This is a genomic window from uncultured Maribacter sp. (assembly GCF_963977385.1).
Classification (GTDB): domain Bacteria; phylum Bacteroidota; class Bacteroidia; order Flavobacteriales; family Flavobacteriaceae; genus Maribacter.
The window spans coordinates 1-57,671 of sequence record NZ_CAXBOU010000015.1 but is presented as its reverse complement, the minus strand read 5'-3'; the positions used below and the strand labels follow the sequence as shown (position 1 = coordinate 57,671).

Below are 57,671 nucleotides of genomic sequence, written 5' to 3'. Positions count from 1 at the left end.
AAAAAATGTTTGGAGGTATTTTTCAATCATACTGCAAAATTACTTTATTAATAATAGCCACAAAAGAATATAGTACAAAAGTAAAAAGGGACGGTATTAACCGTCCCTTTTTCTATAATAACTTAAAGTTATATTATTTCACTTCTTCAAAATCCACGTCTTCAACGTTATCACCTTCAGAACCTGCATCGCTAGCAGTTGGTTCTCCTTGAGGAGCACCACCACCCTGTGCATCAGCCTGAGCTTTATACATTTCTTCAGATGCAACTTTCCAAGCTTCATTGATTTTATCTAAAGCTGGCGTTATTACTGCTATATCTTTAGTTTCATAAGCAGCTTTCAACTCTGTCAAAGCGTCTTGAATTGGTTGCTTCTTATCATCAGATAATTTATCTCCAAATTCTGTTAGCTGAGATTCAGTTTGGAAAATCATTCCGTCTGCTTCATTCAACTTATCGGCAGTTTCCTTAGCTTTTTTATCAGATTCAGCATTTGCTTCCGCTTCTGCTTTCATCTTCTTGATTTCCTCTTCTGTTAAACCAGAAGAAGCTTCAATACGAATATCCTGAGTTTTATTTGTAGCCTTGTCCGTTGCTGATACTTTAATTATACCATTTGCATCGATATCAAAAGTAACTTCAATTTGAGGTGTTCCTCTTTTCGATGGTGGAATTCCATCTAAATGAAATCTACCGATAGTTTTGTTATCGTTTGCCATTGGTCTTTCCCCTTGCAATACGTGAATTTCAACCGATGGTTGATTATCCGCTGCAGTTGAGAATACCTGAGACTTTTTAGTTGGTATCGTTGTATTAGACTCAATCAATTTAGTCATTACACTACCCATAGTTTCAATACCTAGAGAAAGTGGCGTAACATCTAATAGCAATACATCTTTTACATCACCCGTTAAAACTCCACCTTGTATAGCTGCACCAATTGCAACTACCTCATCTGGGTTTACACCTTTTGAAGGTTTTTTACCGAAAAACTTCTCAACAGCTTCTTGTACGGCTGGTATTCTAGTAGATCCACCTACCAAAATAATTTCATCGATATCACTTTTAGAAAGTCCTGCTGCTTTCATTGCAGTTTCACATGGCTCAATTGTTCTTTTTACCAAGTCAGCAATTAATTGCTCGAATTTTGATCTTGTCAAAGTTCTAACTAAGTGCTTTGGTCCTGAAGCTGTTGCAGTTACATAAGGCAAATTGATTTCAGTTTGAGCTGAAGAAGATAATTCAATTTTAGCTTTCTCAGCAGCCTCACGCAAACGTTGAAGAGCCATTGCATCTTTTCTAAGATCCATATCCTCTTCAGATTTGAACTCATCTGCCAACCAATCAATAATCTTTTGATCAACATCATCACCACCTAGGTGAGTATCACCATCTGTCGCTAATACTTCAAATACACCATCACCTAATTCTAGGATAGAAACATCATGCGTACCTCCACCAAAATCAAAAACTACAATTTTTTGTTCAGTATCTTTTTTATCCATACCGTATGCCAAAGATGCAGCGGTTGGTTCGTTAATAATTCGCTCTACAATCAAACCAGCTATTTCACCTGCTTCTTTAGTAGCTTGTCTTTGTGAATCATTAAAATAAGCTGGTACAGTAATTACCGCACGAGTAACTTCCTGACCTAAATAATCTTCAGCTGTTTTCTTCATTTTCTGAAGAATCATCGCTGATAATTCTTGTGGAGAATATAAACGACCGTCTATATCTACTCTTGGCGTATCATTATCTCCTTTTACTACTTTATAAGGTACTCTCTCAGCTTCTTTACTAGACTCTGTATATTTATTACCCATAAACCTTTTAATAGAATAAATGGTTTTCGTTGGGTTGGTAACCGCTTGCCTTTTTGCTGGATCACCTACTTTTATTTCACCACCTTCAACAAAAGCGATAACAGATGGTGTTGTTCTTTTTCCTTCTGCATTCGGAATTACTACTGGCTCGTTACCTTCCATTACGGAAACACAGGAGTTGGTAGTTCCCAAATCTATTCCTATAATCTTACTCATTTTATATGTTTTAAATTAAGTGCGTTATTTTACAATCGTTTACTAAAGGACAAACAATATGCCAAGCAAGAAAAACTGCCATGATGTCATTAATACAATTATTTTAATAATAATTATGCCATTTTTGTATACCTAATAGGTTTATGAAACATCGTATCTTAGCTAATAAAATAATTAAGATTTGGAAATAGAGAGTATAAGTGTTTTTGATATGCTAAAAATTGGCGTTGGTCCTTCTAGTTCTCACACTCTAGGGCCCTGGCGAGCTGCCGAACGTTGGCTCGCACATCTTAATTCAAAAAATGAACTACAGAATGTTGTTGAGATAGAAGTTCATTTATATGGTTCGCTTTCATTAACTGGTAAGGGGCATGCCACAGACTATGCTCTAATGCTAGGTCTAATTGGCACTGATCCCGAAACAATACCAATAAAGGATATTCACACATTAGTAGAGGATATTAATAAGACTAAAACTTTGTCACTCAATGGTAATCACGAGATACCGTTCGACCCCAAACAGCATATTATATTCAATAAAAAGTTTTTACCTTTTCATGCCAACGGATTAAAGTTTATTGCGACACTAAAATCTGAAAAAAAAATATCAAAGACCTATTATTCTATTGGCGGTGGCTTTGTCATTAGCGAGGAAAGAAAAAATGCCAAACGCAAAGTTGACATGTTCAATAAGTTTCCTTTTCCTGTACAAAAAGGAACAGAATTGCTTGAATTTTGTAAAGCTGAAGGTTTAAATATATCAGAACTTGTACTACAAAACGAAAGGTCATTGCGCAACGATGAGGAAATTGACCACCAATTACATAGAATATGGAATACCATGTTAGAGTGTATGTATACTGGTTGTCATACAGAAGGTATATTACCTGGCGGATTAAATGTTAAACGTAGAGCTTTTGAGATGCATAAAAATCTTAAAAGTGACCTACCCTACTCTAATCCGGAAGAATGGTTGCAGACATTACGCCAAACTGAAGTAAAATTTAGACAGATCTTACAATGGGTTAGTTGTTTTGCACTCAGTGTAAATGAAGTTAATGCTTCTCTTGGTCGTGTAGTTACCGCACCTACCAATGGCAGTGCCGGTGTTATACCTGCTGTATTAATGTATTATCTGGTTATTGAAAACCATGCAGGTAATTATGAACATGTAAAACAGTTTCTATTAGTTGCGGGAGAAATTGGAAGTATTTTCAAAAAAGGAGCTACCATTTCAGCCGCTATGGGCGGTTGCCAAGCTGAAATCGGAGTTTCTTCAGCAATGGCGGCAGGTGCGCTTACCGAGTTATTAGGAGGCACACCTGAACAAGTACTTATGGCTGCTGAAATTGCAATGGAACATCATTTAGGCCTTACCTGCGACCCTATTGGTGGCTTGGTTCAAATACCCTGTATTGAGCGAAACTCAATGGGTGCTATTAAAGCGATTAATGCAGCAGAACTTGCCTTAGGCTCTGACCCTTCTGCCGCAAAAGTCCCTTTAGACAAAGTAGTACAGACCATGTGGGAAACAGCCAAAGATATGAGCTCAAAATATAAGGAGACCTCAGAAGGCGGATTAGCAGTTGGTGTATTCCTTAGTGATTGTTAAGTATAATTTTAAATCAATAACATTTTGAATAGATGTAAATGTATTTTGCATTTATAGAAAAACAATTCTGCTAACTTTAGTTTATGAAAAATCTTATTTCAGAAAGAGTTGCTGATTTTATTAAAAATTATCCTCCATTTAATATTCTTGACACCAAGTCTCTATATTTATTAGCCGAACAAGTTCTAATTGTTTACAAAGAAAAGAATAGTATCATTTTCACGGTTGAAGAGAACCCGCATGCACATTTTTACCTAGTTCATAAAGGGGCCGTTACACTAAATAATATGGTTACCAATAATATTGTTGATTATTGCGATGAAGGAGATGTATTTGGACTTAGACCACTCATTGCTAACGAAAATTATAAATTAGAAGCTAGAGCTCACGAAGAAAGTATTCTTTACGGTATACCCATTGACATTTTTAGGCCTATGGCTAAACAGAACGAAGAGGTTTCTGTTTTTTTAATGGAAAGTTTTGCTTCAAATACCCGAAATCCATATTCAAAAAATCAAAAAGGTCAGCTTTATGGTATTGAAGGTGAAGAGGATTCTAAAAAAGAAATAAAAATACCTGATCTTCAATTAGCAAGTTATTCTCGAAAACTGATTACTTGCTCTCCAAGAACAACCATTCAAAAGGCTGCCGAATTAATGACTGAAAAGCATATTGGCTCAGTATTGGTTGTAAGTAAAGGGTTAGCCATTGGTATTATAACCGATAAAGATTTACGTAACAAAGTTATATCTGGCAAACAACCTATAACCGCTACTGTAAAATCTATTATGTCTTCGCCAGTAATTACCTACCCCAGAAAGCTGACTATTACACAGGCACAAATGGCTATGATGAAAAGCAGTATTAGTCATTTAGTTATAACAGAAGATGGTACAACAAATACAAAACCACTTGGAATATTGTCTAAGCATGATGTAATGGTCTCTTTAGGGGATAACCCTGCCGTATTGGTCAAAGCAATTAAGCGTACTCAAAAAATTAAAAAAATAAAGCAACTCAGAAAAAGTGTCATGGTGCTTTTAAATGGCTATTTAGAACAAAATATTCCCTTAGGATTAATCGCTAAAATTATCTCAGAACTTAATGATACATGTATCAAACAAGTTGTTGAAATTTCATTGACAAAAATGAAGAATCCACCGCCGGTTAAGTTTGCTTGGCTTGCATTGGGCAGCCAAGGTAGAAGTGAACAATTATTACATACTGATCAAGATAATGCGTTAGTTTTTGAAGATGTACCTGAAGAAGATTTACCCAAAACAACAACCTACTTTTTAAATCTATCTAAAAAAATCACCAAAGGATTAAATACAATAGGATATGAATACTGCCCTGCAGATATGATGGCTTCTAACCCTAAATGGTGTTTAAGCTTACAGGAGTGGAAAAACAAACTGTCTTATTGGATCAGTAATCCTGGCCCGAACGAAGTACTTATGTCATCTATATTTTTCGATTATAGTTTATCTTTCGGCGAACGTAGCTTATTAGATAACATGTCTGAGCATATATTTAGAACTGTCCAAAAATATCCGATTTTCTTAGTTCATTTAGCCAATGGGGCGCTACAAAGCCCTTCACCAACAGGTTTTTTCAGACAATTTGTGGTAGAACAAGATGGCCAACACAAAGACTTCTTCGACTTAAAAAGTAGAGCACTGAGACCCTTAATTGATGCTGCAAGGGTTCTGATTTTATCACACTCGGTAAAAGGAATTAGTAATACTTGGGAGCGTTATGAAAAATTGGCAGAATTAGAACCCAATAACCATGAGCTTTATTTAGCCTGTTCCTATGCTACAAAGGCTTTATTAAAGTTCCGAACACGACAAGGTTTACTGCATCACGATTCTGGTCGGTTTATTGAATTAGAGCAATTGACAAAGCAAGAAAAAATGAAACTGAAACGCACTTTTAAAGCCATCAAAGAAATTCAGGAATTAATTACGTTGCGTTTTAAAGTTGCTAATATTTTAGGATAATGGGATTATTCAAAAAATCATATACTAACCTACCTGAATTTTGGAAGACCTACGAAAATCAATTCAAGAAACCTATACCAAAAGATTTCAACGAGTTGACATTCGTTGTTTTAGATACCGAAACAACCGGTTTTAGTTTTTATGAAGACCGCATATTATCAATCGGAGCAGTAAAGATAAAACGAGAAACAATTTCGGTTCAAGATGTTTTAGATATCTACCTGCAACAGCAAATATATCATAAAGAAAGTGTACATGTTCACGGACTTTTAAAAAATGGTCCGCGCATTTGTATCAGTGAAATATTAACGTTAGAAAAGTTCTTAGATTATGTTGAAAATTCAATAATAGTGGCACATCATGCTGGGTTTGATATGGGAATGCTAAATAGCGCTTTACGACGTAATGGACTACCTGAACTAAAAAATAAAGTTTTAGACACAGGTGTCCTTTACAGAAAAACCTTAATAAAATCATACTTAGTACAACCAAAAACAAACTACACCCTTGATGAGTTAGCCGAAAAATTTTCAATCTCAAAAAAGGACAGACATACAGCACTTGGTGATGCATACATAACTGCAGTTGCCTTTTTAAAAATTATTTCTCGCTTAAAAGAAAAGAAAAATTTCTCCCTTAAAATGTTAACTAAGTAATACCTAAAGACTTTCTAGATAATTAAGCACATTTCTATTAATACGGTCATATATATGAGTAGTATCGGCTTTTACAAATGACTCACCTGTAATATGCTCATACAACTCTATATAACGTTCCGATACAGATTCAATATATTCATCGGTCATTTCTGGTACAGTTTGCCCCTCTAAACCTTGAAAGTTATTTTCAATCAGCCATTGACGCACAAATTCTTTAGAAAGTTGCTTTTGAGGTTCGTTACTATCCTGTCTTTTCTGATAACCATCTGAATAAAAATATCTAGAAGAATCAGGTGTATGAATTTCATCTATTAAAACAATTTCTCCTTCTTTTGTTTTACCGAATTCATATTTGGTATCTACCAAAATCAACCCTCTTTCCGCAGCGATTTTCGTACCTCTTTCAAAGAGAGCATATGTATACTTTTCAAGTACTTCATAATCATCTGACGACACTATCCCTTTACTTAGAATATCCTCTCTTGAAATATCCTCATCATGATCACCCATTTCAGCTTTCGTGGCAGGGGTTATAATTGGATTCGGAAATTTATCATTTTCCTTCATCCCTTCAGGCATATTAACTCCGCAAAGTATTCTTTTACCAGCTTTATACTCTCTAGCTGCATGTCCAGATAAATATCCTCGTATAACCATTTCAATTTTAAATGGCTCACAGGCAACACCTATTGCAACATTTGGATCAGGTGTTGCCGTTAACCAATTAGGCACAATATCTTCAGTAGCAGCCATCATTTGTGTCGCTATTTGGTTTAGAATCTGCCCCTTGTAAGGGATACCCTTTGGCATTACCACATCAAATGCAGACAACCTATCTGTAGCGACCATCACTAACTTATCGTTCTCAAGAGTATATACAGCTCTTACCTTGCCTATATATACATTCTTTTGACCTGGAAAAGTGAAATTTGTTTCGTAAACAGTATTATTCGACATGTTATTATTTAATTGTGGTGTTCAATAGTTTTATAGGCGTCAATAACTTTTTTAACAAGCTTATGGCGAATTACATCTTTATCATCTAAATAAATTACTTCTATACCTTCTACATTCTGTAAAATTAGCAAGGCTTCTTTTAGGCCTGAAATTGTTCTACGAGGCAAATCGATTTGCCCTGGATCTCCTGTAATTAAAAATCTCGCATTCTTGCCCATTCGTGTCAGAAACATTTTCATTTGTGCATGGGTAGTATTTTGTGCTTCATCTAGAATCACAAAAGCATTATCTAAAGTTCTACCTCTCATAAATGCCATAGGAGCAATCTGTATGGTGCCATTCTCTATATAATGAGCCAATTTCTCTGCAGGGATCATATCGCGCAAAGCATCATAAAGTGGTTGCATGTAAGGATCAAGTTTTTCTTTTAAATCACCAGGTAAAAACCCCAAATTCTCACCAGCCTCAACAGCAGGCCTTGTTAGAATTATCTTCTTTACCTGCTTTTCTTTTAATGCCTTTACCGCCAAAGCAACACAAGTATATGTTTTACCGGTACCGGCAGGCCCTACAACAAAAACCATATCATTATTTCGTGAAGCATCGACCAAGCGTCTTTGATTGGCTGTTTGAGCTTTAATTAAACGACCACTAACACCGTGAACTAATGTTTCTCCACTGTAAGCAGATGATTTAGTCTCATCATCTTCAGTACTTGTTAGTATACGTTCAATACTATTCTCATCTAACTTATTATATTTTATAAAATATTGAGTAAGTAAATCGAAACGTTTTTCAAATTCCTCCAATAATTCTTCATCACCGAAAGCCTTAATTTTATTGCCGCGGGCAACTATTTTAAGCTTGGGAAAATACTTTTTCAATAAATCTATATGCTCGTTTTGTTGCCCAAAAAACTCTCTTGGGCTTATTTCGGTAAGTTCTAGAATAATTTCGTTCAAACAGTCTGTTTTAATAAGATTTATAGTTAGCGAAGATTAGTTTCTAATCGCTGATTTTTTGTTTAATTTTGTATATCAAATTTAAGCAAATTTTAAGTTTGATTAATCAAAAACATATCAACATTGCTGTATGGCAATCATCACCCTAACCACAGATTTTGGACTTAAAGATCACTTCGTAGCTGTTTTGAAGGGCTCTATCTATAGTGAATTACCCGATGCTAAAATTGTTGACATTTCACATGACATCATGCCATTCAATATTCAAGAGTGTGCATACATACTTTCTAATTCTTATAAAAGTTTTCCGAAAGGCACTATACATATTGTAGGCGTTGATTCTGAAGAGACCCCAGATAACAAGCACATAGTTGCTCTAGTTAATGGTCATTATTTTATAAGCGCGAACACTGGTGTCATTGGTCTTATCACATCAGAAATGACTCCTGAAAAAGTCGTTGAAATAAATTTACCCGATTCTATTGCAAATTCATTTCCCGTACTAAACGTTTTTATTCAAGTAGCTTGTCATATTGCACGAGGTGGAACGCTTGAAATAGTCGGTAAACCCTTTGCAGAATTAAACACTTTGAGAGAATTCTCTCCAAGGATTGTTGAGGATGGAAAAAAAATTATTGGAAGTGTTATTTATATTGACAACTATGGCAATGTAATTACCAATATTCGTAAAAATCTTTTCGACGCCTACCGCAATGGAAGAGACTATAAGCTTTTGGTAAGAAATCATAAAATTAGTCAAATTCATAAAGCATATAATGATTTCATCGATTATAGCATTGATAAAAACCAACGAAAAAGTGCTGGTGATTTATTGGCCATTTTTAATTCTTCTGAATATATAGAACTAGCTATTTATAAAAGTAATTTAACAACAGTTGGTGGTGCCTCTACTCTATTGGGACTTGATTATAGGGATACAATAATGGTTGATTTTGAATAAGTATAAAGTAAGATTCAAAACGTATTTGAAACTTTTTATTCTAATCATCAATTAACTCAAAAGTTAATAACTATTTTACAAACCTTATATTAATAAGTATTATCTAGTAATTACAAGTGATACAGTACTACTATATGCCATATAAAGTGTTAATAAGTTTGTTTCCTTAAAAAGACCAATTAAAATATCTTTGTTGGTATCGAAAACTGCCAACAATTAGGAGTTTAAACCTATTGTCCTAAATTATTATAGGAATAATATCAATAAAAATTAAAGAATGAAATTTATAGTTTCAAGTACCTATTTGCTAAAACAACTTCAAATTTTAGGAGGCGTTATCAACAACAGTAATACGCTACCAATCTTAGATAATTTTCTATTTGATTTGCAAAAGGATAAACTAACTGTTTCTGCTTCTGACCTAGAAACTACAATGAGTTCGGTAATAAAAGTAGATTCAGATAGTGAAGGGACTATTGCTGTGCCAGCAAGGTTGCTTTTAGAAACATTGAAAACATTTCCTGAACAACCACTTACTTTTGTGGTTGAGGATAATAATACAGTAGAAATTAGTTCTAATCACGGTAAATATGCATTAGCATATGCTGATGGAGCTGAATTCCCAAAAGCAGTAGAATTATCGAGTCCAAGTTCAACAACATTACTTGGAGATATATTAGCTACAGCAATTAACAAAACAATTTTCGCAGCAGGAAATGATGATTTAAGACCTGTGATGAGCGGAGTCTTTTTCCAATTTTCTCCTGAAAATTTAACTTTCGTTGCAACTGATGCTCATAAATTGGTAAAATACCAACGTACAGATGTTACTGCAACTCAAGTGGCAGAATTTATAATGCCTAAGAAACCATTAACCTTATTAAAAGGAATATTAGCTGGTAGTGAATCTGATGTGCTAATAGAATACAATGATAGTAATGCAAAATTCAGCTTCGAAGAAACAGAATTGATTTGTAGATTAATTGATGGTAAATACCCAAATTACGAAGCAGTTATACCAAAAGAGAATCCAAACAAACTTACTATAGCAAGAAATCAATTTTTAAGTTCAGTAAAAAGGGTTTCGATTTTCTCTAATAAAACAACGCATCAAATACGTTTAAAAATAGCTGGTGCTGAATTAAACATATCAGCTGAAGATATCGATTACTCTAATAAAGCGGAAGAAAGATTAACTTGTTCATACCAAGGTGATGATATGCAAATTGGTTTTAACTCGAGATTCTTAACTGAAATGCTGAATAATTTAAATTCAGATGAAGTTTCTTTAGAAATGAGTTTACCAAACCGTGCAGGTATTCTTACCCCTACTGATGGTTTAGATGAAGGTGAATACGTTACTATGTTGGTAATGCCTGTTATGCTTAATAACTAAATAGGAGATTATCATTTAATAAAAAGGATGCAATTGATATCAATTGCATCCTTTTTATATTTGCCTCTTTTTATACTTTTCTTAAGAAATAAATCGTATTGTACCAAAATAACTTGGTGACTCTCCATTACTTGCTTTTACTGCATTTACCACTGGCATAACAATCGATAATACGCCTGCAAAAATCAATAATAAAATTCCAAGACCAAAGAATATAATTCCTGGTATACCAATTACTAGATATAATATTAAAGTCAATTGAAAATTGATGACAGATTTACCATGCTCTTCCATGCCAACAACAGAATCTTTAGTTGTTAACCAAATTACCAACGGTACAATGAGTCCGCCAAATCCTGTTATAAAATCTAAATATTGAGATAAATGTGTAATGACCAAAAGATTACGGTCCTCACGAATTACTACTGCGTGTTTATTTACAAGTTCCATTTTTGATTGATTTTAGATGAATACTATAAATAAGACGAATAAAAGTTCAATTTGTTACAAATTATCAACTTCTACATTTTACGTTTTAGCTTTTTTAGTTTCTCTTGATCCTTCATAACTTTCATTTGAATCTTAACGATTTTATCATCTGCTTTCTCAATATTCACAGGCGAAAGAATTCCTTTCAATTTTCCTTTTTCAAGTTGATTTTGCAATTTTTCTATTTGCTTTTTTTGCTTGTCAATAGCTTTTGATTTAGAATCAACTTGCTTCTTTAATTTCTCTTGTTTCTTTAATTCCTTTGCTTGCTTTTTTTCTTTTTCAGCTTTTGCTTCAGATTTTTCTACTTTCTTTTTAACCTGTTCCAATTCATTTTGCTGTTCAATAGTACTCTTAATTATTGATTCATTAGAGTCATCTTGAGCATACCCAATTGAATAAGTTAAAACTAACACCAGTAATACAATAAATTTCTTCATCTAATCTTATTATTTTATACCATGCAAAATTAGTATATAATTATACATTTAAAACAAAATGCATTTAAATTAAGAAAACTACAACAGTTAATAATTGATTATTTTTGCAAGATGATTCAAACAGATACTATAGTAGCATTAGCCACTCCGGCAGGTTCAGGAGCCATTGCAATTATTAGACTTTCTGGTGAAGATGCAATTTCTATTGCCTCCAATCACTTTGATTCAATTTCAGGTAAAAAACTCGCAGAACAGAAAAGTCATACAATACATTTAGGTTATATAAAAGATGGTAAAAATGTACTAGATCAAGTGCTGGTTTCGATATTTAAGAATCCGAATTCATATACTGGCGAAAATGTAATAGAAATTTCGTGTCACGGATCCCCTTATATTCAACAACAGATTATTCAGTTATTTCTTAGAAATGGTTGCAGAACTGCAGATGCAGGTGAGTTTACTTTAAGAGCATTTTTGAACGGTAAAATGGATTTAAGCCAAGCTGAAGCAGTTGCCGACCTTATTTCTAGTGATAATGCAGCTAGCCATCAAATTGCTGTTCAACAGATGCGTGGAGGATTCAGTAACGAAATTAAAAACCTACGGGCCGAATTGCTCAACTTTGCTTCTCTTATTGAGCTAGAACTCGACTTTTCTGAAGAAGATGTAGAATTTGCAGATCGTACTCAGTTCAAAGAACTTTTGACACGTATTCAAAAAGTATTAAAAAGCTTGATTGATTCATTTGCAGTAGGAAATGTGATTAAAAATGGAATTCCGGTTGCAATTGTAGGTGAACCTAATGTTGGTAAATCTACGTTACTTAATGCCTTTTTAAATGAAGAGCGGGCCTTAGTCTCGGATATTGCTGGTACTACTCGAGATACAATAGAAGATGAAATAGCTATTGGAGGAATCGGCTTTAGGTTCATTGACACCGCTGGAATACGTGAAACAGAAGATGTTATTGAAGGAATGGGTATAAAACGGACATTCGAAAAGATTGAACAAGCCCAAGTAATTTTATTATTGGTAGATGGTTCAAAACTTTTAGCCGACGACCAAAAATTAAAAAACATTGTAATTGATTATGAGAAAATTAAGAATAAGAATCCTCTGAAACCTTTGGTTCTCTTAATAAACAAAGCAGATACACTTTCCGAAACTGATAAAATTAGGATTAACGAGTATTTGCATGACGTTAAATATCTGTCTGCAAAAACTGGTGAAGGAGTTGAAGAATTAAGAAACAGTCTTCTTGAATTTGTAAATACAGGTGCATTACGTAATAATGAGACAATAGTGACTAATACACGTCACTACAATTCTTTGCTCAAAGCTTTAGAAGAAATTGAAAAAGTACAATTTGGTATGAAAGAAAATCTTCCAAGCGACCTTATGGCTATAGATGTACGTGAAGCACTTTACCACCTAGGTGAAATTACAGGACAAGTTACAAATGATGAATTACTAGGCAATATCTTTGCAAATTTCTGTATCGGGAAATAAATAAGTATTTCATTTGGTCTTAAATGGTTTAATTTGGTTTCATATGACTGTAAATCAATAAGTTGTTGAAAAGTATTTTTATTTTCTCTTTCTCTTAATCTCCTATTTTCATACATTTATTACACCATTTTTACACCTCGTTTAATTTTTTAACTCAAAAGATGGAAAAATTACACCTCAAAACTTCTTGTTATGAAAATCAATCTAAAGCAGAAAAAATTAAAAAACGGAAAATCCAGTTTATTTCTTGAATTCTACAATGGTTATCGTATAGATAAAAATGGGGTTAAAAAACATCTGCGAAAATTCGAATACCTCAAACAATATGTTTTTGATAGTCCCGCAAATGCAGAGGAAAAAAGAAAGAATAAAGAAACGCTTCAGTTAGCCGAAAATATACTAGCAATAAGAAAGGCTGAATACATTCAAGGGAAATACAAAATTAAGAACGATAAGAAGGGAGAATTAACCTTTTTGGAGTACTATGAGCAGCTTAAAGAAGACCGCTTTGAAACCAAAGCAAATTATGGTAATTGGGATGCAGCTCTAAAACACATCGAAAGATATTGTCCTGCCCATAAACAGCTGAAGGATATTGATACTGATTTTGTCAAAGGGTTTAAGCGATATTTGAACACCAAAGCTAAAACTAAGAGCGATACTCCCCTATCCCAAAATTCGAAATACACCTATTTCAATAAGTTTAAAGCAGCCTTACGAGAAGCCTACACCGAAAATTATTTGGAAGAAAATGTACTGCGGTCGGTTAAAGGTTTTGAGCAGGGCGAATCTACAAGGGAATACTTAACCTATTCAGAATTACAGGCTATGACACAAGCCGAGTGTAAGTACCCTATACTAAAGAACGCTTTTATTTTTAGTTGTCTTACAGGGCTAAGATGGAGTGATATTGATAAATTAAAATGGTCGGAGGTTCGCGATGAAGATACAGGCTCAAGAATTATATTTAGACAAAAGAAAACTGACGGACTTGAATATCTTTACGTTTCAGAGCAATCAAGAAAACTACTAGGAAAGCGGGCAAACGAAAGTGATAGAGTTTTTAGAGGTTTAAAATATGGTGCCGTTTACAATACCGAAATTCTCAGATGGTGCATGAAGGCGGGAATTACTAAACATATTACTTTTCATAGTGCAAGACATACTAATGCAGTACTCCTACTTGAGAACGGTGCAGATATTTATACAGTCTCGAAACGATTAGGGCATAAAGAAATCCGAACCACAGAAATCTATACTAAGATTATAGACGAAAAAATGAAGGAAGCGGCTAATCTAATTCCTGAGTTGGATTTAAATATTTAGTAATAGTGTTTAGGCTTTCACAAACCATAAAGTGTCTCGAAAAAGGTTAATTGACGAAACCACTAAAAGAGACCACGAATGGGACACCCTAGAAAAATGATTTACACTTTCGGAAAACGGCCCCATAATAAGGCCGTTTTATGGTACAATTTTACCTAAGAATTTTGAGCTGTACATATCCAAGATGTTCCTAACATTTCCATGTTTTTCCAACAGTTGACTTGCCACTTTTTCATCCATATGAAGCTCATCCATAAGCATTCTAATACCCCGATTAATTAACTTTTTATTCGATAGCTGCATATCAACCATTTTGTTTCCGAGTACTCTGCCCAACTTTATCATTACCGTGGTAGAAATCATATTCAAAGCCAGTTTCTGTGCAGTTCCTGACTTCATCCTCGTGCTCCCCGTTACAAATTCTGGGCCTACGATAAGTTCGATGGGATAGTCGGCATACGACGATAAGGGCGAATCTTGGTTGCAAGAGATACTTCCAGTAATTACATTATTCTTTCTAGCTTCTTGCAGTCCACCAATAACATATGGGGTAGAGCCTGAAGCCGCAATGCCCAAAAGCACATCATTTTCACATATCGCTAACTTTTGAAGATCTTTCCAAGCTTGCCCAGTATCGTCTTCGGCATTTTCCACTGCCTTCCTCAAAGCACTATCACCTCCCGCTATAATCCCTATTATCCAATCATCGGATACCCCGAAAGTAGGGGGACATTCAGAGGCGTCAAGAACTCCCAACCGTCCACTGGTTCCTGCTCCAATATAAAATAGCCTTCCGCCTGCACTCATTTTTGCAGCGACGATATCCACGAATTTCCTTATTCTAGGAATGGCCTTTTCAAGTGCTAATGGAACCGATTTATCTTCATTATTTATATTGGTCAACAACTCCAAAGTGCTCATTTTTTCAAGACCAGTGTAGTTGGAGGATTCTTCAGTTGTGAGTTTCTTCGATTCCATTTATTTCTTTTTGATTAGTAATAGTCCTAAAATTGTTAACATACCGTTTACGGCTATGTTTATAAACCCAAAATCAAAATCATAGACTTTTTTAAAATATGCACTAAATAGATAAGTGACTAAAGGAGCCAATACACATATTATGGGGACGAACTTATCCTTCACTTTGATCTGTGTGAATATACCGAATAAGTAGAGGCCTAAAAGCGGCCCGTAGGTATAACCGGCTACTTCGAATATAAGGGAAATGACATCGCCCCTAATATTGGAAAATGCTATCATTATTATAAATATTACCCCGGAAAACCCTAAGAGTACCCAGTTTTTCAACTTTTTTCTTTCCTTACTCGATTTGTGGGAGATATCGAGAAAATCATAGGTAAACGACGTGGTCAGCGCCGTCAAGGCAGAATCCACACTGGAAAAGGATGCCGCTATTATCCCTAATAGAAAGAATATCCCGGCAAATAATCCTAGGTGGTTCAATGCCAAATCAGGGAAGAGCGTGTCGGTATCCAAAAGTGCTCCATTTTTGCCAATGGGCAAAGTAATTCCGTGATTCTCGGCGTAAATGTACAGTAGCACTCCCAAGCCCATAAACAGAAATTGTGTAATTGCCAAAATAAAGCTATAAGTCAATGTGTTTTTCTGTGCGTCCCACCTGTTTTTACAGGTCAATGTCTTTTGCATCATATTTTGATCCAATCCTATCATGGCAATAGCCACTAGGATTCCCGCTATGAACTGTTTGTAAAAATTATTACTAGACTTGTCGTTCCAATTGAAAATATCAAAATACCGATGTTCCATCACTTTTTGTACCGCTTGTCCCACTGAAAGATCCAAGGAAGAAATTATAGTATAAATCGTTATAACGGCCCCTAAAATGAGAAAAGTGGTCTGCATGGTATCTGTCCAGACAATTGTTTTGATACCCGATTTGTTCGTATAGAGCCATACCAAAAGCAAAATGATGATAACGCTTAGTACAAACGGAACGCCTAGCTTGTCAAAAAAGGCAAATTGAAGGATTTTCGCTGCCAACAGCAAACGCAGTGCCGCACCAAACGACTGTGATACCAAAAAGAACAGCGATCCGGTTTTGTACGTTCTATTTCCAAACCTTTCGCTAAGATAGGAATAGATGGAAACCAATCTTAATTGATAATATATTGGAATTAGTACGAACGTGATGAACAAATATCCCACTACGTTTCCGAGGATGAATTGATAAAAGTAAAAATTATTGTTTCCTACCATTCCCGGCAGCGATACAAAGGTTACCCCTGAAAGACCGGCCCCGACCATACCATAAGCCACCAAAAACCATGGGGATTGCCTGTCTCCCGTAAAATAAGATTCATCGCTGCTGTTGCGAGAGGTAAAATGGGATATTACCATTAACAGGGCAAAGTAGATGACGATAATGGCCAAAACGAAAAATGGATTCATTTTATAGGGTATTTTAGCGAGTCAAGTAATCAATATAATCTTATTTCTTTGGCTATCTTTTCAAATTCATGCAACGCTTCAAAAGAATCCAACATTTCCAAGGATTCATTTTGCTCCACCCAATGCCTCAATTTGTCTGAGCCATTAATGATATCGATAGGTTTATGATCATAATTATATTCATAGGGTGGGGCTTTCCATTCGAACTCACTTCCTAAATGTTTATACAGTTCCCTCAGTAAGAACTGTCCTGTTCTCCATGGCTTGAAGATTTTCTTGTCCGTAATATGAATTTGGAACCCGCCACAGACCTTGTCCGAATGTTTTTGAAAAGTAGGGAGAAAGGTAATCGGTCGTAATGCAAGACCATTCAAGCCTGAATTTTTGATTGTTTCTTCCAAATAATCGGCAAATAGACCAAAAGGTTCAATTTTAGGATGCCCCACAATTTCCAAAGGTTGTGTGGTACCACGTCCTTCACTTAACATTGTTCCTTCAAAAAGAACAGCGCCTGGGAAGGTTAGCGTACTTTCGGGTCTTGATAGATTCGGTGAAGGCAATACCCATGGCAATTTGGTATCCTCAAAATACATTTCCCGTTGCCAGTTCTTCATCGGTATTACCTGAAGATTTGCTTTTGACCTTGTCCACATCTTTTGATGCAATAAAGCTACCTCCCCCAAGGTTAGTCCGTGACGAACTGGCAGGGGATGAAATCCAATGAACGATTTGAATTCGTGTTCCAAAATATTTCCTTCAAGGTCTATTCCGTTAATCGGATTCGGTCGGTCGAGTACGATGATGTCGATATCTTTTCCTGCACATTTTTCCAGTAGGAGGGTAAGGGTGTAGATATAGGTATACATTCTGCAACCTACGTCTTGCAGGTCGATAAAAAAATGATCTATATTCTCCAACATTTCATCGGTAGGTGTGCGTGTTTCGGAGTATAGGGAATATACAGGGATATTAAAATGAGGATGGATAAAATGATTAGATTCAATCATGTTGTCCTGCACATCAGTAGCAAAACCATGTTGTGGCCCAAAAATTTTGATAAATCGAGACCCGAACAATTCCTTGAACCTCAACGCTGCATGGGAATAGTCATAGGCAATGGATGCATTATGGCACAGCAACGCAATGTTTCCCTTGAACCTTTTTTGTAGGTCAACATCTTTTAACAATACATCAAGACCGGTAGCGACTTTTGGCATAATAAATGATTTTTAAATAATATGTACTTGATAAAATTCCTATATAGTCAGGGGCGGCTAAATGGCCGCCCCTAACAACTAACTCAAACTCAACTCAATTACTACTTTACTTTTTTATGAAGAAGGATTTGTAGGGGTATTTGTATTGTTGTCCCTTTCCGCATTAGGGTATGGATAGTAATTTCGGTTTCTTTCCGGGTTCGGATCTGTGGCCCCAGGCCTTCCGAACCTTCTAGTATCCTCAAGAGCCAGACCGCTCAAGTAAAGTTCGATTCGCCTGTTCCTGTAAATCTCTTCCAAAATAGCATCTTGTGTTAATGACCCACTGTATGCCGGTAGATCAGCTCCCAACCCAAAGGCATCTTCCACAGCAGTTTTTGTACGAACATTATTAAGCTCTATGACTGCGTTCACCAAATCGTTTTCCCTGGCATAGGCCTCAGCTTTTATTAAGCTAATTTCCCCTGGGAGGTATACTGGAATCCTGTCTAAATTATCATTAAAGAACCCTACCACTTGATAATCTGGTAACGGTACCGTAAAATCTTCGGCAGTTACATAAAAAGGCACGCGATCATCCTCTGCATCTGGTTCTAACGCAGCAGGTAATCCGAAACTAATATCCCTCGCTTGTGTAACGTTCTGAGAACCGAACCAAAACGCGAGTGGATTGGGTATGGCGGCATCAAATTCCCACTCGGAGGTAGCGGCAAGGTCAACGGCATTTGCCGCCGTAATTGCATCCGTGTTATTGCCTGCCATTAGATTGAAGCGGGCCAATAACGCATTGACCGAGTTTGCAAGGTCAACTGAACCTAGTACATCTGATGTAACGGTAGATGAAAGTCCGGCATCGATGTAGCTTTTTGCTTCTTCCAAATCTTCGATAGCATCCTCTAATACGGCCATACGACTTACAAAAGGGGCGTCATCGACAATTTCCAAAGGTATGCTCTCAAATACTTGGATCAATGTACCATGTACCAAAGCCCTATAGAATAACCCATAGGCTTTTAGCGAATTCGCAACCGATGTATCACCTCCAGATGCAACGTCGGCGGCATCGATAACCGTAGTAGCTTCTTTACGGGCAAGCATGGAATTCGTCCACATATTGTTAAGTATTCCATTACCACCGTTAACGTCGTTACCTCCTAAAAGGATTTCATTTTCAGCAAGGTTCCCCGGGTTCAACAAACGTAGTTCTTTTGTGTTAAGCCCAGAAATGTGGGTATAGTTATAAATAATACCAGCTCGATCGGTACTCCATCGTTGTTGCACACCATTAATGAGTCGTATCAAATTTTCTGTACTATTTACCACATCAGGTTCCAATGTGGAGTTCGGGTCCAAATATTCGGTGTCACATGAAGCGATAAAACCGAAAATTAGCATAAACGTAAATATTGTTCTTATGTTTTTCATTTCTGTTTTTTTAGAAGTTAGCACTTAATGAGACAGCTATTGAGGCAGGAATTGGTGAATTACCAAAATTAACTGCCCTTAAAAGGTTGGATTGACCACCAGCATTGGTCTCCGGGTCATAACTGAAAAAGTCATCAATTGAAATCAGGTTCCTGCCAATAAGTGATACTCTAACATTCTTTAAATGATCACTAAATAAAGATGGAAATTTATATCCAATAGCCAGTTCCCTTAATTTCCAAAAAGAGCCATCCTCCATCCTAAACTCTTCAATAGGATAAATACCGGCAATGTAACCCCTTGGGAGTTCACCTGTTAACTCTTGTTCTGCAAGCTTACCTAAACCTACACCTTGTCGTGTTCTCTTATCGGCATCAAAAATATCAAAGCCTTGTACACCTTCCCAAAGCATGGAAAAGGTAAATCGCCTGTATTGTAAATCGGTTCCTAGACCCATGATATAATCAGGGTTAGGGTCGCCGATTACTTTTCTTAGCACATCGCCCGTCGGCTGTCCGCTGGCATCCCGTTGTGGCGTTCCCGTGGCCAAATCGCCACGTTCAGGTTGTGGCACACCCTCTGGTGCCCCGTTGGCAGAAGGACCGGACAATATCAACTCACCGCTATCGTCTTTGGCAAAGTAAGTACCAAAGAAGACACCTAAAGGTTGCCCTTCCTGTACTACTGGGGGTGCACCCGAAACGGTAGCAATTGTAATGTCCCCTCCAATTGTGCTTAATACCTCATTTCTATTGCTACTATAGTTCATGCTTAAATTCCAAGTAAAATCCTCTGTTTTTACGGGAGTTACTCTTGCATAAAACTCGATGCCGTTGTTTCGCATGGTACCTACATTTTCGGTTCTGCTAGCACCACCAATGGAAGGTGCTAGTACTCGACTTACGATTAAATCTTCCACGTTTTGCCTATAGTAAGTAAAAAGTAAACTTGCCCTGTTGTCCAAAAAGCTTAAATCGGTACCTACCTCAAATTCTTTGGTACGCTCAGGCCTTAAACTTAAATTGCCCAATCTATTATTTTGTTGTAAAGTTGAACCACCCAAAAAGTCATTGGGCGTGTAGCTCGCAAAACGTTCGAAGGGACTAATGGCCGTTAAATTACCTGCCTCCCCATATGATGCCCTTAACCTTGCGGAATTAATTAAATTGCTGTTCCAATACGATTCGTTCGACAGCACATAGGAACCTGAAATTTTTGGATAAAAATTTGTTCTTTCATCCACATCAAAATTTGTAGCACCATCTATTCTACCTGCAAGTGTTAGAAAAAGTTTGTCGTCATATGACAATGTTTCTTGAAGGAACACTCCATATATATCCAATTTGGAATCTATCGGAAAGGTCTGTAAGGGTACCGTTGGGTCGTTGTTCCCGTCTAAATCTCTTCCTTGATCCCCAGTAAATGTTAATTCACTTGATTGAAAACTGTATCCTAGTGTGGTATTCGAGTTTAATTTGGAACTGATGTCTATGTCGTATATGGCATTAATGTCATAGTTCCAATTAAAGATCTTGGCTTCTGCACTACCTAAATAACCTTGGTCAAAATAAGCAGGGTTAACGTTGGGGTACGGATACAGAGGAATGAATATATTTCCTTTTTGATTGTAGGTGTCCACACCAAATATTTGATCGATGGTGAAATTTTCAAAAGGGTTTAGTTTTACGTGTAAGCTCGGGATAAAGTGATTTACTTTTTGGGTAATATCAAAATCCTCTATAATGGATAATGGATTTACCCTTGTATTCTCCACGGCCTGTAAATTTCCACTGGCATCACGTTGAGTAATATCAAAAGTATTGTTCGTAATGTTCATAGAATTGATGGGACTCCAGAACACGTTGCCATCCGGTTTTTCATCTGATGTACTGCGAGCAAAATATACCCCCAAATCATAAGAGACCCAATCAGCAACGTTATGCTTAAAATTAAATCGTCCAGAAAATCTATTGAACTGGGTATTCCTTATAATACCCTCATTGGAAAGATAACCTACGGAACCCATATATGACATTTTATCATTTCCATTACGAATTGAAAAATAATTATCGGTACCAATGCCTGTCTGGAAAATTTGATCCTGATAGTCATATCGTGTAGTATCAAATTTGTTAGAAGATAGGTTTCTGAAAGTAGTAAGATCTCCGCTAACGGGATCAAAACCAAAAATCGGCCACAATCTTCCGGCAAGACCACCTGTTGCTACGGTTTCAAATTCCTCGCCACGTAGGTTAAGATCTAATCGTTTTCTCAGGTAGTTTACGTTAAGTGTACTCTTAAAGAACATCTCAGGACCTTCCCCAAAGGTATTGACACCTGTTTTTGTGGTAATGACCACAACGCCGTTGGATGCCCGTGAACCGTAAATTGCCGCGGCCGCAGATCCGTTCAAGATGTTTATGTTTTCAATATCATTTGGGTTGATATCCACCATCCTGTTTTGCCCAGGACTTGCATCGCCTGAACTAACGTTTAAGTTGGTTACGTTGGTGGTGAGGTTGCTAACTATAACTCCGTCTACTACATACAAGGGTTCTGAGGACCCCTTAATTGTACTTGGACCCCTTAGCCTAATGGAAAAACCACCAGCTGGATCTCCTGAATTTTGAGTAATCTGAGCGCCAGGAACTTTACCTTGTAAGGAGGAAGTAATGTTCAAAGGGGCTGCTTGGTTCAATACAGCAGCTTTTACCGTAGTAATTGCATTACCTAATTTTTTACGTTCTTGTGTAATTGAAGAACCTACAATAATTACCTCGTCCAAAGCATTTACATCCTCTGCTAGTTGAACGTTAACCGCCTGGTCTCCCCCGGTCAATACTGTTCTTGATGTTAGGTAGCCCAAATAGCTTACAACCAAAGTCTTTCCTTCGGCATCGTTTACTTTAATGTTAAAATTTCCGTCAAAATCGGCAATACCTCCGGCAGAAGTACCCTTGACAAGAACACTCGCTCCTGACAATGGAACCCCGTCCTGATCGGAAACGGTACCCGAAATGGTTACTGATTGTGCAAATGAGAATTGCACAAAGAACACCATCAATAGTGCTGATAGCTGATAATAAGTTTTTTTCATAATAGTGTTTTTATGAGTAGATTCTTATCAAACCTAGGAAAATATTTTTTTATTTGCAACTTTTAATTGCAATAAAAAGTTGCAATTTTAATTAAATATTGATAATTTTTAAACATTATTCTAATTTTGCCGTTTTATAAGGCATTATTAAGATTCAGATTTTATCCATAGTATTGTAAATACTTAAATTATTTCTAGTTGGAAAAAAAAAACAGACATCAGATTATCCTGAATGAGGTACATATTCACAACCGAGTTCTTTTGAACGATCTGGCGGGAATCCTGAAAGTTTCTACGGACACAGTTCGCAGGGATGTAAAAGAGCTTGATGCACAAAAGAAGTTGAGAAAAGTGCATGGTGGGGCCATATCGAACGGATTCAACATCTATACCGATCGCACTAGGGAGGTTTATGAACAGGGCAACAAATCCATCATTGCTCAAAAAGGGATATCCCTACTTAAAAAAGGTGACGTGGTACTGTTAAGTGGGGGGTCGACTAATTTGGAGTTGGCAAAGCTGCTTCCTAAAAAAATGGACCTTACCTTTTTTACCCCCAGCCTGCCAATGGCCATCGAATTGTTGAATAGTGCTTCAAGTCGTTATGATGTATTTTTCATAGGCGGCAAGATGTCAAGGGGGTCACAATTGGCTACTGGAGGAGGTTCTATTAACATGTTGTCGGATATTAAGGCAGATATATGTTTTTTGGGAACTAGATACCTCGATGTGCAAAAAGGAATTACGGAAGTGGACTGGGAAATAGCCCAGATGAAAAGAGCTATGATCAGCGTCTCAAAACGATTGGTTTCACTTACTATTTGCGAGAAACTCAATACTGCCAACCGATACAAGATTTGCGACATCAATGCCTTGGATACATTAGTGACCGAACTAGACCCAAATTCAGGATTACTCGATTTGTATAGAAATCAGAACATTCACATTCTTTAGGTTTTGCGAAATACCGGGTGAAAATCTGGGGTCGCATAAAAAGAACGTGGTCGTTGCAGAAGTACTCTTTACGTAAGATATCGACCCGATTAGGTTGTTTTTACGGAGCGATTGGGAGAACCGGTCTCGGTCGGATGTGCCGGTAAATAGTGGTCAGGTAGCCTTGGAAAACATCCATAATGGCCTCGAAAATGCCCATGGAGGGCTTCTTCCCTCCTTTCTTAAGGTACTTCTTCAAGTTGAAGGCGATTGCCGCCATGAGCATGACCTTATTTGCACCTGCCTTGCCCAGTACGCCTATTTTTCTTAGGCCGTAGAACTGGGTCAAACTACCGAACACTGGCTCTACCGTACTTTGTCTCAGGTTTTTCATTCGTTTGCCCCTTTCACTATGTTGTCGGGCGTAGGCCCCCGGATATTGTTCGTCGTATATTGTTCTGGTGATATTTTTGCATTTTCTATTTGGCACACAGCTGGGTTTCATAGGACAGGCCTTGCAGTCCCTCGGTGCCGCCCAATAGTTTTTGGAAACGACGCCGTCCTTGTTGGTACTGAATCCCTTGAAGGGCAATGGTTTGTTCATCGGGCAACTGTATTCGTCCTTTTCCTTATTGTATGGGAAACCTTCTATCCAGGGTTTATATTTTCCGAAAACGGGTATCCACCCGGTGACCTTCCTTTTTTCTAGAAAATCGTAGTTGGACCCGTTGGAATAACCTGCGTCCGCCAGGATATCGGTCATTATCAGCTCGTTCTTCCTTAAACGGTCCTGCACCTTTAGGCTGATATCCTTCAAGTACTGGCTGTCCCTACCGTCGGCAAAGTCGGCCTGGATATTCGAGATAACCCCTTCCGCGGTATCCACCGCCATACTGCAATGGTAGTTCAACTTTCTGGCCTTGCCCGGCTTGACCGATATACGGGCATCCGGATCATGGGGATTATAGTGTGTCTTGTTGCTGAGCAGGCGTGCCTTCTTGTGGGACGCGCCGACCAGTCGTACCGGACTGTCCCTCAGATTTTGGTGGTGCTTCTCCACGCGCTTCAGCTCATGCTCGGGAGCGGAGATCTGTACGGGGGATATGGTTCCCCCTTGCTTTTTGGTAGTTTCCCGATTTTCTTCCGTCACTTTTTTCAAGTGGTCCTCCATAGGGGTGGCCGGCATTTTCGGTACTACGCTTTCCATGGACGCATTTGCCTTTATCGGGGCCGAATCCACCGCTTGGGTGTGTCCGGATACCATCCCGCTGTCGACGCACAGGGTGAATACCTTGTTGAACAAGGTCAGAAAAAGGGATTCGGGGTAAAGTTGCCTCGTCCTGCTTATCGTTGAATGCCATGGCAGCTCCTCGTCCAGGTCATAGCCCAGAAAGTAGAGTACGTCCATCCGCATGCTGCAGTGTTCCATCAGTTTTCGATCAGAAGAAATATTCTCAAGATATCCGGTAATCAACAGCTTGAAAAAGACCACGGGGTCGATAGAAGGGGTGCCGGTATCGCCATAGAGTTCCTTCGTGTCCTTATAAAGAAAACGTAGGTCGAGCGTTTCGCGGAGCCTTCTGTAAAGATTTTCCTTTGGAAACCGGTCCGATAAGCGGAAACTGAGGAACAATTTTTCGGTATAGTTCTTTCTGCCTTGCATACTTTAATTTACGAATTTCCGCGCGCTTATGAAAGCGAAAAACGACGTAAATCGGAGTTCTGCAACAGTCACGAACCTTTTTTGGGACTCCACTTTTCCCATCTATTCGACTTCAATCAAGCCAAAATCTAAACTTCCTTGGTCAGGACTATATTTCATTAAGTAAAAGTTTACCTATAAACCCAAAGCACCTGCGGAAGTCTGGCAAGCCTTCCGCTCCAATATTCCCCAAGCTGACATGCTTCGCAGGTCGGCCCGGGAAGTCTTTCCATTCCAGTTTTGCCAGACATCCTCGGAGCCGCGCGAAAGAACAAGCGGCGAAAAAGCCGTTTTACCTTTCCTCCCCCTACCCACAAAAAGTTACTGAAAATTATGTGGAATCTTCAATGCGTTTATAAATAGTCTTCAAAATCTCTCAATGAAACATCCCAGTAATAAATAATCTATTATCTCTTCTATCCCAAAAACCCATCAGTATTTCTATAATTCATGTTATTACCCTCATAAAATAGTACCTTAGAAGTATGCCTGATTTTATTAAATATCTACTATTGGCATCTTTGGCATATGTTTATGTGCGATTGCTAATTCCGTATGTCGGTTTCTTTGCTCGTTATATGTTCAATGAATCTACACAATGGGATAAATACATTGAAAAACCAAGATTGGTTTTTTATGGCATTGGACTTCTTTTAATGCATTCAAGTTATTCGGCTATACTGGAACATTCGGAACCGTTTCGAGGGTTTTTCTTTTATGCTAATGGCCTAATGTTTATGGGTGGTATTGCAATGAGCCAGATAACTTGGTCAAAAAGGTTTAAAAACGTTTTTATCCCAAAAATTCAAGAGAAACTTAAAAAGAAGAACAACTTTAGCCTCTTAGCTACAGATGACCAACTGAAAGTGCTATTTCGTGGATTGGTTAACTACGATATGATACTAATAGAGCGAACGGATAAAAATGATTTTATCAGGGTTTTTAAGGACGATTGGTATACACACAAATCCAAAATACATTTCAAACTGGATGCTCCAAGTTGCCGCGAATTCTACGAATTGTTTAAAGTTACCTTCCCGAAAAACTCAATGAGCGTCATCGACTTTTTCAAAAGGTCCGACACTATCCGCAGAGAAGATGGTAAATCCTATAAATACTCCACGGTAAAAGATGCCAAATCGAGAACTCCGATTTCTAAAAAAAGTGAAGAACTCAAAACCATCTTTTCTCGCCTTTAATTTCGTTTGCTTGCATTTTTCCTAATTCCGTGTGCATTGCATGAATTGCACACATTTCCCTTTACTTCCTATACTAGTTTAGCACCAGAATTCTATTAATAAGAACAAGAGCTTTTGTCAATTGTTTAATACATAATTATAAGAAAATGGACTATCTGGAACTAAAAGAACGGCTCCACCGCATCGAACGTTTATTGGTGGCAAATAAAGAAGTACTCACATTTGAAGAAGCTTGCGAATACACAGGCATATCAAGAAGCTACTTATATAAGTTAACAGCTGCTAAGGAAATCCCCCACTCTAAACCTAACGGCAAAATGCTGTTTTTGGAGAAGACAAAACTTAATATTTGGTTACTGCAAAATCGTAGAAAATCAAAAGCGGAAATTGAGAAAGAAGCGTTGGATTATACTTTTAAAAATAGACAGGTTTAGATTAGTAGATGATTTTTTAAATCATCATTAAATACACTTTCTCTCCTAAATATTTAGATGATAATACATGATTAAATTTTTATGGATAAGGAGAAGGAAGAAAAATGAAAACAATACTGATAATTACATCTGAGTAAGAATTCAAGATGTGTCATTGTCATGACAAATCTTGCTTTTGCTCCCGAAGGTCGCAAAAGGATAGGAACTGGTAATCGAGTTTTCGATGTGTGATTTAGCAAAAAGTATTTTGATGAATAAAGATTTTAAAACCTAAAATGAAAAAGGAGTTTGTACAATTTCGATGTTCTATTTATGAAAAGAAGCTCTTAAAAATAAAGGCAAAAAAGAGTGGGCTTTCCATAAGTGAATATTGTCGTCGTGCCGCTTTTGACCATAGGATTATTGAACGGTTTTCTGACGAACAAATCAATGTTTACAAATTACTGGTTCAGTATCAAGTCAATTTTAAACGTATTGGAAATATGTACAAAAAACGGAACCCAAAATTATCAGAAGAGGTGGTACAGTTGGCTAATGAAATACGGAAACATCTTTACAATTTTAAGAAATGATAGGAATGGGAAAATCCATATCCCATACTGGTGCCTCCATGGGCTATGGATGGGACGAGGAAAAGGAGGCCAAAGTAGTCTATCGAGAACATTTGGCGGGCGACAACCCTAAAGAGATTACACAAGAGTTCAAAATAATTCAAACACAGAACCAGAGATGTAAAAAGAACACTATGAGTTTTGTGCTGAGCCCTACCATAAAAGATGGTCAACAATTGAAGAACAAACAACTTACAGAAATCACACGACGGTTCGTAAAAGAAATGAAATTACAAGAACGACAGACAATTGCATTCGTGCATCAGGATAAAGGTCATTTACACATCCATTTATACGTTAATCGTATCGGTTTTGATGGAAAGGCATACAAAGACAACTTTATAGGTAAAAGAAGCCAACAGGCCGCAGAAAAAGTGGCACAGCAAATGGGATTGACAACAGTTCGGGAGGTGCAGCAAGAAAGGTTGAATCAAATTCAAAACGTGCTACAAGAACTAAGACAAATTCACGAAAAGGTTCTAACCGAAATGAAACCCAAAGATTTTGACCAGTATATACGGTACATGAAACAAAAAGATATTGAAGTTATTCCAAGCATAAACAAATCAAATCAGTTACAGGGCTTTCGCTTTGAATACAAAGGACAAAACTTAAAGGGAAGTGAAGTACACCGCTCCATGTCCATGGGAAGAATCGCTGAACACATTGATTTTGCTAAAACCGCTTCCCAAAAGATAGTGAAGGATAATAGCTTAGAATTGTTAGGCAAGACTGTTGGGATATCGCCGAACATCGCAGCCACAATTGCTAAAAGGGTTATCAAAATAGGTATTAAGAAAACAATTGGTTTGGGAATGGAAATTTAAGATTATGGCAAAATTAGATGAAATCGCAGAGTTGCTAACGGAAGAAATCAAAGGCTTCGAAAATTCGGTCAACCGAATGGAAGAATTGAAAGCCTTTTTGATGACCTATAAAGTACAAGCCGACACCTCAGATATCGACTTTATATTAAAGCGATATAATAACCATCAGAAGAAAGCAGTTGAAGACCAACATAAGCTAATGGCAAATGTGGTCTACTATATTAAAAAGTCCATTACATTACCAAAATGGGCGATTAAGCTATTCTGGGGGCTATTGGTTTGCATCATATTAGTTCTGGGCTTCTCTGTTTATAAAGTTTCCCAAATCTCAAATCTAGAGCAAACAGCTTATGGGCAGGGAGAAGAAAAAGCAGTTGCGCATTTTAGAGCATTCTTCGAGGCCAGCCCAAAGGCAAGCGAGCTTTATCAAGAATGGCGCGAACCCAAAAGCAAAAAGTAAGATGCGCCCTATCCGGTTTTTGCTTCACGTTTATCTGCCGGAACACTACAAAAACCGGACAGGATCCACGCGCAAAGTTTTTGGGTAAGATTTGGGGAGCGAATAATTTGAAAAGGACACTATAACTTTAAGGCGTTATAATGATACATTTTATGAGTATCTATATCCTCATATATTGACTTCTCAATTTTTGATTTTTTAGCAAATGCCCTGTAATTTCTATCTACGGATATTTTCCCAATGTAAAATTGGAATTCAGCCTTATGACTATCACTTAATCTGAAATCAGGAAAAGCATACTCAAGGTCGCAAATTCCTTTTCCTTCACTATGAGCAAACTCGTACTGAGCTGTTATTGAAAGTAATAAAATAGAGTTACGGTACTTCTTTTGTGATAACAGTATATGTTTTCTTAAAGATTTTCCTCTGATATTCAGATTTTCTATATCCTTCATGAATTCTTTTACATCAGCTGGTATTTCATGTTCCGGGTCAGGAGATACCGATATATCAACTATTTTTTTAAACTTCAAAAAACCTATATCATCTAAGAATCTCATAAAAAAGGTAAATCGGTTGACATTGTCAAAATGATCAAACAAAATTCTTTCATAGGAATCCTCTTTTTTTACAGCACCTTCGGCTTTAAAATGTTTTTCTAATTTGTTTGCAACGGCATCGACTAATTCCTGCGTTCCCCGAGAAGTGAAACTTTTAGTGCTATGTAAGTGAAGATGTCCATCAGCTTTTAATTCAATTATCAAACTACCTTCATATTCTTTTTTCCTATTGTGAATAGACTTGATATCAGACTGTTCTTCAACCGTAAATTTCATTTCAACTTTATCCTTTCTACTGTCTACAGGAACAAAAGAAGGTATTCCTTTTAATTCAAAACCAGGGTCATACTTATATTTTTCCTTCAATATTTCGTGTAAGTTTAAGTCTTTCGGGATATGAGACAATATATCGGCACCTCCTTGCCACGGTATTTGAGTCGTACGATATTTTAATCGTTCTATTTTGAACTTTTGCATTTCACGAATTGAATCATATTCTTCCGGACTCAACAAAGTTCTCATCAATACAGGCACAGTATCTTCTTTATCATATTTTGAAAGAAAAATACCCTTTGATTTAATTACAGTTTTAAGATTGCTGTCCGTCAATTCTGGTCTAACCAATATCGTTCTCAGAATTTCTCCATTAGGCAATAAAAATTCAAAATCCTTTTCGTCACTAATTACATCTCTATCCATCTGAAATATTTCTAAAATCTATTGATTGGCCCTCCACTTTTATTTGTTCCGTAAATTGTTGATCTTCAAAATAGGATTTAACTGTTGAGACCATATCTTCATGATCCTGCGAATTATAATCTGGAAAAGAAATTACAATCTTTCTTGCTGCTTGAACCTTGTCAAAAGTCTTGGACAGACTCATAACCTGTACTAATGATTCTTCAGAAATACCTTCCCTACAAGCAAGATGAAAAAAAACGGCATCATTTATTTTATATCTTAAAGGTAGAATATCATATGCCAAAAATTCCATAGGTAAAATTGCACCTATATTTTCATTATGATTAGCTTTAAGGTTTAATCCTGTTGAAGGGTACACAAAATCAAATTTACCATCACCAAAGGCTTTTACTGTTTCTAAGGTTTGAACAATAAATTGAAGCCGAGCATTATCTACCACTATAATTTCGTCAAATTGAATTTGCAATGATTCGAGTTGAGATTTTGACAACTCATCTATTATATCTTTATCTTTTGATTCATTACTATTAGATAACCAGAATAAGACACCTACAATTCTTGTTTTCTTTACATTTCTTGCTTTGGTCTCAATATCTGATTTATATTTCGACAATTTAAAACACTCTAGTCCTGTAGCTAAGTCAATAAAATGTTCTTTGAATTTTGATCTAGGATATTTCGGATATGGATTCTTCATGTGCTTCACGGAGATGTATCCTATTTCCAATACTTCTTCATCCAATGGCGATTTGTAATGTACCAGTCCATCAACTCCATGAGTTTGAGATTTGTTTCCTCTCAATCCAGCATGAGTTGCAGAATCGAAACATTCTATGGTCAGTCCGTCCCTATAATTGGGAAAACCAAAATACTGTTTAAATAGAGTGGCAACTATTTCTTCGCCTTTTTCGCCAATCTTTTTAGATAGTTCACCCATACTCTTATGTTGCTTTGTTTATATATTAGGTCTTATAAATACGAAAGTAAGAATTTGAAACATAAGATAATTCCTATTTAATTAACAATTCAAATAGTTTTTTAACAGTCTGTTATATGCTTGTTTACGTATTCTACCAGCTGCTGCAAAATATCTTTACCAAAAATCTAGATTTTAGACTACACCTAATTTTTCTTTAAATGTAAATATATTACCAAATATGTAATTTTTATTATAACTTTACGTTCTAATTAAACATCATATCAAGTGCATGTAATATCATTTAAAAAGCTAAGGGAGTATTTTTCGAAAGAAACCAATGCTAAAGTGGCATTACAAGATTGGTATAAAAAAGCAAATAAAGCCGAATGGGATAGTTTTGCCGATTTAAAGAACACATTCAATTCAGCTGACAACGTTGGAAATGGAAGGTTCGTTTTTAACGTCAAGGGAAATCATTACCGAGTTGTAGCGATAGTACGATTTAAGTTTAAGAAAGTTTTGATAAGATGGGTTGGCAATCACCGGGATTACGACAAAATAAAGAATATAGATACCTTATAAGATTATGGGAAAATTAATAACACACGCAGCATATGTAAAAGCGAATCTTCGCTTAGAAGAGTTGATAGATGTTGTGGATGATAATACCCCAATTCATGACCCATTAGCAAAAGAGTTTCTAGAGATTTCAGATATTATTGAGCAATATGAAGAAATACATTTCCCTATCGGTTTACCAACCTTACAGGAAATGATTGAACTACGTATGTTCGAAATGGGTCTGAAACGAAAAGATTTAGCTGCACTATTAGATACAAGTGCTTCAAGAATCAGCGATTATTTAAACGGAAAAAGAGAAATCACTTTGAATGTTGCCAAAGCTTTACATCAAAAATTGAATATCGATAGTGATATTATTCTTCAATAAAGATAGCATGGAAAGCATTACCATATCAAAAGAAAACAAAAGTGTTCACCTATTTTCCACCTCCAACGTCCCTACCCTAATGTTTACGGGGAAAAGAAGATACTGTATCGGCAAGTAGTAAAAAAAAATCAAATAAACTTAATAATTTAGGAACTTTAAAATACTAGAAAGTTATAAACCTATTGATTTACAGGTACTTAAAATTTAATTTACATTAAAAGATTCAAACTGCCTACTCAACAATTATTTCAATTCTAAAGTTTCTGTTCGAGAGTTCACAGTCCCTCTTATGGATTCATAAATTTTAATCATCTCTTGTAATTTTTTAGAATTAGTATCTGCAAGATTATTGGTCTGACCGATGTCTTCCGTAAGATTGTAAAGTTGATAATCTAGACTATTTCCCAGTTCTATATTAACCTGTTCGGCTATAGGAGCACCATTATATGGCGGAATCAATATCCAATCATTAGAGCGTAATGCCGTTCTTGAAGTAGCTTCCAATATTAGATTCTCCCTACCGATATTGTTTTTACCTAAGAATACATCCATGAAATTTTCACTGTCCTTACCTTTATAATCATCACCTACTAATGATGCTATAGAACTTAAAAAATCTAGTTGCGAAACTAATACTTCACTAATCTGTGGCGTTATAGTTCCTTTCCAGTAGGAGGCAAAAGGCACCCTTGTCCCAGCTTCAAAAAGACTGTATTTACCACCTCTTAAGGATCCCGATGGTGTGTGATTCCCAATTTTCTCTACAGCATCATCATAGTATCCGTCATTTAATACCGGACCATTATCACTTGTAAAAATGATAAGCGTATTTTCCAGAAGTCCTTGTTCCTCTAACGTAGCATAGAGTTGACCAATACACCAATCGGCTTCCAAAATTACGTCACCTCTAGGACCCATTCCAGACTTTCCGACAAATTCTGGTGTTGGCGTTCGAGGTACATGGGGCTGTTGTAAAGCATAATATAAAAAGAAAGGTTGGTCTTTATTAGAGGTAACGAAATTTTGTGCCTTTTCTAAAAATTGGGGTGCCATCTCCTCGTCAATCCATTTAGCAGAATCCCCACCTTTCATAAAGCCTATTCGGGGAATACCATTGACAATAGTATTATTATGCCCGTGATGCCATTTCATTTTTAAAAGTTCAGGACTGTCCTTACCTGTAGGTTGTCCTTCATAATTTTTATCATAATTAACTTCAATTGGGTCATTAGGATCAAGATTCTCAACTATTCCATTTTGAATATAAACTGTGGGTACGCGATCTTGTGTAGCAGCCATGATATAGCTGTAGTCAAATCCTACTTCATTAGGGCCAGGTTTTATATGACTGTTCCAATCTACTTGACCATTACCTAGGCCTAAATGCCACTTACCAACAATACCAGTCTTATAGCCTTTTCGTTTTAATACTTTAGCGACTGTCATTTGAGTTGTGTCAATTAGTAAAGGAGCAGTACCAGGAAGAATTTTAGCATTTTTATTCCTCCAAGGATATGTACCTGTTAAAAGTGCATAACGGCTAGGGGTACAAGTGGCGGAAGATGCATATCCATTAGTGAACTTTATACCTTCGTTTACTAATCTATCCATGTTGGGTGTGCTAAGTTCTGTTGCCCCATAGGAACTCAAATCACCATAGCCTAAATCATCGGCATAGATTATAATAATATTAGGACTTTTCATTTCTAATGATACCCCTTCCTTTTTACCTGTTTGTTTACATCCAATTACTAATATTAAAAATACTAACAGTAAAGGAGTTACATGAAATCTAGAATTCATTCATTTTCGTTTTTATCCATCTAAAATTAAGTCAAATTCATACACCTAACAATTAATATTATTACATAGTGTTAATCTTTTGTAATTTTACCATCCCTACAATTTATACAAGGTCCTTAATCCTTTTATAAAAATTTTAATAGGTCTTTTCATATTTTAGCAAAGATTCATCTACTATTTTTTTTCATACTCCTAAAGCTTTTCTGTATCAAATTTTATGTCCTTTTCAGTAAATTTTAGCCCAAACTCAATAAGCCAATTCTTCAATTCTTCATATAGGCTTTCGGTTAATTCAGAATTATTATCTGCCAGATTTTGACTTTCATATGGGTCCTTTACTAAATTATACAACTCATTGGTATCTTCTTCATAGTAATGAATCAATTACCAACCTCCTTTCCTGATAACCAAAGAAGGATTACCGCCTTGATCTCCATAATGCAGGTAATACCCAAAATAAAGGTCGTTCCGATAGTTGAATTCATTCATTTATCAAAGATTTTAAACTGATTCCGTCTTGGTGCTGTTCAGGTTTCAATTCAATATTTGAATAGTCTAAAATGGTTAATAAACTATCAAATTTTTTCTTAAAATTAATATTGTCATTTGAGAAAAAAAATCAATAAAAAAATAGGAACAACAGTTTCCCGTCGCTCCTATTTTAAACTAAACTAACAAAACTCAAATGATATTATCTGTTTCAGTAATTTGATGAACTTTTTGTTTCTTAACTATTAAAGTCAGAAACAAAACACAGACTATTATGGTAAAAACCCCACCCAATACATAAGACAATGTATTATCTAATTCAAATCCCTCTGGAGCAATTAAAATATAAGTAGAACATACCATAGTCATAAAAATGGCAGGAATAAGAGTAATCCAGTAGAACTTTTTAGTGTAGGTTAAATAAGCAGTAATCGTCCAAAGAACTACTGTGGCTAAAGTTTGGTTGCTCCAAGCAAAATAACGCCAAATTATACCAAACTCAACTTGTGTCAAAATAAATGCTATCACAAACAACGGTATACTTAGGTACAGTCTATTCTTTATTTTCTTTTGATCTGTCTTAAATACGTCCGCGAGAATTAATCGTGCAGACCTGAAGGCAGTATCTCCAGAAGTTATAGGTGCAGCTACAATTCCCAACAAGGCTAAAAGTCCCCCAAATTTTCCTAACATATTAGTGGAGATTTCATTAGCAGCCCAAGCTGCGTTACTATTGTTGGCAAGCATTGCATCATTTAATAAATCAACATTTCCAAAAAATGTCATTGCCGCTGCGGCCCATATCAATGCTACAATACCCTCTGTAATCATAGTACCATAAAATATTTTTCTCCCAAGAGTTTCGTTTTTCATGCATCGAGCCATTAATGGGGATTGTGTTGCATGAAATCCTGAAATAGCACCACATGCAATAGTTACAAATAGAATTGGAAACAAAGGTGTTTCGGCAGGATACTTAGTCATGTTCCTTAAATTATCAGGAACTAGTTCAGGTATAACATAATCTCCGAAAAAAAGTGCAATGAGTAATCCAATTGCCATTAGAAGCATAGCCAATCCAAAAATAGGATAGATTTTACTTATCATTTTATTGATTGGCAATAGTGTTGAAAGAATATAATAAAGTAAAATTATACCCACCCATATCCATAAGTTCCAAATATTACCAGTCATTTCATCTATAATCTTTGCTGGACCCATTAAAAAAACTGTTCCGACAAAAATTAATAGGACAATAGTGAAGAATCTCATAAAATGCTTCATATTGGGTCCTAAGTAAACTCCGACAACTTCACTAATACTCAATCCATCATGTCTTAATGATAGCATTCCTGAAAAGTAATCATGAACACCACCAGCAAATATGCTTCCTAAAACTATCCATAAAAACGCTGAGGGACCAAACATTGCCCCAGCAATTGCTCCAAATATAGGCCCCAAGCCAGCGATGTTTAGAAATTGAATAAGAAAGATACGCCAAGTAGGTAGTGGTACATAGTCAACATCATCTCTTAATCTGACTGCGGGTGTTTCTCGATTTTTATCTATACCGAAAATATTTTCAACAAACTTTCCATAAATGAAATAGCCTGAAATTAAAACTGCAATAGAAATAAGAAATGATATCATCTAGAAATTTTAATTATTCGATTATTTGACCCCTAGCTACCAATACATCCTTAAGTTTATCATAATTCACATTTTGAACTGCGATATTCTCATCGATTGCTAAAACTGCTGCTGCTGCTGCTGATTGGCCCAAAATCATGAATACTGGCTCCATTCTAATAGAACCAAAGGCAATATGGCTTGATGATACGCAAACAGGCACTAGTAAATTTTTACACTCCTCTTTCTTTGGCACCAAGGAACCATAAGAAATAGTATATGGCCCATTTGTACCTACTCCAATATCTCCCTCATTCTGAACAAAACCATCTGATTTTATATATCGCTGTGCATTATGCGAATCCATTGTATAAGAACCTAATCCAATAGGGTTTGGGGTTTTACTCTTTTTCAATAATTCATTTTCTGTCATTACAAATTCACCTATCATTCGTCTTGCTTCTCGAACATAAATTTGATGTGGCCAATTACCATTATCTACAAATTCATCTTTAGCTAATCCCCAGTTTTGCATTTCTAATTGAATATCTTCCGGAACTCTAGGGTCATTCGCTACAAACCACAAAAGGCCTTTTTGGTACTGCTCATGTTCATTTATAATTTCCTTTCTTCTCTCATAGGATGCATCCGGGTAGTCATAATTCATACCTATATTATCACTGCTAAATGGACCATGATTATTCGTATCTGTTTTATGATTTGGTATTGCATCGAATTTACCAAACCACTCATTCCAACCTGAATCAAAAACACGTGCCAATAGTTCATATTGCATTGGATCATAACCTTCAGGCTTTGGGAAGGGTACTCTATTATCTTCATGGTTAGTCATACAAGTACGAAAACAGTATGCTTGAATTTTATTATCTCCACTATGCTTCTTACCAGGATCTTCACTTGAAATTTTTGGTAGTAGTCCACTTGACGGATCACCTGGAATTATATAAGGTGATATATCAGATTCAAACCAATGTTTATGATGCAATACACCTGTTTGTACACCATTCCATTCTTCACCATATACTTCTTGACCTTCCCTACCTACATGGTAACTAACACCAGATGCAGCCATTAAATCACCTTCATAAGTTGCATCTATAAAAACTTTACCAGAATATGTTTTACCAGATAATGTAGAAAATGATTTTATACTACCGTTATCGAGAACCACACCTTTTTCTCTGTCTAACCATTCATCCCTATCGACTCTTATACTATCTTCTTTTACTAAGTCTTCAAATACTTTTTCTGCCACATGAGGTTCAAAAATCCACATAGTCCGGTTTTCCCCATCCATAGCAGGTGTTCCTTGACCAGTATTACCATACTCATTCTTTGGCTGCCATTGCCAAGCTTCATCTGTATTATAATAATTATATACTCTATGATAAAACTCTCTTGCAAGTCCCCCAATAACGCTTTTGTCTCCTGTATCTGTCCATCCTAGGCCTCCAGAAGTCAAGCCTCCTAAATGCACATCTGGTGAGACTACAATTACAGATTTTCCAGAACGCTTTGCTTCCACAGCTGCAGATATTGCTGCTGAAGTGCCACCATAAATTATAATATCAGCTTCTATTATTTCTTTTTCAACATGAGGATTTTCCTTACAGGAAAATATGAAAGATGTCGAAATCAGTAACACCATCATGAAAAGTATGATTTGTCTATTATTTTTCATTAGTTTTCTATTAAAATAAGATTAATTATAATTTTTTAAAATTTCTATTTTTCGGAGACCGTTCCAGAAGTTATATCAAGTAATTCTTTACGCATTTTATCAGCCAAGTCAACATTCTCGTTAATTAGGTTCTTTGATTCTGATTCATCTTCTGACAGGTTGTATAATTGTCCTTTTAACTCATCATTTTCTGGCTCAATATATTTCCAATCCCCCTTTCGAAAACCCATTCGAGTATTTGCAGATTGAACTACCACCGATTCTCTTATATTTATTTCTTCTCCCATAAGATTTGTTAATTGGTCATAACTATCTACAGCTTCATCTTTGGGTAAATCAAACTCAATGACCGAACTGATCGTCGCTAGAACATCATTTAATGCAAATATTTTATCTGATTTTATGCCTGACGGAATCTTACCAGGCCATTTTGCAATAAAGGGCATACGAACGCCTCCTTCCCAAATGGTCCATTTTGAACCTTTTAAATTACCGTTAGGATGGTGTTCATTTGGATTTTCACTTTTTCCGTTTACATCTATCAAGTTATTACTTGGATTTGTATTATCAATGTGAACTCCGGTCCTCTCAAATTGTGAACCATTATCACTAGCAAAAAGTACTATAGTATTTTCCGCCTGCCCTAAACTATCAAGTGTATTTAAAATTTCACCAATATAGGTGTCTAATTCAGACACATAATCACCATATAACCCAGCTTTGGTGGTTCCCTTAAATTCTTCGCTAACTGATAGAGGTATATGAGGAACATAAGGGGCAAAATACAAAAAGAAAGGACTTTCCTGTTTCGCCTTAAATTGTTGAGTTAAAAAACGAATACTTTTTCCAGTAAGAAGTTTAAGGTATTCATTAGATGGAATAATTTCTATATGTTCCTTCTGCTTGGCTGAATTAATAGTATAAAATTCATGCTGTAATGCCGCAACAATATCATTACCGTCCATAACCCAACATTCACTTGCACAACTGAATCCAAACCAATTATCAAAACCATGAGCGACAGGTCCATCACTGATTGGCTTTTGCAAATCAATATTCGCCCCATTATTTTCAGCTTTAAATTTTCCAAATCCAGCAGGTTTTAGCCCATCAATGGTTGGAAATGTTGCGCCTAAATGCCATTTCCCAAATCCTGCAGTAGTATAACCAGCCTGTTGTAACATCTTCGGAAGGGTCAACTGACCCTTTTCCATCATAGAAGGCTCATAATTTGATAACACACCAGATTTTTTCCAACTTCTAAAAGGATATGTTCCAGTCATCAGCGCATATCTAGAAGGAGAACATACCGAAACGGGACAATATGCATTGGTAAAACTAATTCCTTCAGAAGCCAATCTATCCAAATTTGGTGTAGGTACTAAAGAATTATTATTGTACGACCCCAAGTCTCCATAACCAAGATCATCCGCAAGAATCAATATAATATTAGGTAATGCTGTTGGTTTTTCATTTTTATTTACACAAGAAATAGCCAACATCAAGCCTAAAAATATTATACTAATAACAAAATACTTGCTAGTTTTTGAATATTTTATTTTGCACATGATATTTTCGGATGTTAATTTTATGGACATCTCTTCTTTAAAGATTTTCCCTAATTGAATTATTTATTCTAGATGTTGTCCATTTTTCAACAAAGTTGATTTTAAGCTTTCATAAGAAATATCTTGAACTGGTTTTCCCGTATCAATAGCCAAAGAAGCTGCTGTAGCAGCAGACTCACCTAAAACCATAAATACTGGCTCCATTCGTATAGAACCAAATGCAATATGAGTAGAGCTAACACAAACCGGTACTATTAAATTTTCGCATTCTTCTTTTTTGGGCACCAAAGATTTATAACTTATAGGATAAGGGTCAAATCCATGCGCTTCAACATTACCCTCATTTTGAACATAACCATTAGCATCAACATAACGTTGAATATTGTGCGAATCCATTCCATATGCTGCTAATCCAATTACATCTTCTGCTACCACTAAACCCTCACAATTATGCTGAGTCATTACGTAATCGCTAACCATACGTCTGGCTTCACGAATATAAAGCTGTTGTTGCCAACCATCCTCTCTTTCAAACTCGTCCTTTGCAGTACCCCATTTTGAAGCCTCATCTCTTACCTCACTTGGAATTCTAGGATGATTTGCCAAAGTCCACATTAAACCCATTTGATAATCCCTATGATCTTCTATAATTTGCTTCCTCTCATCATATGATGCTTCTGGATAATTATAATTTTTGCCTATATAATCTGTGGAGAACCCATTTTTATTATTTGAATCAGTTTTGCGATTAGGCATACTGGAATTTATCAATGGTAGTATATAACTACTATAATTATACATGTCACGTACCGACCCTTTACGAGCTTCATAATTTCTAAATAAAAGTTCATAATCCAATTCGTCATAATTTGCAGGTTTCTTAAATGGAATACGGTTCTCTGGGTGATCAGTCAGACACATTCTAAAACAATAAGCCTGAACTTTATCATCCCCGTTACCTTCAAGGCCAGGTTTTATATTGATATTAGGCAAAAGTCCACTCTTTGGATCTCCTTTTATTATATAAGGATCAACTCCTGGAATAAAATTGTGGTTATGAGCATTTTTAGATATCAATTTGGTTAGGGATATATTATAATTGTTCGCTTGTACACCGTTCAAAGTCTCACCATATTCTTCATTACTTTCACGACCTACCGCATAACTAACTCCGGCTGTAGCCATGAGATCACCTTCATAAGTTGCATCAAGGAATACTTTGCCGACAAATTTCTTTCCACTTTCCATGGTAATTGAAATAATTTTTCCATTAACCTTATCTACGCCTGAATCCCTATTTAATCTTTCATTGTATAATACCTTAACCTTCTCATTTTTTAACATATCTTGATAAACAGATAATGCAGCTGAAGGCTCAAAAGTCCACATTGTAGGCTCACCTTTTTCTGTTCGTGTTTGACCACCATCAATATATTCCGACCGCTTCTCCCATTTCCAATTATTTGAGTCATCGTAGTACTTTTTGATGTTTGCATAAAACTCTCTAGAAATTCCACCTATCGCCTGTTTGTTTCCTATATCGGTTTGACCCAATCCTCCTGTTGTCAAACCCCCTAATCTGTTTGTTGGCTCAATTAAAACTACTGACTTATCCATTCTACTAGATTGAATAGCTGCAGCTATACCTGCCGAAGTACCTCCATAAATAACTATATCATATTTTTTTGTTTGAGCATCTAAAGTCTGAAACATTAATATGAGTGTAAAAAGTCCTAATATTTTTTTCATATTCTAAAATTTTGTGTTTATTAATTAAATATGTGTTTTTCTGAATTATATATAATTGTTTAATCTTTTCGAAACCCTGTATATTGGAACAGTACCGAATAAAAGACACAGTAGCCCTATGATAAGGGTTAACCACATCCGAATAAAAACTCTCTACTTATTTTTGGTGATATTGAGTAATAGAATTAAGTCCTCTTTTACTGTTACTATCGCAAAGATTTCCGGAAATGTTCAATCCAAATAAATAGGTTCTAATTTACTTATAGATAATAGTACCCAGTATTAATCTGTTAAACAAAGCGTACTATTCTTAAATGCATCATTAACAAAGATTGTAGAGAAAATACAGGCCAAATATTTGGCCTGTATTATGACTCATTCATTATGTTAATACCCTGGATTCTGATCAGATTGATTCACAGCAGGATTATTGTTTATTTCATCTTCAGGAATTGGCCATAAAAGACGTTCGTCTAATATATTTTTACCTGCAGCTGCAAAGGCTTCTTTAACCGTACCTGTACGTTTTAAATCAAACCAACGTCTACGCTCTGTTATAAATTCATAGCCTCGCTCCTGTAAAACTGCACTTCTGAAATCGTTACCACTCATACCCGATGGATAGTCAACAGATGAGGGTGAGTTAGGATCAAAACCATATGCTCTTCTCTTAATCATATTAAGCCTATCCATAGCCAAGGAAGAAGGACCACCACTCGCCATACTTGAAGCTTCAGCATAAAATAAAAAGGCTTCGGTAAATCGATACATAGGAACACTATACACACTTTGACCTGAAGTATTCGTAATATATTTTTTAAACAAAATAGGTGTGGTATCCGGCAATGGAACCCACTCCCCATCGGAGTTCTGAATCTGTGTGTATAGATTGAAACCTTTTCGTAAGTCATTATCATCCCAACTATCACCAATAAATGAATTAGTATCAGGAAGCCATGCAAAAACACCTCCAGATGAATAGTTATAAGGAATATTACCTGCCCTATGTAAATAATTAGGAATTGTAGATTGTTTTGTTTCAGAATGGTGCATTGACATTATATCTTCAGTGCTTGTATCAACAGCGAAAATTTTATAAAAATCATCTGAATTTTCAACAGTAACGAGATTAAATGGACCGTTTACAATTACATCATCCGCTTTTTCGGCTGCGGCATCCCAATCTTCCATGGTTAAATATACATGTGCCAATAGCATTTTTGCCGCCCATTTTGATGCCCTTCCTGTTTGTCCTTCCACCTCTCCAAGACCACTTTCCGCAGCTAAACCATCAGCTATAATTAATTCATAGACTTTACTTACTGGTTCTCTTGGGGCTTCTACTGCACTTAAGTCTATACTTTCACTTATCTTAATAGGTACAGCTCCCCAACCACGAACTAATTCAAAATAACATAAAGCTCTTAAAAAATGTGCTTCAGCTATAATCTGTTCTTTTACACCAGCATCCATATCTTCGATACCAGGAACATTATCTAAGACTGCATTTGCTCGATTGATTGTATTATAAAAAGACGACCAATTGGTGGCACATCTTCCAATGTTTCTCTGATCTAATATTTGATCCCAAATAGTAATCGGTGCTTGTGATCCTCTTCCAAAAAGATAATCGCCATGCAACTCAGTCATTAAATAATTGGTAATTCCAAAAAAATCATTTTGCATACCAGCGTAAACACCAGCAATAGCCGCTTGCGCATCTTCTTCATTATTGTAGAAGTTTGCCTTGGATACAAAATCTTTTGGAACTTCTTCCAATGTCTTTTCACAAGCAGAGAAACATATGATTATTATTAATCCTAAAACTATATTTTTCATAATTATATGTCTTTATAAATTAAAATCTAAATTTTAAACCAATGGCATAAATTTTGGCACTGGGATAACTACTTTGATCGTGACCAAAACGTAGGCGATCACCCACATCACTTGAATCGGTACCCCTAGTATTTGCCTCTGGGTCAATACCAGAATAATTAGTGAAGGTGAAGAGGTTTGTGCCAGATACATACAACTGTGCCATGTCAAATCCGTTTAACCCAATTTCAGAAACTGGAAAATTATAAGCTAACCTCATAGACTTTACACGTAGATAACTAGCATCTTCAATAAATCTATCAGAAACAGTTATTTGTGTAGCACTACTTATTTTTGGGTACTTGGCATTAGAATCTGGATTTTCCGCTGTCCAATAATTTCCAATTATATCTTTAAACTGGTTATTCCCACGTTGGAAAGAATTTAAATGTGTTCCATTCGTTGCATTGAATAATTCATTGCCTTGAACACCTTCTAAAATCACATTTAATTCAACCCCCTTAAAACTAAAATTAGAAGTTATTCCATAAATAAAATCTGGATGATAGCTACCCAAAATTACACGATCCAAAGTGTTTATTACTCCATCAGCTACTCCATCAGGTCCACTAACGTCTTGATATTTAATGAAACCATTTTCATCCAAACCATCTTCAAGAAGACCATAAAAAGCACCCAAAGGCTCACCAACTCGTGCAATATTCGCGCTTGGCCAAACGGCACCTTGATCTGAACCAAAAATATCGCTATCTCCCGCAAGCTCAATTACCTTATTTTGATTAGCAGAAATTTGTGCCGAAGCATTCCATTTAAAATCATTTCTAAGGATATCCGCATCAATACTAAATTCAATACCTGAGTTTTGTATTTCACCTAAATTTCTTAAAATCGAACCAAAACCAACACTTGGAGGAAGCGGAACCGATGCAAGTAAATCTTTAGTATTCTTTTTATAGTAATCAAATACAAATCTAAAGCGATCATTAAATAAATTAAGATCAAATCCAACATCCAATTGCCCTGTAGTTTCCCATTTTAATTCACTGTTAGAAATACCTGTAGGAAAAAATCCGATAACATCAGTTTGATTTTCATAAATATATTTGACCGGGTTTAATCTGTCAAGAGATTGATAAGGATTTAACGCTGTGTTTCCAGTGATACCATAACTTGCTCTTAATTTTAGGTTAGATATGGTTGCACTATCTTCAAGAAATGTTTCATCTGAAAGACGCCATGCTACAGCAGCTGATGGGAAGTAACCCCACTTATTTTTTGCTCCGAACCTTGAAGACCCATCTGCCCTTATACTTGCAGTCAACATATATTTTCCATCAAAAATATAATTCACTCTTGAAAGAAATGATCCAAGTGTCCAATCAGAATAACCAGAGCTAGGGTTTCCAATAGTCTCAGCAGCACCAAGGTTAAAATTCTCAGTTATATTATTGGCAAATCCGCTAACACTTATATACGAATTACGGTCTGTATTGGTTTGATAAGTAGCACCTCCAATAATATTTAAACTATGCTTTTCATTTAAAACTTTTGAGTATGTCAAAACATTTTCAGTTAGAAAAGAATTAGAATATGAATTCCCTTCAGAAGCAGAGCCTCTATCATTTTCATATATAACCGGGGTAAAACCCTCACTACGAGCATTTCGATACTGCAATCCTAATAATGTCTTAAAAGAAAGGTTAGGTGATATTTGAAAATCAAATGTTGAATTTGCCAAAATACTATTTGAAAAATCTTGATCTTTATAAAGCGTATTTAATAATGGGTTTCTCATATCTGCTGACCCAAAATTATATGCCTGTTCAATTTGAGTAGGAAGTCCATCTTCATTATACAATGGTAATGTTGGTGGTGCAGAAGCGGCGGCAGAAAGCATCGATGTACCTCGGTTTCCATTATCAACATTGACAGAATTTATTTCATTTCTAGATAACTGAATGTTAATACCCATTTTCAGCCAACTTTTTAATTCTTGATCTAAATTGACTCTAACAGATCCTCTAGTAACGCCAGAATTTTCAATTATTCCTTCCTGATCATAATAATTACCTGATATAGAATATCTGCCTTTGTCAGAACTTCCAGAAAATGTAACGGTATGGTTTTGAACCGGAGATGTTCTAAAAATAGCATCCCACCAATCTGTTCCTGGGTTTTGTATTTCTGAAACATTAAAAAATGGATTCAATCCTTCATTTTTCAACCACTCATTAGCAACAGTTGCATATTCCTTAGCATCCAGCAAGTCATATCTACTAATAGCTTGTTGCATGCCAAAGAAACTATTAATTTCAACTTTACTTTCTTGACCCTTTTTTCCCCTTTTAGAAGTTATAATTACAACACCATTAGCACCTCGGGAACCATAAATTGCTGTTGCAGAGGCATCTTTTAAAATATCAACTGACTCTATATCTGCAGGATTTAGAAAATCTATACCACCCGTAACAGGAAAACCATCTACTACATATAATGGTTGATTATCTCCAATTAAAGAATTTCCACCTCTAATTCGTACCTCAATCCTAGATCCAGGAGTACCTGAATTTTGAGAAACTCTAACACCAGATGCACCTACTTTGAGCGCTTGTTCCATATTAAAAACTGGAACTGATTCAAGTGTCTCACTTTTTACCTGAGAAACTGACCCAGTTAAATCGGCCTTCTTCATCGTTCCATAACCGACGACTACTACTTCTTCCAAGCCTGCTGCGCTTTCTTCCAATACAACATTAATATTGACTTGTCCATTCAAGGAAATTTCCTTAGTAGCAAAACCTAAATATGAAATAACTAAAATGGCATTTTCATCGGTTATGTTTATCAAAAAATTACCATCAAAATCTGCAGTAACACCATTAGTAGTGCCTTTCTCTACTACACTGGCACCGGTTAAAGGTTGCCCATTAACATCAGAAATATTACCCTTTATTCCACTTTGGTCTGCTTTTTCCTTTAATTTAGGTAATTCAATTTTAGGTTTTCTATAAAGCTCATTTCTCTTTAATAATACCTTTCGATTATCAATTTCATAGGATACCACACCCTCTTCAAAAAGTAGTTTTAATACTGTCTGAATTGAAGCTTTTTTAATTTTTATGGTAACTTTTCGATTTAAATCTACAGCTTTGGTACTGAAAAGAAACTTAAACTCAGTGGTCGTTTCTATCTCATCTATAACCTCTCTAACAGTTGCATCTTCCTTATTCAAAGAAATTTTAGCTTTTTGAGAATAAGACGAATTCGCTAGCATAGCAAAACTAATCGTCATAAAAAATAGAAGTGACAACTTCATTTTAAGGTGATATTTAATATGCCAAGATAAAAATATCATTGGCTTTGGTTGTTTTTTCATAATTTTGAATGTTTACTAGTGGTTACTTTTTTAATTGGAATCACTTATTATTAATCGGGAAATGTTGGTGCATTTTCCGATTTTTCTTTTTAAGACCTTAAATCTTAATCAAGCTAAGTGATAATTTTAATTGATTTTTCTTAATTGGTATTTATCATAGGCAATTCATTTTTTAATTGATAATAATTTTATTTTCTACTATTTCAAATTCGATTTGATAAACCTTGTTAAAATATTTAAATACTTGTTCAATGGTTTCATGCTTAGTTTCTATTGTTGCATTAAATTTTTCATTTGCTAATTGATTATTATTATTTATGATTACAACATTATAATTACGCTCTAATTTTTGAATTATATTTTCAAAAGACACATTTCTAAAAACGAGGTTACCCTCCATCCAAGAAGTATAAAGTGAAGTGTTTACTTTTTGATTAACAATGTTCTTATCTTCCTTATGAAATACACCCATATAACCAGGCTGAAGAAATACTTCTTGATCTATACCTCCTTCCTCCATTAAATTAGATAGACTAACGGAACCTTCAACAAGAACAACTTCGGCTTCATCATCTTCTGAATAATTGGAAATATTAAATTTGGTCCCATATACTTTTACATCCAAATCTTGGATATTAACTATAAATTGCCTGATTTTATCAGGACTTACTTCAAAATACGCTTCCCCTTTCAAAGTAACCTTTCGGGGAATGTCTTCCTGGAATATTGTGGGATATGTAATGGAACTTCCTGCATTCATATGTACTTTAGTACCATCAGAAAGTACTATGCCAAATCGTTTTCCGTTAGGTATACTAAGCGTATTAAACTCTGATTTATATCTCCCTGTAGTTCCCTTGTATATCAATTGACTACCTTTCTTACCTCCTACTACATTACCAGCATTGTCAATTATTTGCGAGGTACCATCTTCTGTGATTACCTGCTTTTCACCATTTCCTAACTCTAATGTTATAAAATCTTCTCGTGGAACTACAATCTCATTTGTAGTAGTATTAAACAAATTGTTTTTCACCAAAAACCCAATGCTTAAAAAAACAATGGCTATCGCTGCATATTTAATAAAAGATAAAAATCTTATTTTTTTCTTTGCTTTGTTTTCATTTCGGATTTCCTTAATGAGTTCTCCTCTTACTTTATCTAAATTTGGGTCATTCATAGCTAAGTTTATTGCAAAATGAATTTTAACATATAGTTTAAAAATCATTTGATTCTTTTCCTCTCCAAGCCAATTATTAAGTACATCCAAATCTTCCACGTCAGCCGATTGGGTAAAATACTTAACTATCCGGTTTTCAATATCTTTAGATATCATTTGATGTTTCTTCTTTTAATTAATACAAGTGAAATTTACAATACCCTAACTTTTTTTTAATATTTTTTGTATAATCACATAATTTTTACCCTTTATTTGTTAAATAAACATTTATAATGGAAAAAGAGGAGAACAAGAAATTAATAGAAAAACTTATTTCTGGAGAAGAAAAGGCCTATATGATCCTCTTGGATAAATATCACAGACAATTAAATGCGTATGCTGTGACTTTGACCCATGAGCAATCTTTAGCTCAGGATATCGTCCAAAATGTGTTCCTTAAAACCTGGAAGTCTAGAAAAAAACTTAATCCTGAATTCTCCATTCGAAATTTTCTTTACAAATGCGTTTACAATGAATTTTTAAACTCCTATCAAAAAAACAAAACCGTTGTTTTATTAAATAAGAAATATATAGAATACTCTCATGAGGTAGCAGTAGAAATGGATGACAATATGATGGCAAAGATGATTGAAATCGTTAATAAAGAAATTAAAAAGCTGCCTCCAAAATGCCAAAAAGTTTTTATACTTAGTAAAAAAGAAGGTCTTACCAATAGTGAAATTGCAGAATATTTAAATGTTTCAATTAAGACTGTAGAAGCACAAATAACTAAAGCTTTTAGAATATTAAAGAATGAATTAGGCGATAAATATAAAACTATTTTGATGATAATATTTACAGATATGACTCGGAAATTTAGGCTGAATAATTAATTCTGATTACCCGTTAAAATTTGTCAAACTCTTTACCAACCTCTTAATATTTACACTTTAAATTAGGTTTTACACAGTAAAAAAAAGAACAATTAGACTTCAATGCTTAAAAGAGCTATGTAAAAATACCATTTTGCTGCTTTCCAAAAAATATTTGCTTTAGGAGGTATTAAAATGCAAAAAGTCGGCATTAAATGCCGACTTTTTATGTTCTGAATTTCAAAATTTATAGGCTAGAGCATTATGTAGCCACCAATAATTAACGGACTTACTTTATACCGATTTTTGTGGATTAGCACAATCAATCCTCAATTAAGCCTCACAACTCGCACAGTCTTTTTTCTGTTTGAACTTTTGTGCTGCGTTCATACTATGTTGGTAGTAAAGAGATTTTAAACCAAGTTTCCAAGCTGTTACGTGAATCTTATTAATTTCCTTTACAGGCATATCAGGGTGAACGATAATGTTTACAGATTGGCCTTGGTCAATATGATTTTGTCTGTTGGCAGCTTGATAGATGATATCCATTTGGTCTATCTCAGAATATGTTTTGAACACTTCCTTTTCCAAATCGGATAGAAAATCTAAATGCTGTACAGAACCATCTCGCTCACGAATACTTCGCCAAACTTCGGTGATATTCTGACCTTTATCTTCCAATAAATCTACCAAAAATGGATTCTTTATCGTCGTCTTTATCTTAGCAATATCTTTAACATAAATATTAGACCAAATAGGCTCAATACCCTGTGATACTTGACCTAGAATAAAAGCAGATGACGTTGTAGGTGCTACCGCGTTCAAAGTCGCGTTACGACGTCCGTAACCCTTCAATACTTCCGGCTCCCCAAATTTAACAGCTAGTTCTTCGGATGCTTTGTAAGATTTTGTTTTTATCGTTCTAAATATTTCATTGTTCAAGTCATATGCTTTTTGACTATTGAACGGAAGCATTTCTGATTGCAATAACGAATGCCATCCTAATACTCCTAAACCTAAAGCTCGGTTTTCCTTAGCGAAATTATAGGCGCGTTCCATAAACATGAACGTCTGTCTGTCTTCTCGTTTATCGGAATCACGATATACTTCTAGTTTCTCAAGAAATTCCGTAATTACGGCATCTAAAAAATAGACCATAGTCTCAACCGCATCGGTATTTTTCCACTTATCAAAATGCATCACATTTATTGAGGAAAGCACACAAACAAAGGACCAATTATCATTTGATGGCAACATTATTTCTGTGCAAAGATTACTTGCGTAAATCGTATGTTGTTTGTCTTTGTAAACATCTGCAGCGCCATTGTTCGCATTATCCTTAAAGAATATATACGGATAGCCCATTTCACCACGACGTTGCAAAACTTTAGCCCAGATAGCGCGTTTATCACTATCGCCATCAACCATTTCTTGCATCCACTCATTGGTAACGGTAACCCCATGTGTTAATTCTTGGATAGGATTTCCTTCTGTACCGATTTCTAAAAACTCAGAAATATCTGGGTGCTCCACCGGTAAATAAGGAGAAAAACGACCACGACGAACTGAACCTTGGCTAACAACGTCTACCATAGATTCAAAGAGCTGCATAATATGAACCGCCCCAGAAGCCTGACCGTTATTTTTTACTTCGGCACCACGATGCCTGATTTTTCCAAAATATCCTGATGTTCCTCCGCCCATTTTGGACATCATACCTACCTCTGACTGGGTGTATAGAATATTACCCATATCATCATCGATATGTGAGCCAAAACAACTGATTGGCAATCCTCTTTCTTTTCCGAAATTAGACCAAACCGGTGAGGCTAAGGAATAAAAGCCTTCTGACATATAGCCATAAAACTTATCTGAAAATCCATCTATCTTTAATATGCTTTCTGCTCTATCCGCAATTTCACGAATACGCTGTTCTGCGGTTACTCCATCTGTCAAATAGCCTGAATTCAAAAAATCACGACTATGTTTTGTCAGCCATTCGAAACCTGATTCCGAATTTTCCTTGTGATTTTTCAAAGCTTCCTTTCTTGCTTGTATAAGTTGGTCGCCTTCTGAAATTGTTGTTTTAGTTTCGTGGGTAGTGTTTAATTCGTTCATTTAAAAAAGGTCGTCGCTAGTTATACTTTTTGTTCTTTTACTATAGTTTATTGATCGTTTCACGAAGAAATCGCCATGTTTAGTTCCGATAATTTCATCATCGAACCATTCCGTCTCGGCTAATAGTTCTTCACTTACTTCAAATATTTTTTCGATACCGATACTTTCCAATGAATTATTGAAACGGTTTTTGATAAATTCATTTACCACATTCTTTGGCAAGAAATCAAGTTCTCCTTTTTCAAAAATCCAATCTACAATTTCACTTTCTGCAGTAAATGCTTCTCGGCACATTTGCTGAATCATTAAATTCTTCTCAGCATTAAACCAATCAGGGTTTTCATCTTTTATAATCCTAATGACATCAATACCAAAATCACCGTGAATCTGTTCTTCTTTTGAAGTTGCCTCCACTACATTAGATATCCCTTTAAACATATTTTTATGTTTATTGAACGCCATTATAATCAAGAATTGAGAAAACAAGGAAACATGCTCTATAAACAAAGAGAATAATAAAATTGACTCTGCATATTCTTTGTTATCGTCACTATGCGCATTCTTAAGGGCAGTTTCCAAATACTGAACCCGCTTCATCATTACCGGTTTTTTCTTCAAATTTTTGAACTCGCTATTAAGTCCAAGAATTTCAAGTAAGTGCGAGTATGCATCGGCATGTCTTACTTCACTTTCTGCGAAAGTGGCTCCCACAGAACCAATTTCCGGTTTAGGCATTCTATGGTAAATATCACCCCAAAAACTCTTAACCGCTACTTCAATTTGGGAGATAGCTAACATAGTATTCTTAAGCGCACTTCGTTCGATTTCTGTCAAACCCGTTTTAAAATCTTGAATATCACTAGTAAAATTAAATTCAGAGTGAATCCAATACGAATGACGTATCGCCGGTACGTATTCATAAAGCTGAGGATACTCGTAAGGTTTTAAATTGATACGTTTTTCGAAAATATTCGTCTTACGTCTTTGAGCCTGTTCGTTTCTATAAATTATATATGCTTTTGCAACATCGAAAAAACCGCCTTCCATCAATTTAGTCTCCACAAAATCTTGTACTTCCTCCACCGTTGGAGTATAGCTCTCATCAGCAGACTTCCGCTCTAAAAGAGCGTTATGAACATTTTTTGAAATCTCCTCTGCCTCACCAGGACCACCATGTTCTTCAGCCGTCATGGCTTTTAATATGGCATTAGTTATTTTATGTAGCTGAAAAGGTTTAGTCGTAAAATCTCTTTTGACTAGATGGGTTATTATCATAGTATTTTATCTCGGAATTGTTCTAAATATAGAAGTATAAAGGTCTAGATTTATTCCCCTTGCTTTTTATAAACTTGAATTAGGTTTTCCACATTTTATTAACATTGATCACTATTCAATTAAATAAGGTTTGCTAAAAGCCTCAATTAAAACATAATATGTGAATTAAAAGAGAGAAAATAAAATGGAAACAAATATGAACCAATTCAAATACCAATCCTATGATAAATGGATACCAACTACAAGCTATATATACTATATGTTGACTTTTTTAGTGGTGAGTCTAATCGATTTTTTTAACAGTTAAAAACCTTCAAAGTTTGGAAGTGTACATACAGGTATAGCACTAGAGGAAGATGAGAATTCACATGTTTCAGGCAGTAAAATAATTAATAAACTTTCTGTTGATGCAGAGTTAAACCATTCTTTGTTATGTGCTAGCCAAAATTATTAGGAAGTAAGAAGCTTCCTTTATATATTCATTTCCGTTTTAAAGTGCTAGTAACACGAAATTGGACTTGCGTAATCTCATTGGAAAGAAAGTACTACGTTGCCTACTTAGAAGTTGTTAGTTATTTATCAGAAGAAAATTATTCTTGCGAAAGATTACATATATGTACAACCTTAAACAGGTCATATCCATTTCTAAACTTTAGATTAGAATAGTTGTGTGATTTTAACCATGTATAGTTTCTTCTTTACCATAGTTTTTAATTACTTCAGCTTCAAATTCTACTAACTCTTGCCAGCGTTTATCTACATCTATATGCTGACCATACTTACGAGCAAAGCCAATAAAAGTTGTGTAATGACCTGCTTCGCTAATCATTAAATCATTGTAAAATTTAGATAGTTCTGGGTCTTTTATTTCTTGTGAAAGTAGTTTGAAACGTTCACAGCTTCTCGCCTCAATCATAGCAGAGAATAAGAGTCTGTCTACCATTGATTGCAGTCTGTTACCACCTTTGTTCATAAACTTATAAAGCTCATTCACGTAGCTGTCTTTGCGTTCTCTTCCTAATGTGTATCCACGCTCTTTAATAATATCATGAACCATTTGAAAGTGTACTAATTCTTCTTGTGCTAAAAGGAGCAAGTCAGTAACTAAATCTGGGTATTCAGAATTAAGTGTTATTATAGTAATTGCATTAGTAGCAGCCTTTTGTTCACACCATGCATGATCTGTCAGTATTTCTTCTATGTTTTTTTCAACAATATTAACCCAACGTGGGTCTGTCGCTAATTTTAAATGAAGCATGGCCGTTAGTTTTTGTAAAAATAGGTGTCAGCAATAAAAGAATAGCTACTATAAATATAGATATTTGTAAAATAAAAGAAGTTTATAACCTTCTTGGCACTTAGTTTGTTGTTCATTTACTTAAAATAGAGACCTTTTTAATGCTAATTTTAAAAACCCATTATCATCCTGAAGTAGATTCATTAGAGAATAAATCTGTTTTCACAAGACTAGCTACTAGAAGTATAGCACTACAAGGTGCTAACATATTACTACTTTACACCGAAAGATATGAAGACTACAGTCTACCAGGCGGAGGCTTAGATTTAGGGGAAGATAAAACTGAAGGTATGATTCGTGAGCTTAAAGAAGAAACTGGAGCTCGAGATATTAAAAATATACAACCCTTTGGGGCTTACGAAGAATACAGACCCTGGCATAAACCAGGTTATGATATTCAACATATGGTTTCATATTGCTACACCTGTGACATTAACACAGAACTTGGCGAAACAAATTTGGAGTCTTATGAAATAAAAAATGGCATGAAAGCGATATGGGTTAACATTCATGAGGCTATTGCTCATAATAATAAGACGATGACTACCAGTAATAAAAAAGGGATGTCTATTGAACGGGAAACTTTTCTATTAAAGCGAATTGCAGAACAATTAATATAACCGACAATTTTGGCTTTAAAACGTATCTAGTTCTATTAAAATCTCAGAAAAACCAGGACGTTTTTTAACTTCTGAAACGAAACATGATATTATTAGTTTTTCCCATTTGGTCCGAAGTTCATGGCAAATCTCATTTTCATTCACAAGTCCGAATATATCCTCTATCAAACATCCAAAAGCTCTCACTTCTACACGTTCAATTAAACTCGCAACATTTGAATTAATATCATAGAAAGTTGCTGCGCCAAAATCACCCAAAAGACATTCTGCTGTTTTATTTACCAATATATTATGAGCATAAAGGTCTCCATGATTAATACCTTTATGATGTAATTGAGCACAAACGGAAACGATACCTTTTGTAATCTTAAGTAGCTCAGCTCCGTTAAAGGAAATGTTCTCATCAAACACATCACGCGTACAACTCTCTAAACTTGGCGGATTCCCCAAATTAAAATAAGAAGGTTCTATAAGCTTCATGATCAATCCGATTTTTTCTTCAGGATGATTTTTTATTTTTCCTAAAACTTGAATCAAGTTTTCGTGAAAGCCCGCTGCAATAGCGATTCCCATTTCATCATCTGGCAAACCGTCGCTAGTTACAGCTCCTTTAAAAATCTTTATAGCTACGTCCTTGCTTTTTGAAATCCAATTAGCTTTTGAAATAAAACCAGAGGCACCTTCACCAAGTAAATCTTGAACCGCAAAATCATTCCAGTGAAATAAATCAATAGTTGTATCTATTGGGATTTTATAAGTAACAGGATTTCCGCCAAATGCTACCCAAGATAACTTCGGCAACTCAAATAACCAGTTTGGAATAACTTTTAGCTTATTAGCCGAAACCCTTATGAGTTCTAGATTTACGCAGTTCGCCATTTCTGCAGGTAGTTCTTCCAGTAGATTACCTGCTAATGCACATTTTTGAAGCTGTAGACAATGGCCAATACTTTGTGGTAATTTATTAATCTTATTATCGGTTAAAATTAACCAGTTTAGATTCGGAGGAAATGAATCATCAGGAACGGTTTCAATTTGATTAGATTTAAACCCGATCATATTCAAAACGGGGAGTTTACTCAGTATGGAAGGAAACGATGTGAAATTATTACGAGCGAAAAATATAATCTTTAAGTTCCTTAGCTGGACTATGCTATCAGGTAATTCAGATAATTGGTTGTCTGATAAATCTAAAACTTCTAAGGTGTCTGCAAGCGATAATATTTCAATAGGAAACTCCTTTAAATCACAGGCTAATTTCAGTTCTTTTGAGCCAATGAGTTTCCCTGATTTTAAATCCTTTAAAGTATGCGTCATGTAAAAAATTGTAGGGTGCAAATTTAACTACTATTACCTTTGATTTCGAATAAAAGCAATTAAGGTCTGAAATTATTAAAAAAAATAAGCGTTGTTACACAAGTCATTGCAACAGTTAAGCTGTTCTATAAATATTCACTCCTTATTATTAGGAAGTAGCATTGATAAATAAAAAAGGGATTAGAATTAGTGAAATAGTAGATTATATAAATCTATCCATTATTACTGTAGCGTATCAAACAGCAAAAGCTATAAAAATGTAATGACAAATGCGAAACAATTATTATGATAATATTTACTGATTGGACCGGGAAATTACGAGTGAATCACTAATTTTGTGAAGCAATTTCAATAATTTGCTAATTTCCGTACACTTTCCGGGACTTTTTGTACCTCAAATTACAATACCCACCGTTATATAAGGAAATATAATTCCAGCATCGGCAAATAATAAAAATCACACCAACTTTATGTTTAGCTTTTTTAGTAAAAAACATTTTTTAATTGACCATCTTGAGGGTTTCATTGATATTCACAATCATATATTACCTGGTATAGATGATGGTGCAAAAACCGTTGATGAGTCTATCGAACTTATAAAAGGTTTTGGTGAATTTGGGGTTACTGATTTTATATGTACTCCACATATCATGGAGAATTATTATCCTAACAACCCTACAACGATTAATAGTTCTCTTAGTTTACTTAAAAATGGTCTAAAAATGAACAATTTAGACCATGTGAACATTGATGCGGCAGCAGAACACATGATAGACTCCGGGTTCGAAAAGCTTCTTGATGACAAAAAAATAATGCCGCTTTCTAAAAGTTATATTTTAATAGAGATGTCTTATTTACAACCCGCAATCAATTTCGATGGAGCATTGCATGAAATTAAGGAAAAAGGTTACTTTCCCATTCTTGCTCATCCAGAACGCTATGTTTATATGCATAATACAAGATATAAATATAAAAACATCAAAGAGGAAGGGGTGCTTTTTCAACTTAACATTCTGTCATTAACCCAGTTCTATGGCAAAGAAGTCCAAAAAATGTGCCTAAGTCTTTTAAAAGAGAAGACCATAGACTTTATTGCTTCAGATATACATAATTTAAAACAATTGAAATTTTTAAAGGAGGCCAAGATTAATTCAAATCAACTAAACCTAATTCGACCAATTATTGAAAGGACAATTTATAATTTCAAATATAATTAAACGTTTAAAATCCAATGTTTATAATACGGCATTATCGATTTAAATAAGCTTAGTTGTCAACTTACAATTGAACTACTGAAAATGACTTTTATATAATTGGTAATCACATAAACCCTAAAAGTTTAAATGAATAAAAAGAAGATATTGATGTTATAGGCTAATTTTAGATAGTATATTAAATCATAATAATGTAATACTTATTACGAAATACTCTCAATATATAGGACAGTTTAAAGGTTTTATTTTGTTAGTGGCATAAAGTTGATTCGGTTGGTTTTCCTATTTCGGCGTGCCTTCTTTTGGTATTATAAATCCCAATATATTCATTGACCATTTGATACAGCTCAAGACTTCCATTAGGCAGGTTGTGGTAAATTTTTTAATACTTAATGGACTTACAAACCACTTAATATAAATATTGTCCAGAGCTATTCCTTTGTTGTCCAATTATCTTTCATTTCGTTGTTCTCCAGCTCATCGATGTAATCAGTATTAGTATATTGAGATTTCTAATCAGAGTTGTGTATCTACGGAGCTCCATATTGAGCTTTAGTATCTTCCAATAGTTCTATAAACCACTCTTTATCCATCAAGTTTTAAACGCTCCAGTTTAGTGTTTTATACTGTACACCTCGATTAAGGTATTAATACAGATGAACCCGTATAGCGTCAGAATATAAGTGATATTGGTCTTCCAAACTTGATTAGGGCGTTCGATATCCAAATTTTTTAAAAGGTAGGTGAACTTATAGGTCTTAGGGTCTTTAATATTGGTCTTTTACATATCGTTTGAAGCCCTATAAGTTAATACAGACTATTAACTCGATGACCCAGATTAAGATTCAGGTAATCGTTCATACGATTTGTACCGTAACAAGGATGCTACAAAAAAAAGAGTCTATCTCCTTCACCAACCTTAAATTATGGGCACCTTCACCACTGAGCCTATAATACAGCCCTGAACGATGTATTTTAAGAAATTTTAATTGCTGAACAAGACTTTGCCTTGGATAGCAATTTACACTTTCCTTCTTCTATTCGTGGTGCTCTTTTATTCAAGAATTTGTTTAAAAAATTATTCTCTATCTGAAACTGACCTATCTTGTTGTAGAGGCGGGTAGGTATCAGAAATAGCATCTTGTTTTTTGGATTTTAGGTAATTGATCAAATCGGTATTATGTAGAAACTAATGCTTCCAAATTGAAATTTGATTTGGATGGAACTCAAATTTTACAGCAAGCTCTTGAATGCTAATACGATCCCTTGTCGCTTCAATAGTTACATTAGCTTTGAAAGGTGTACTTAATTTTCTTCTTGTACTTTTTATATTTGACAGGGTTAAATTAAAACTTGTTTAAAATGTCAGAATGGGGAAATAAGTCCGGGCAATATAAATTATTTTATAAAAATAATAAAATGTTTTAGTACCCTAGTATTCCGTATTAATGTATTTTTTAGAAGTATGATAAACCATAAAAAAAAACTTACTTTATTCAATGATTATCTTCTCCATATAACTCATATTGGTATTATTATTTACGTTTACCATGTAGATACCAGGAGCCATCGTACTCACATCTAACTGATAACCGTCACCTACTTGATTTAATTCATTGACATGATTCTTTCTTATAAGCCTTCCTGCAATATCATAAATTACAATTGATTCTAGTCTTGTATTTATCCCACCTTTAAGAACTATGTTAACGAATGTAGTAGCAGGATTGGGATAAACTTCTACAACTACCCAAATAATCCTTGCTTTTAATGGTACTAAAGGCACATTAGATATTGTAAAGCTGATAGTACTTATACTTCCCGTAG

General features: G+C 35.4%; 46 protein-coding genes (1 of these 46 running past the window's edge). 18 read left to right on the top strand and 28 right to left on the bottom strand.

Going from position 1 to position 57,671, the window contains the following annotated elements; translation table 11 throughout:
* Both AAC084_RS15235 and dnaK read right to left on the bottom strand, forming a co-directional pair.
* Positions 1-30: the 5' portion of a hypothetical protein gene (locus AAC084_RS15235; RefSeq protein ID WP_339841063.1), read on the bottom strand. The gene continues 897 nt to the left of window position 1, outside the view; 30 of the gene's 927 nt are visible here — the first part of the coding sequence; the start codon lies at positions 28-30; its stop codon lies beyond the left edge, outside the window.
* A 103-nt stretch (positions 31-133) separates the two neighbouring features.
* A complete protein-coding gene (gene dnaK / locus AAC084_RS15230; RefSeq protein WP_339841062.1) occupies positions 134-2,038 on the bottom strand; it encodes a molecular chaperone DnaK in 1,905 nt (634 codons plus the stop codon).
* A gap of 187 nt (positions 2,039-2,225) precedes the next feature.
* On the opposite strand from dnaK, the gene AAC084_RS15225 reads away from it, so the two are divergent.
* The 3 genes from AAC084_RS15225 to AAC084_RS15215 all read left to right on the top strand — a co-directional run bounded on the left by AAC084_RS15225 (position 2,226) and on the right by AAC084_RS15215 (position 6,309).
* The gene (locus AAC084_RS15225) at positions 2,226-3,650 is read left to right on the top strand and encodes an L-serine ammonia-lyase (RefSeq protein WP_339841135.1); all 1,425 of its coding nucleotides are present in this window, start codon (positions 2,226-2,228) and stop codon (positions 3,648-3,650) included.
* Positions 3,651-3,733: 83 nt separating this feature from the next.
* Positions 3,734-5,653 carry a DUF294 nucleotidyltransferase-like domain-containing protein gene (locus AAC084_RS15220; protein WP_339841061.1) on the top strand — a complete coding sequence of 640 codons (1,920 nt, stop codon included), beginning with the start codon at positions 3,734-3,736 and terminating at the stop codon, positions 5,651-5,653.
* Positions 5,653-6,309 (top strand): 3'-5' exonuclease, encoded by a 657-nt coding sequence (locus AAC084_RS15215; protein ID WP_339841060.1) that lies wholly within the window; start codon positions 5,653-5,655, stop codon positions 6,307-6,309. Before AAC084_RS15220 ends, AAC084_RS15215 begins: the two co-directional genes overlap by 1 nt.
* A gap of 3 nt (positions 6,310-6,312) precedes the next feature.
* On the opposite strand, the gene AAC084_RS15210 is transcribed toward AAC084_RS15215, so the two are convergent.
* Complete coding sequence (locus AAC084_RS15210; RefSeq protein WP_339841059.1) at positions 6,313-7,269, bottom strand: phosphoribosylaminoimidazolesuccinocarboxamide synthase; 957 nt, start codon at positions 7,267-7,269, stop codon at positions 6,313-6,315.
* A gap of 8 nt (positions 7,270-7,277) precedes the next feature.
* The gene (locus AAC084_RS15205; RefSeq protein ID WP_339841058.1) at positions 7,278-8,231 is read right to left on the bottom strand and encodes a PhoH family protein; all 954 of its coding nucleotides are present in this window, start codon (positions 8,229-8,231) and stop codon (positions 7,278-7,280) included.
* Positions 8,232-8,361: 130 nt separating this feature from the next.
* Between AAC084_RS15205 and AAC084_RS15200 the strand changes: the two genes are divergently transcribed.
* The gene (locus tag AAC084_RS15200) at positions 8,362-9,192 is read left to right on the top strand and encodes an SAM-dependent chlorinase/fluorinase (protein WP_339841057.1); all 831 of its coding nucleotides are present in this window, start codon (positions 8,362-8,364) and stop codon (positions 9,190-9,192) included.
* A gap of 277 nt (positions 9,193-9,469) precedes the next feature.
* Positions 9,470-10,588, top strand: coding sequence for a DNA polymerase III subunit beta (gene dnaN / locus AAC084_RS15195; protein WP_339841056.1), 1,119 nt, complete (start codon positions 9,470-9,472; stop codon positions 10,586-10,588).
* 81 nt (positions 10,589-10,669) lie between these two features.
* Here the strand turns inward: dnaN and AAC084_RS15190 are convergent, their stop codons facing one another.
* Both AAC084_RS15190 and AAC084_RS15185 read right to left on the bottom strand, forming a co-directional pair.
* A complete protein-coding gene (locus AAC084_RS15190) occupies positions 10,670-11,038 on the bottom strand; it encodes a DUF4870 domain-containing protein (protein ID WP_339841055.1) in 369 nt (122 codons plus the stop codon).
* 71 nt (positions 11,039-11,109) lie between these two features.
* Positions 11,110-11,517 carry a hypothetical protein gene (locus AAC084_RS15185; RefSeq protein WP_339841054.1) on the bottom strand — a complete coding sequence of 136 codons (408 nt, stop codon included), beginning with the start codon at positions 11,515-11,517 and terminating at the stop codon, positions 11,110-11,112.
* Positions 11,518-11,628: 111 nt separating this feature from the next.
* Between AAC084_RS15185 and mnmE the strand changes: the two genes are divergently transcribed.
* Together mnmE and AAC084_RS15175 are read left to right on the top strand one after the other, a co-directional pair.
* Positions 11,629-13,026 (top strand): tRNA uridine-5-carboxymethylaminomethyl(34) synthesis GTPase MnmE, encoded by a 1,398-nt coding sequence (gene mnmE, locus AAC084_RS15180; RefSeq protein ID WP_339841052.1) that lies wholly within the window; start codon positions 11,629-11,631, stop codon positions 13,024-13,026.
* 192 nt (positions 13,027-13,218) lie between these two features.
* On the top strand, positions 13,219-14,352 hold the full coding sequence (locus AAC084_RS15175) for a site-specific integrase (RefSeq protein WP_339841051.1): 1,134 nt from the start codon (positions 13,219-13,221) through the stop codon (positions 14,350-14,352).
* A gap of 138 nt (positions 14,353-14,490) precedes the next feature.
* Here the strand turns inward: AAC084_RS15175 and murQ are convergent, their stop codons facing one another.
* From murQ to AAC084_RS15150, 5 genes are all read right to left on the bottom strand, one after another.
* The gene (gene murQ, locus AAC084_RS15170) at positions 14,491-15,330 is read right to left on the bottom strand and encodes an N-acetylmuramic acid 6-phosphate etherase (RefSeq protein ID WP_339841050.1); all 840 of its coding nucleotides are present in this window, start codon (positions 15,328-15,330) and stop codon (positions 14,491-14,493) included.
* Positions 15,331-16,782 carry a sodium:solute symporter gene (locus AAC084_RS15165; RefSeq protein ID WP_339841049.1) on the bottom strand — a complete coding sequence of 484 codons (1,452 nt, stop codon included), beginning with the start codon at positions 16,780-16,782 and terminating at the stop codon, positions 15,331-15,333.
* A gap of 29 nt (positions 16,783-16,811) precedes the next feature.
* Positions 16,812-17,999 carry a DUF1343 domain-containing protein gene (locus tag AAC084_RS15160; protein WP_339841048.1) on the bottom strand — a complete coding sequence of 396 codons (1,188 nt, stop codon included), beginning with the start codon at positions 17,997-17,999 and terminating at the stop codon, positions 16,812-16,814.
* A gap of 114 nt (positions 18,000-18,113) precedes the next feature.
* The gene (locus AAC084_RS15155) at positions 18,114-19,424 is read right to left on the bottom strand and encodes a RagB/SusD family nutrient uptake outer membrane protein (RefSeq protein ID WP_339841047.1); all 1,311 of its coding nucleotides are present in this window, start codon (positions 19,422-19,424) and stop codon (positions 18,114-18,116) included.
* 10 nt (positions 19,425-19,434) lie between these two features.
* The gene (locus AAC084_RS15150; RefSeq protein WP_339841046.1) at positions 19,435-22,521 is read right to left on the bottom strand and encodes a SusC/RagA family TonB-linked outer membrane protein; all 3,087 of its coding nucleotides are present in this window, start codon (positions 22,519-22,521) and stop codon (positions 19,435-19,437) included.
* A gap of 198 nt (positions 22,522-22,719) precedes the next feature.
* Between AAC084_RS15150 and AAC084_RS15145 the strand changes: the two genes are divergently transcribed.
* Positions 22,720-23,475 carry a DeoR/GlpR family DNA-binding transcription regulator gene (locus tag AAC084_RS15145; protein ID WP_339841045.1) on the top strand — a complete coding sequence of 252 codons (756 nt, stop codon included), beginning with the start codon at positions 22,720-22,722 and terminating at the stop codon, positions 23,473-23,475.
* A gap of 100 nt (positions 23,476-23,575) precedes the next feature.
* Here AAC084_RS15145 and AAC084_RS15140 read toward each other — a convergent pair whose 3' ends face one another.
* Positions 23,576-25,117: an IS1182 family transposase gene (locus tag AAC084_RS15140; RefSeq protein ID WP_339841044.1), complete on the bottom strand. Its 1,542-nt coding sequence runs from the start codon at positions 25,115-25,117 to the stop codon at positions 23,576-23,578.
* 524 nt (positions 25,118-25,641) lie between these two features.
* On the opposite strand from AAC084_RS15140, the gene AAC084_RS15135 reads away from it, so the two are divergent.
* The 5 genes from AAC084_RS15135 (at position 25,642) to AAC084_RS15115 (ending at position 28,687) form a co-directional block, all read left to right on the top strand.
* Positions 25,642-26,355, top strand: coding sequence for a hypothetical protein (locus tag AAC084_RS15135; protein WP_339841043.1), 714 nt, complete (start codon positions 25,642-25,644; stop codon positions 26,353-26,355).
* Between the two features lie 146 nt (positions 26,356-26,501).
* A complete protein-coding gene (locus AAC084_RS15130; protein ID WP_339841042.1) occupies positions 26,502-26,789 on the top strand; it encodes a helix-turn-helix domain-containing protein in 288 nt (95 codons plus the stop codon).
* 275 nt (positions 26,790-27,064) lie between these two features.
* Entirely contained in the window at positions 27,065-27,361 is a 297-nt protein-coding gene (gene mbpA, locus AAC084_RS15125; protein ID WP_339841041.1) for a mobilization protein MbpA, read from the top strand.
* A gap of 5 nt (positions 27,362-27,366) precedes the next feature.
* The gene (locus AAC084_RS15120) at positions 27,367-28,227 is read left to right on the top strand and encodes a relaxase/mobilization nuclease domain-containing protein (RefSeq protein ID WP_339841040.1); all 861 of its coding nucleotides are present in this window, start codon (positions 27,367-27,369) and stop codon (positions 28,225-28,227) included.
* Positions 28,228-28,231: 4 nt separating this feature from the next.
* Complete coding sequence (locus AAC084_RS15115) at positions 28,232-28,687, top strand: DUF6730 family protein (protein ID WP_339841039.1); 456 nt, start codon at positions 28,232-28,234, stop codon at positions 28,685-28,687.
* A gap of 119 nt (positions 28,688-28,806) precedes the next feature.
* Here the strand turns inward: AAC084_RS15115 and AAC084_RS15110 are convergent, their stop codons facing one another.
* Both AAC084_RS15110 and AAC084_RS15105 read right to left on the bottom strand, forming a co-directional pair.
* Positions 28,807-29,946 (bottom strand): hypothetical protein, encoded by a 1,140-nt coding sequence (locus AAC084_RS15110; RefSeq protein ID WP_339841038.1) that lies wholly within the window; start codon positions 29,944-29,946, stop codon positions 28,807-28,809.
* Positions 29,939-30,886: a hypothetical protein gene (locus AAC084_RS15105; RefSeq protein WP_339841037.1), complete on the bottom strand. Its 948-nt coding sequence runs from the start codon at positions 30,884-30,886 to the stop codon at positions 29,939-29,941. Before AAC084_RS15105 ends, AAC084_RS15110 begins: the two co-directional genes overlap by 8 nt.
* Before the next feature lie 267 nt (positions 30,887-31,153).
* On the opposite strand from AAC084_RS15105, the gene AAC084_RS15100 reads away from it, so the two are divergent.
* Both AAC084_RS15100 and AAC084_RS15095 read left to right on the top strand, forming a co-directional pair.
* On the top strand, positions 31,154-31,450 hold the full coding sequence (locus AAC084_RS15100; protein ID WP_339841036.1) for a type II toxin-antitoxin system HigB family toxin: 297 nt from the start codon (positions 31,154-31,156) through the stop codon (positions 31,448-31,450).
* 4 nt (positions 31,451-31,454) lie between these two features.
* Positions 31,455-31,817, top strand: coding sequence for a helix-turn-helix domain-containing protein (locus AAC084_RS15095; RefSeq protein WP_339841035.1), 363 nt, complete (start codon positions 31,455-31,457; stop codon positions 31,815-31,817).
* Positions 31,818-32,060: 243 nt separating this feature from the next.
* Here the strand turns inward: AAC084_RS15095 and AAC084_RS15090 are convergent, their stop codons facing one another.
* The 9 genes from AAC084_RS15090 to AAC084_RS15050 all read right to left on the bottom strand — a co-directional run bounded on the left by AAC084_RS15090 (position 32,061) and on the right by AAC084_RS15050 (position 47,308).
* On the bottom strand, positions 32,061-33,521 hold the full coding sequence (locus AAC084_RS15090; RefSeq protein WP_339841134.1) for an arylsulfatase: 1,461 nt from the start codon (positions 33,519-33,521) through the stop codon (positions 32,061-32,063).
* A 291-nt stretch (positions 33,522-33,812) separates the two neighbouring features.
* Positions 33,813-34,004 (bottom strand): hypothetical protein, encoded by a 192-nt coding sequence (locus tag AAC084_RS15085; protein WP_339841034.1) that lies wholly within the window; start codon positions 34,002-34,004, stop codon positions 33,813-33,815.
* 297 nt (positions 34,005-34,301) lie between these two features.
* Complete coding sequence (locus AAC084_RS15080) at positions 34,302-35,759, bottom strand: carbon starvation protein A (protein ID WP_339841033.1); 1,458 nt, start codon at positions 35,757-35,759, stop codon at positions 34,302-34,304.
* Positions 35,760-35,772: 13 nt separating this feature from the next.
* Positions 35,773-37,440: an FAD-dependent oxidoreductase gene (locus AAC084_RS15075; protein WP_339841032.1), complete on the bottom strand. Its 1,668-nt coding sequence runs from the start codon at positions 37,438-37,440 to the stop codon at positions 35,773-35,775.
* Positions 37,441-37,484: 44 nt separating this feature from the next.
* Positions 37,485-39,008: an arylsulfatase gene (locus AAC084_RS15070; RefSeq protein WP_339841031.1), complete on the bottom strand. Its 1,524-nt coding sequence runs from the start codon at positions 39,006-39,008 to the stop codon at positions 37,485-37,487.
* 63 nt (positions 39,009-39,071) lie between these two features.
* Complete coding sequence (locus tag AAC084_RS15065; RefSeq protein WP_339841030.1) at positions 39,072-40,757, bottom strand: FAD-dependent oxidoreductase; 1,686 nt, start codon at positions 40,755-40,757, stop codon at positions 39,072-39,074.
* Positions 40,758-41,144: 387 nt separating this feature from the next.
* A complete protein-coding gene (locus AAC084_RS15060) occupies positions 41,145-42,596 on the bottom strand; it encodes a RagB/SusD family nutrient uptake outer membrane protein (RefSeq protein ID WP_339841029.1) in 1,452 nt (483 codons plus the stop codon).
* Between the two features lie 19 nt (positions 42,597-42,615).
* Complete coding sequence (locus tag AAC084_RS15055; protein WP_339841028.1) at positions 42,616-45,972, bottom strand: TonB-dependent receptor; 3,357 nt, start codon at positions 45,970-45,972, stop codon at positions 42,616-42,618.
* 172 nt (positions 45,973-46,144) lie between these two features.
* Positions 46,145-47,308 (bottom strand): FecR domain-containing protein, encoded by a 1,164-nt coding sequence (locus AAC084_RS15050; RefSeq protein WP_339841027.1) that lies wholly within the window; start codon positions 47,306-47,308, stop codon positions 46,145-46,147.
* A gap of 116 nt (positions 47,309-47,424) precedes the next feature.
* Here AAC084_RS15050 and AAC084_RS15045 point away from each other — a divergent pair, with 116 nt between their 5' ends.
* Positions 47,425-48,024 (top strand): RNA polymerase sigma-70 factor, encoded by a 600-nt coding sequence (locus tag AAC084_RS15045; RefSeq protein WP_339841026.1) that lies wholly within the window; start codon positions 47,425-47,427, stop codon positions 48,022-48,024.
* A gap of 312 nt (positions 48,025-48,336) precedes the next feature.
* Here the strand turns inward: AAC084_RS15045 and AAC084_RS15040 are convergent, their stop codons facing one another.
* The 3 genes from AAC084_RS15040 to AAC084_RS15030 form a co-directional block, all read right to left on the bottom strand.
* On the bottom strand, positions 48,337-50,121 hold the full coding sequence (locus AAC084_RS15040) for a ribonucleoside-diphosphate reductase subunit alpha (protein WP_339841024.1): 1,785 nt from the start codon (positions 50,119-50,121) through the stop codon (positions 48,337-48,339).
* The gene (locus tag AAC084_RS15035; protein WP_339841023.1) at positions 50,122-51,396 is read right to left on the bottom strand and encodes a ribonucleotide-diphosphate reductase subunit beta; all 1,275 of its coding nucleotides are present in this window, start codon (positions 51,394-51,396) and stop codon (positions 50,122-50,124) included.
* 676 nt (positions 51,397-52,072) lie between these two features.
* On the bottom strand, positions 52,073-52,654 hold the full coding sequence (locus AAC084_RS15030; protein WP_339841021.1) for a tRNA-(ms[2]io[6]A)-hydroxylase: 582 nt from the start codon (positions 52,652-52,654) through the stop codon (positions 52,073-52,075).
* 140 nt (positions 52,655-52,794) lie between these two features.
* On the opposite strand from AAC084_RS15030, the gene AAC084_RS15025 reads away from it, so the two are divergent.
* Positions 52,795-53,313 (top strand): NUDIX hydrolase, encoded by a 519-nt coding sequence (locus AAC084_RS15025; RefSeq protein WP_339841020.1) that lies wholly within the window; start codon positions 52,795-52,797, stop codon positions 53,311-53,313.
* Between the two features lie 15 nt (positions 53,314-53,328).
* Here AAC084_RS15025 and AAC084_RS15020 read toward each other — a convergent pair whose 3' ends face one another.
* Complete coding sequence (locus tag AAC084_RS15020; protein ID WP_339841018.1) at positions 53,329-54,630, bottom strand: leucine-rich repeat-containing protein kinase family protein; 1,302 nt, start codon at positions 54,628-54,630, stop codon at positions 53,329-53,331.
* A 470-nt stretch (positions 54,631-55,100) separates the two neighbouring features.
* Between AAC084_RS15020 and AAC084_RS15015 the strand changes: the two genes are divergently transcribed.
* The gene (locus tag AAC084_RS15015) at positions 55,101-55,847 is read left to right on the top strand and encodes a CpsB/CapC family capsule biosynthesis tyrosine phosphatase (protein WP_339841017.1); all 747 of its coding nucleotides are present in this window, start codon (positions 55,101-55,103) and stop codon (positions 55,845-55,847) included.
* Between the two features lie 1,489 nt (positions 55,848-57,336).
* On the opposite strand, the gene AAC084_RS15010 is transcribed toward AAC084_RS15015, so the two are convergent.
* Positions 57,337-57,671, bottom strand: a 335-nt coding sequence (locus AAC084_RS15010) for a T9SS type A sorting domain-containing protein (RefSeq protein WP_339841016.1), incomplete at its 5' end; no start/stop codon positions are given.

Bases quoted from the DNA above. Each gene is read 5' to 3' on its own strand.
- mbpA (WP_339841041.1), top strand. From the start codon at position 27,065: ATGAAAAAGGAGTTTGTACAATTTCGATGTTCTATTTATGAAAAGAAG.
- AAC084_RS15070 (WP_339841031.1), bottom strand. From the start codon at position 39,008: ATGTGCAAAATAAAATATTCAAAAACTAGCAAGTATTTTGTTATTAGT.
- AAC084_RS15095 (WP_339841035.1), top strand. From the start codon at position 31,455: ATGGGAAAATTAATAACACACGCAGCATATGTAAAAGCGAATCTTCGC.
- AAC084_RS15080 (WP_339841033.1), bottom strand. From the start codon at position 35,759: ATGATATCATTTCTTATTTCTATTGCAGTTTTAATTTCAGGCTATTTC.
- AAC084_RS15065 (WP_339841030.1), bottom strand. From the start codon at position 40,757: ATGAAAAAAATATTAGGACTTTTTACACTCATATTAATGTTTCAGACT.
- murQ (WP_339841050.1), bottom strand. From the start codon at position 15,330: ATGGAATCGAAGAAACTCACAACTGAAGAATCCTCCAACTACACTGGT.
- AAC084_RS15220 (WP_339841061.1), top strand. From the start codon at position 3,734: ATGAAAAATCTTATTTCAGAAAGAGTTGCTGATTTTATTAAAAATTAT.
- AAC084_RS15020 (WP_339841018.1), bottom strand. From the start codon at position 54,630: ATGACGCATACTTTAAAGGATTTAAAATCAGGGAAACTCATTGGCTCA.
- AAC084_RS15210 (WP_339841059.1), bottom strand. From the start codon at position 7,269: ATGTCGAATAATACTGTTTACGAAACAAATTTCACTTTTCCAGGTCAA.
- AAC084_RS15115 (WP_339841039.1), top strand. From the start codon at position 28,232: ATGGCAAAATTAGATGAAATCGCAGAGTTGCTAACGGAAGAAATCAAA.
- AAC084_RS15110 (WP_339841038.1), bottom strand. From the start codon at position 29,946: ATGGATAGAGATGTAATTAGTGACGAAAAGGATTTTGAATTTTTATTG.
- AAC084_RS15155 (WP_339841047.1), bottom strand. From the start codon at position 19,424: ATGAAAAACATAAGAACAATATTTACGTTTATGCTAATTTTCGGTTTT.
- AAC084_RS15015 (WP_339841017.1), top strand. From the start codon at position 55,101: ATGTTTAGCTTTTTTAGTAAAAAACATTTTTTAATTGACCATCTTGAG.
- AAC084_RS15060 (WP_339841029.1), bottom strand. From the start codon at position 42,596: ATGAAAAATATAGTTTTAGGATTAATAATAATCATATGTTTCTCTGCT.
- AAC084_RS15025 (WP_339841020.1), top strand. From the start codon at position 52,795: ATGCTAATTTTAAAAACCCATTATCATCCTGAAGTAGATTCATTAGAG.
- AAC084_RS15105 (WP_339841037.1), bottom strand. From the start codon at position 30,886: ATGGGTGAACTATCTAAAAAGATTGGCGAAAAAGGCGAAGAAATAGTT.
- dnaN (WP_339841056.1), top strand. From the start codon at position 9,470: ATGAAATTTATAGTTTCAAGTACCTATTTGCTAAAACAACTTCAAATT.
- AAC084_RS15075 (WP_339841032.1), bottom strand. From the start codon at position 37,440: ATGAAAAATAATAGACAAATCATACTTTTCATGATGGTGTTACTGATT.
- AAC084_RS15040 (WP_339841024.1), bottom strand. From the start codon at position 50,121: ATGAACGAATTAAACACTACCCACGAAACTAAAACAACAATTTCAGAA.
- AAC084_RS15140 (WP_339841044.1), bottom strand. From the start codon at position 25,117: ATGCAAGGCAGAAAGAACTATACCGAAAAATTGTTCCTCAGTTTCCGC.
- AAC084_RS15160 (WP_339841048.1), bottom strand. From the start codon at position 17,999: ATGCCAAAAGTCGCTACCGGTCTTGATGTATTGTTAAAAGATGTTGAC.
- AAC084_RS15055 (WP_339841028.1), bottom strand. From the start codon at position 45,972: ATGAAAAAACAACCAAAGCCAATGATATTTTTATCTTGGCATATTAAA.
- AAC084_RS15175 (WP_339841051.1), top strand. From the start codon at position 13,219: ATGAAAATCAATCTAAAGCAGAAAAAATTAAAAAACGGAAAATCCAGT.
- AAC084_RS15120 (WP_339841040.1), top strand. From the start codon at position 27,367: ATGGGAAAATCCATATCCCATACTGGTGCCTCCATGGGCTATGGATGG.
- AAC084_RS15035 (WP_339841023.1), bottom strand. From the start codon at position 51,396: ATGATAATAACCCATCTAGTCAAAAGAGATTTTACGACTAAACCTTTT.
- AAC084_RS15150 (WP_339841046.1), bottom strand. From the start codon at position 22,521: ATGAAAAAAACTTATTATCAGCTATCAGCACTATTGATGGTGTTCTTT.
- AAC084_RS15045 (WP_339841026.1), top strand. From the start codon at position 47,425: ATGGAAAAAGAGGAGAACAAGAAATTAATAGAAAAACTTATTTCTGGA.
- AAC084_RS15130 (WP_339841042.1), top strand. From the start codon at position 26,502: ATGGACTATCTGGAACTAAAAGAACGGCTCCACCGCATCGAACGTTTA.
- AAC084_RS15090 (WP_339841134.1), bottom strand. From the start codon at position 33,521: ATGAAAAGTCCTAATATTATTATAATCTATGCCGATGATTTAGGCTAT.
- AAC084_RS15215 (WP_339841060.1), top strand. From the start codon at position 5,653: ATGGGATTATTCAAAAAATCATATACTAACCTACCTGAATTTTGGAAG.
- AAC084_RS15050 (WP_339841027.1), bottom strand. From the start codon at position 47,308: ATGATATCTAAAGATATTGAAAACCGGATAGTTAAGTATTTTACCCAA.
- AAC084_RS15165 (WP_339841049.1), bottom strand. From the start codon at position 16,782: ATGAATCCATTTTTCGTTTTGGCCATTATCGTCATCTACTTTGCCCTG.
- AAC084_RS15190 (WP_339841055.1), bottom strand. From the start codon at position 11,038: ATGGAACTTGTAAATAAACACGCAGTAGTAATTCGTGAGGACCGTAAT.
- dnaK (WP_339841062.1), bottom strand. From the start codon at position 2,038: ATGAGTAAGATTATAGGAATAGATTTGGGAACTACCAACTCCTGTGTT.
- AAC084_RS15030 (WP_339841021.1), bottom strand. From the start codon at position 52,654: ATGCTTCATTTAAAATTAGCGACAGACCCACGTTGGGTTAATATTGTT.
- AAC084_RS15135 (WP_339841043.1), top strand. From the start codon at position 25,642: ATGCCTGATTTTATTAAATATCTACTATTGGCATCTTTGGCATATGTT.
- mnmE (WP_339841052.1), top strand. From the start codon at position 11,629: ATGATTCAAACAGATACTATAGTAGCATTAGCCACTCCGGCAGGTTCA.
- AAC084_RS15185 (WP_339841054.1), bottom strand. From the start codon at position 11,517: ATGAAGAAATTTATTGTATTACTGGTGTTAGTTTTAACTTATTCAATT.
- AAC084_RS15200 (WP_339841057.1), top strand. From the start codon at position 8,362: ATGGCAATCATCACCCTAACCACAGATTTTGGACTTAAAGATCACTTC.